The organism is Streptosporangium sp. NPDC000563, assembly GCF_040299985.1.
In the GTDB taxonomy this organism is placed as follows: Bacteria; Actinomycetota; Actinomycetes; order Streptosporangiales; family Streptosporangiaceae; genus Streptosporangium.
Genome location: NZ_JBEPDA010000020.1, coordinates 115,344 through 157,855, shown reverse-complemented (window position 1 = coordinate 157,855; position 42,512 = coordinate 115,344). Strand labels below are relative to the sequence as shown.

Genomic DNA, 42,512 nt, shown 5'->3' with positions numbered 1-42,512 from the left:
CCGCAACCACCGCGCCCGAGCAGGCCGGAGGCCTGAACCACCAGAGCGCAACTGAGACGGCCGGCCGGAACACCCGCCCACCGCAGCGTGAACGGTCGCGGGCCCGATCCGTCCCCAGAAGCCTGCCGGGGTCCGTTCCGGGGAAGGGGACCGAGGGTGACCAGGGGTTACGGGCCAGCCTATTCGCCCGGACCGAGGGGGTCCGGTGGGCGTGGCGTAGGGGTGGCGGAAGCCCTGGTAACCGCCAAGTGGAGTTGACCTGGGCTCTTTTAAGGCCATCTCCAAGTCATGGCACACCTTGTCCGAAACACATCTGAAACACCCTGCTGCCGAGATTCACAGATGTGAAACACACAAGGTCACACCTTGAAACGGTAGAAGAACACGCTGTGGCGCAACGTCAGTGCGCGGCCGGTCGATGGAGCCCAGAAGCGATCACTGCATGTGAAACCGGCAAAAGCCAATTGGAAGGAGGGTCGCTTCGCATGGAGATCGATAGCGGCTCCACAGCCTGGATGCTCGCGAGTACCGCACTCGTCCTACTCATGACACCGGGTCTCGCGTTCTTCTACGGGGGCATGACCAGGGCCAAGAGTGTTCTGAACATGATGATGATGTCGTGGGTCAGCATCATCGTCGTGACGATCGCCTGGGTGCTCTACGGTCACTCGCTCGCCTTCGACACCGTCGGAGACGGTTCGGGATTCCTCAACAAGATTATCGGTGGACTCGACAACATCGGTCTGAGCGGCCTGGTCGAGACGGCGACCAAGGATGACGGCACCGGTATGCCGAGCCTGGTCTTCTCGACGTTCCAGATGACTTTCGCGATCATCACGGTCGCGCTGATCAGCGGAGCGCTCGCCGACCGGGTGAAGTTCGGCGCGTGGGTCGTCTTCGCCATTGTCTGGGCGACGGTCGTCTACTTCCCCGTGGCCCACTGGGTGTGGGGCGGCGGCTGGCTGAGCAGCCTCGGCATCGAGGACTTCGCCGGCGGTACGGTCGTCCACATCAACGCCGGAGCCGCGGCCCTCGCGGTCGCCCTGGTGATCGGCAAGCGCGTCGGCTGGCGCAAGGACCCGATGCGACCGCACAACCTCACGTTGGTCCTTCTCGGCGCGGCCCTGCTGTGGTTCGGCTGGTTCGGCTTCAACTCGGGCTCCGAGCTCGCCGTTGACGGCACGACCGGCCTGGCGTTCATCAACACCCAGATCGCCACCGCCGTCGCGGCGGGCGCCTGGATCCTCGTCGAGAAGATCCGCGACGGTCACTCCACCACCCTGGGTGTCGCCTCCGGTGCGGTCTCCGGCCTGGTCGCGATCACCCCGGCCTGTGGTTTCGTCGACCCCTGGGCGGCGTTCGTGATCGGCGCGCTCGCCGGTGTCGCCTGTGCCTACGCGGTCGGCCTGAAGTACAAGCTCGGCTACGACGACTCCCTCGACGTGGTCGGCGTCCACCTCGTCGGCGGTGTCGTGGGTGCGGTGGCGCTGGGCTTCGTCGCCGCCTACCCGTTCGCCGACGGCCAGGAGAAGGGCCTCTTCTACGGCGGGCCGATCTCCCAGCTCGGTGTGCAGGTGCTCGGTCCCGTCGCGGTCGGCGCCTACTCCTTCGTTATCTCCTGGATCATCGCTAAGATCATCGACAAGACAATGGGCTTCCGCATCTCGCAGGAAGACGAGATCACCGGCGTCGACATCACCTCCCACGCCGAGACCGGTTACGACCTCGGCACCATCCACTCCTCGGGTGTGGCCGCCGTCAACGGTCCGGCCCCCACCCCGGCGTCTAAGAAGGTGGACGCATGAGACTCATCACAGCGATCATCAAGCCGTTCAAGCTCGATGACGTGAAAGCGGCCCTGGAGCAGTTCGGGGTCAAGGGAATGACGGTCAGCGAAGCGAGCGGTTACGGCCGCCAGCGTGGTCACACCGAGGTCTACCGGGGTGCCGAGTACCAGGTCGATCTGGTGCCCAAGGTCCGCCTTGAGGTGCTCGCCGAGGAGGAGGACGCCGAGGATGTCATCGACGTCATCGTCAAGGCCTCGCAGACCGGCAAGATCGGTGACGGCAAGGTGTGGTCCGTCCCTGTGGACACGGTCATCCGCGTCCGCACCGGGGAACGCGGACCTGAGGCGCTCTAACCGGTGAGAGGCGACGCTCGCTCGTACGCCGCGGCCCGTAAGGAACGGGCCGCGGACATCGACCGCTGGTTGACGGACCTGGTCCGCACCGCCTGCGGTACGCCGTACGGGCCTAACGGGGGAACGACGAGAAACGACGAGCGCGGCGCCCTCAACGGGGTCGCGCTCGTCGCGGTCGGGAGCCTTGGCCGCTCCGAACTCGCGCCGGGCAGTGACCTCGACCTGGTCCTGCTGCACGACGGGCGGGAGGACGTCGCGCGTGTCGCCGACCGCATCTGGTATCCGATCTGGGACTCGGGGGTCGGTCTCGACCACTCGGTGCGGACGGTGGACGAGGCGGCCAAGGTCGCCAGGGAGGACCTCAAGGCGGTCCTCGGCCTGATCCAGGCGCGGCACGTGGCCGGAGACCCGGAGCTGACGCGCTCGGCGCGTGAGATCGTGCTCGCCGAGTGGCGTGCCGACTCCCGGCGCCGCCTGGGCGAGCTGCGTGACGCCGCGGACAAGCGGGCGGAGGCGAGCGGCGAGCTGGCGTTCCTGCTCGAACCCGACCTCAAGGACTCCCGCGGCGGCATCCGCGATGTGCAGGCGATGCAGGCGGTGGCGGCGGCCTGGGTCGCCTCGGCCCCGGGTCCCCGGGTCCGTGAGGCCTATGAGTTGCTGCTCGACATCCGGCACGGTCTGCACCTGGTGACCGCCCGCGGCGCGGACAGGCTGGTGCTCCAGGAGCAGGACGCCGTGGCCGGGATGCTCGGGCTGCTCGACGCCGAGGCGCTGATGCGCAGGCTCGCCGAGGCCGCCAGGACGATCGGGCACGCCTTCGACGCCACCTGGCGCACCGTCGACCGGTTGCTCACCGGCCCCACCCCCCGTGGTCGCCGCCCGCTCGCCGACGGCGTCGTCGAGCACGGCGGAGAGGTCGTGCTCGCTCGCGGGGTGAACCCGCGCAAGGACCCGGTGCTGGTGCTGCGCGCCGCCGCGGCGGCGGCCGAGGCGGGGCTGCCGCTGGCGCCCGCCACGGTCACCACGCTGGCCGCCCAGTCGCCGCCGCTGCCCGTGCCCTGGCCGGACGAGGCGCGTGACGCGCTGGTGGCGCTGCTCGGGGCCGGCCGCGCGGCCGTGCCCGTCTGGGAGGAGCTCGACCAGGCGGGAGTGCTGGTCCGCCTGCTGCCCGACTGGGAGCGGGTGCGGCACCGACCGCAGCGCAATCCGGTGCACCGCTACACCGTCGACCGGCATCTGATCGAGGCCGCCGCGGGGGCCGCCTCGTTCACCCGCGAGGTCTCGCGGCCCGATCTGCTGCTCATCTCCGCGCTCCTGCACGACATCGGCAAGGGCTATCCCGGTGACCACTCCACCACCGGCGCCGTCGTCGCCCGCGACATCGGGACCCGGATGGGCCTGCCCCCGGCGGACGTCGACATCCTGGAGACCGTGGTCCGCCACCACCTGCTGCTGCCCGAGACGGCCACCCGCCGCGACCTGGACGACCCGGTGACGATCTCCCGGGTGGCCGAGGCCGTCGGCTCGCGTGAGGTCCTCGAACTGCTGGCGGCCCTCGCGGTGGCCGACGGCCACGCCACCGGGCCCGCCGCCTGGAACTCGTGGAAGGCCTCGCTCGTCGCCGACCTGGTACGCCGGGTGCGTTCCGCGCTCTCGGGAACCCCGCTGCGTCCCGCGCCCTCGCTCTCGGTGGAGCAGGCTTCCCTCGCCCGCCACGGCGGCGGCGCCGTGCGCATCAACGGGGGAGCGGTCACCGTGGTCGCGCCCGACCGCGCCGGCCTGCTCTGGCGCGCGGCCGGGGTGCTGGCCGCGCATCGGATGGTGGTCCGCTCCGCGTCGGCGGCCTCGGCGGGGGCGACCGCCGTCATCGAGTTCTCGGTCGTTCCCGAGTACGGTTCGCCGCCCGACCCCGCGACGCTGGAGGCCGACCTGCGTCTCGTCCTGGCCGGTCGTCTCGACATCGAGCAACGCCTGGCCAGGAGGACCAGGTCGATGCGCCCGGCCCGGGTGCCGGTGGCGCCGCCGAGGGTGAACCTGGTGGACGACGCCTCCAACACCGCGACCGTCATCGAGGTACGCGCCCATGACCGTCCGGGTCTTTTGTGGCGGATTGGTAGAGCATTTGGTGAATGTGGCCTTGACGTACGGGCCGCCCGTGTGGAGACTCTCGGCGCAGAGGCGGTGGACGTCTTCTACGTGGTCGACAGAGCCGGTCGCCCACTGACCGACGAGGTCCAGCGGGCACAGGTACGCGATCAAGTGCTCGCTGCCCTGCGATAACCGTAAAAAATCGGTCCCTAGTCGCCTTCGTAACGATTAAAGGCGCTATGTCGGTTTTGCCGATTCTTACTCGTGACCTTGTGGTGTGATGTTGTCCACTTGTGTCGTGATTGAGGGGTATCGAGAGCGGTGACTACGGCGACATCCGAGGGCGGGGGCGCTTCGGCACCCGACCGCGCTAAGCGGCCTGCCGCCCGCTTCGGCTTGAAGAACTGGCGCGTCCGTTCGCGCCTGACGGCCCTGATCCTGGTTCCGACGGCGGTGGGCGTCGTGCTCGCCGGCACGCGGGTGGTGGCCTCCATCGACAGTGTGGCGGTCTACCAGCGGACCGCCGCCGCGGCGGAGTACTCCGGTGGACTCCGCGACCTCGCCCAGGCGCTCGGCCTGGAGCGTGACCGCGGTGCCTGGTCGTCGTTCCAGCCCACGAACAAGAGCCTGAAGGACAGCTCCGACGCGCAGCGGAAGACCGTGGACGCGCTGGTGAGGAAGGTGCGGCAGGAAGTCCAGGCGATCGACGACTCCTACGGAGCCAGGATCGTCGAGGCGGCCAAGAACGTGACCTACCATTTGGACGGCCTCCCCGCGCTGCGTGCTCTGCCCGGTATCAACCGGATGGAACGATACAGTTTCATGATCGCTCCGTTGCTGACCCTCCACGAGGAGCTCACCCTGGTCAGCGACGATCCGGAGATCGTCGGTAACACCCGCGCGCTCAGCGATCTGGCGTACGCCAAGGAGGAGGTCTCCAAGCAGCGCGCCCGGCTGCTGGCCGGTTACTACGCGCCCACGCTCATCACCCCGCAGGAGATCGAGAAGTTCATCGCCTCCCGCTCCCGGATGGACGAGTACCAGGCCGACTTCGGCGTCGAGTCGACCCCGGCGAACGCGCAGCTTCTCGCGAGCGCCCTGATCGACGAGAGGGTCCACCGGGCCGAGCTCACCAAGGCCAGGGTCATCGTGCTCGCCAGCAATCCCGCGCGCACCGGGCGGCTGCTGTCGAACTTCAACGAGGTCAAGCAGTGGTTCTCGGACAACGCCGTGGTCCTCGACCAGATGCGGAAGGTCGAGAACAAGGTCGCCGGTGACGTGGTCACCAGGGCCAGGGATCTGCAGGACGCCGAGCAGCGCAACGCGATCATCACCGCGGGGCTGATCCTGCTGCTGCTCCTGCTGGTGCTCGGACTCACGGTCGTCATCGCCCGCTCGATGGTGACGCCGCTGCGTCGCCTGCGCGCCGAGGCGCTGGAGGTCGCGAGCTTCAGGCTTCCCGAGATCGTGCGACGGCTCCGGGTCTCCGGCGACGCCCGTGAGCCCGACGTCGACCTCATCTCGATCGACACCAGCGACGAGATCGGGGAGGTCGCCAGGGCCTTCGACGAGGTGCAGCGGCAGGCCGTCCGCCTCGCCTCCGAGGAGTCCGAGCTCAGGTCCAACATCAGCGCGATGTTCGTCAACCTGTCGCGGCGCACCCAGACCCTGGTCGAACGGCAGATCTCGCTCATCGACGGTCTGGAGAAGGGCGAGGAGGACGGCCGCCGCCTGGCCGACCTGTTCAAGCTCGACCACCTGGCCACCCGCATGCGGCGTAACTCCGAGAACCTCCTGGTCCTCGCGGGTCACGAGCCGACCCGCAGGCGGAGCCAGCCGGCCAAGCTCGTCGACGTCGTCCGCGCCTCCCTGTCGGAGGTCGAGGACTACGAGCGGGTCCAGGTCAAGGTGCACCGGACGATCTCGGTCGCGGGCAGCGCCGCCAACGACATCGTGCACCTGGTCGCCGAGCTGGTGGAGAACGCCATCCAGTTCTCCCCCCGGACGAGCCAGGTCGTGGTCTCCAGCAGCATGATCGAGGGCGGCGGCGCACTGCTCGCGGTGAGTGACCCGGGCATCGGCATGACCCACGAGGAACTGGTCGAGACGAACCGCAGGCTGGCCGACCCGCCCGTCGTCGACGTCTCGGTGTCGCGGCGCATGGGCCTGTTCGTGGTCGGCCGCCTCGCGCTGCGCCACGGCATCCGGGTCCAGCTGCGCCCGCAGGAGGGCGGCGGTCTCGTCGCCATGGTCCTGTTCCCGCCCGCGCTCGTCGTCCAGGCGCCCCAGCCGGTGCAGACGCCCTCGTGGGGTGGCGAGCAGGCTTCCTCGCGGGATCTCTCCGCCCAGCCGTCCACCGCGGGTCGCCCGCCCGTTCAGCAGTTCTCCTACGGGCAGTCCCAGCCGGGGCTGGGACACACCCACCCCTCGTTCGAGCAGGGGCAGTCTCCGTTCGGGCAGGACCCGTTCGGACGTGATCCTTTCGGACAGACCTCGTTCGGGCAGGCGTCCGTGGATCTGCCCTCGTTCGGCTCCGCCGACCGCCCGGCCCAGGACTGGCCGGTTTCCTCCGGTGCCTCCGAGGGAGGCGGCCAGCCCCTGCCCAAGCGTCAGGTCAACGGCAACGGTGCTCCTCCCGCCTCCGATTTCTCCGCCTGGAGCCAGTCCTCGTACGAGGAGACGGCGGAGGAGATGCCCACGGTGGGCGTCTCCTCGCTCGAAGCCGAGCAGGAGGAGTACCTGCCCATCTTCGCCTCGATCGAGTCCGCCTGGTTCCGCCGCTCCGAGGGCGCCGGGCCGGAGGGCGGGTCCTACGAGCCGGAGGAGCCGACACCCCCGACCGGCATGCCGGCTCACGAGACACCGCGGACGAGAGAGCAGGAGGGGGCGGTGGCCGCCGAGCAGTCCGTTCCGGCGGAGGAGCCCGACAGCTGGAACACCCCGGCCGACGCCGGGTGGCGCGCCGCCCAGGCGGCGAGTGAACCCTCGCTCGGCGGGGTGACCGCTGCGGGGCTGCCCAAACGCACCCCCAAGGCGAACCTCGTACCCGGTACGGCCGCGGCCGTACCGGCCAGCCCCATGCCGCCCCTGTCGCCGGACAGGGTGCGCAACCGTCTGTCGAGCTTCCAGCAAGGCGTACGGCGGGGCCGCGCCGAAGTAGTCGAAACCACCACCAGAAGCCTGGTTGACGAGGAGGAAGGCTCGTGACGACCCTGAGTCATGAGGCACGCAGGTTCGACTGGCTGATCACCGAGTTCGTCCGTGGCACACCCGGTGTCGCGCACGCGGTGTGCGTCTCCGCCGACGGGCTGAGGATCGCCAGTTCCGAGGGGTTTCCGCCGGACAGGGCGGATCAGCTCGCCGCGGTCGCGGCGGGACTGCTCAGCCTGACGGTGGGTGCCTCGCGGGTGTTCGAGGGGGGCGCCGTCACCCAGACCGTGGTCGAGATGGAGCGTGGCCTGCTGCTGGTCATGGCGATCAGCGACGGCTCCGTGCTCGCCGTGCTCGCCTCCCCCGACTGCGACATGGGTCTGGTGGCCTACCAGATGACCCTGCTCGTCGAGCGGGCGGGACAGGTGCTCACCCCGGCGCTCCGCGCCGAGCTGCAGTCTTCCCGGGGCCGGTGATGACCGCGCTCCCGTTCGGTCTCATCACGGGAGAGGCCCGTGCTCGGGATTGACGGAACCGAGGACGACGAGCCTCTGTTCCGCCCGTACGCCGTGACCGGTGGCAGGTCGGAGCCTCGTTTCCACCTGGCGATGGAGGCACTGGTCTCCTCCTCCTTCATCATGGAGGAGGACCTGGCGCTGCTCACTCCCGAACAGGATGCGATCATCAGGCTCTGTCGTTCGTATCGTTCGGTCGCCGAGATATCCGCTCTCCTGAAGGTTCCGCTCGGCGTGGCCCGCGTGCTGGTGGCCGATATGGTCGATGAGGGCTTCGTCCGTATCCACCAGCCGCATCTCAACGAGGGACAACCGGACCTCAACATGCTCGAAAGGGTTCTCAGTGGACTTCGCAGGCTCTAGCCAGAGTGGCCTGACGTCAACGAAGATCGTTGTCGCGGGCGGGTTCGGTGTCGGCAAGACCACGTTCGTGGGTTCGGTGTCGGAGATTCTGCCGCTGACCACGGAGGCGGTGATGACCGACGCCAGCGCCGGGATCGACGACCTCGGGCTGACTCCTCACAAGACGACCACCACGGTCGCGATGGACTTCGGCCGGCTCTCCCTGGACCGTGACCTGATCCTGTACCTGTTCGGTACGCCGGGTCAGCACCGGTTCTGGTTCATGTGGGACGACCTGGTCCGCGGCGCGATCGGCGCGGTGGTTCTGATCGACACCCGCCGGCTCGCGGACGGCTTCCCGGCGATCGACTACTTCGAGGAGGCCAAGCTTCCGTTCGTGGTCGGTGTCAACGGCTGGAACGGGGAGTTCCCGCACCACGAGGAGGAGGTGCGGGAGGCGCTGACGCTGGCTCCGCACATTCCCGTCGTGCGGACCGACGCCCGCTCCCGCGACTCCGTCAAGCGCACGCTGATCACTCTGGTCGAGCATGTTCTGCGGGTCCGCACGGCCTCTGGGACGTCCGCGTAGTCCGGCGTTTTCTCCGGGACGGTTCCGTGCTCGGCGGGGTCGTCTCCGGAGAAGGGGTCCGGGTCTTCCCCGGCGGGGCGTGAGCCGGGAGTCGTCAGCCCGGCACCCACTCCTTCCAGGTTAGTTTGTTGGCGTCGATCCATTTCTGGGCCGCCTGGGGGGCGCCGAGGCCATTGTCGGTCATGTCGCTCGCCACCGCGTTCTGCTGCTCGCTCGTCCAGTTGAAGTTCCTGACCAGTTCGTAGGCCCTGCCGCCGGTGTCGGCGAACCGCCTGCTCACGATCTTGTCGAGCAGGTACGGCGGGTAGTCGCACCTGATCCTGGCGGGGTCGGCGTCGCAGCCGATCGCGTACGGCGGAAGGTTGACCTTCGCCAGTTTGATCTGGCCGAAAAGCCAGTGTGGCTCGTAGAAGTACATCAGCAGCGGGGTCCGGTTGCGGGTCGCCCGCCTGGCCGCGTCGATCAGCGCTTTCTCGCTGCCCGCGTGGACGACCCTGTAGTGGAGGCCGAGATTGCGGACCAGGGCCTCGTCGTTGGTGACATGCGAGGGATCCCCGTCGAGCAGTTGACCTAAATTACCGGATTTATCCGTTTTAAAGAGATGTGCGTACTTATTGAGCTGCCGCCAGTCGGTGATCTGGGGATGCTCGTCCGCCATCCACTGGGGGACGTACCAGCCGACGACCCCCGTGGGGCCGCTCCTTCCCGCGGAGACCGCGACCTTCTTCTCCTCGATGTAGGTCCGCTTCAGGGCCTCCTGCCCCCAGTTCTCCACGATCACGTCCACCGTGCCCCTCTCCAGCCCTTCCCAGGACCGGAGCGGGTCGAGCCTCACCGTCTCCACCCGGTAGCCGAGCTCCTGGGTGAGCAGGCGGCCGACGACCGCGGCGCTCGCCTCGGAGCCCGCCCAGCCGTTGACGGCGATCCTCACGGTCTCGCCGTCGGATGCCCGGGGCGCGGGCGCGACCGCCTCCCCGGTGCAGGCGGCGAGTGAGAGGAGCAGTGCGATGAGCGCCGGCAGGACACGAACGGTCGAGCGGGAGCCGCGAACCTGACGCGCGGCGTCGCCGGGTGTGGCCACGGTCTCCTCCAGGGCCCGCCACCCGGGCTCGGCGGGCCGGGGTGCACGGTGAGAACTACGGATGCAGGGGGGCGAGGTATAGCGCGAATCGCGAATATCGTGCATCACGATGTCACGCTCCTCGGGAGCTCGTCGGGGATGCCTCCATCCTCCTCTGTTTGGAACGATGCAAACGGCCATAGAGGTCCGGAAGTTCCTAATAAGATTATTCGGCTGACCAGAACCGGAGTTCCAGTCGTAGCTGGAGCTCCGGATGCGGTCCCTGCTTCACCACGAATACGCATCTATAGAGCTTCGTTCGCTTGGCCCCACCGGTTGATATGTGCTCGAATTGCCGGGAACCACGGGAAATTCGGCCAGGGGTTCATCCACCGAGAGGGCAGCGTTCGGTGAGTACACACGAGATCCAGGGCGCGGGCAGCCGCCTGCGCCTGCGGAACTGGCGGGTGCGCCGTCGTCTCGTCGCGCTCGTTCTGGTGCCCTCCATCGCCGCGGTGCTGCTCGGCGGTGTCCAGGTAGTGGCCTCGCTGCGCGCGGCGGGCGACTACCAGCGGGTCAACGACCTCGCCCGGCTCTCCGCCCGCGTCGGCGCGCTCACCCATGAGCTGGCCGAGGAACGCGATCGCACCGCCTGGTTCATCGCCCTCGGCCGCCCTGAGGGCGGCGTAAGGAACATCAGGGCCCAGATGGATCTGGTCGACGGCTCCGCGGAGCGCGTCCGCGAGAGCGGCTCGCTGCTCGGTGAGGGGGTGAGCGGGCGTACCAGGGACGAGGTCGAGAGCGCGATCACCCGTCTGGACGACCTTCACCTGCTGCGCGAGCAGGCACTGAAGTCGACGCTGCTGCCCGACGCGACCATCGCCGCCTACTCCCTGGTCATCGCCGACCTGCTCTCCCTGCACGACGAACTCGGCAAGGGCAGCGACGACGACGTCCTCTTCGGCCAGGCGCTCACCCTGGACGCGCTCGCCCGCGCCAAGGAGGCACTCTCCCTCCAACGGGCGCTGCTCGCGGTGGTGCTCGTGGCGGGACGGTTCGAGCAGGGACAGATGGAGCAGTTCCTCGGCGCGATCTCCATCGAGCGCAACGAGCGCAGGACCTTCGCCGCCGAGGCCGGAAGCAGGGAGCGCCGCCTCTTCGACGAGACCGTCAACGGCCGCACCGCGGAACGCGCCGACCTCATCCGCGAGCTGGTCCTGCTCCGCGCCGCCTCCGGCGACTCGCTGAAGGGCCTGGACCTGGAGCGGAAGGACGACGCCAAGGAGTGGTACGACGCGGCCACCGTCACCATCGGCCACATGCGCGGGGCAGAGGAGCGGCACGCCCAGGTCATCGTCGCGCGCAGCCAGCAACTCGGCGACGACGAGCAGAACCGTGCCCTGATGGTCGCCGCGGCCGTCGCCGCCCTGATGGCGCTCGTGCTGGTGGTCACCATCTGGGTGGTGCGCTCGCTGGTCAGGCCGCTGCGGCGGCTGCGCAGGGAGGCCCTGGAGGTCGCGGGGGAGAGATTGCCCGCGTACGTCCAGCGGGTTCGCGAATCGCACGGTGGACACGGTGAGAGCATGGTCGCCGACGTGTCGCCGATCGGGGTACTGTCGCGTGACGAGATCGGCGAGGTCGCCAGGGCGTTCGACGAGGTCCATCGGGAGGCGGTCCGGCTGGCGGGGGAGGAGGCGAGGCTGCGCAACACCGTGAACGCGATGTTCGTCAACCTCTCCAGGCGGAGCCAGACCCTGGTGGAACGCCAGCTCACCCTGGTCGAGCGGCTGGAGCGCGGCGAGCGCGACGACCAGCGGCTGGCGGACCTGTTCAAGCTCGACCACCTCGCCACCCGGATGCGCCGCAACAGCGAGAACCTGCTCGTCCTCGCCGGACAGGAGGTGGCGCGGCGCTGGAGGCAGCCGGTCGAGCTGATGGACGTGGTCAGGGCCTCGCTGTCGGAGGTGGAGAACTACGAGCGGGTGACGAACCGGGTCCGGGCGGAGGTCGCCGTCGCGGGTCCCGCGGTGAGCGACGTGGTCCACCTGTTCGCCGAGCTGATCGAGAACGCCGTCTCGTTCTCGCAGCCGACCACGAGGGTCACGGTGTCCGACAGCCGGATCGACGGCGGTGGTGTGATGGTGTCGGTGACCGACAAGGGCATCGGCATGACGCTCGACGAGCTCTCCGAGGCCAACTGGCGGCTGGCGAACCCGCAGGCCGCCGACGCCTCGGTCGCCCGCCACATGGGTCTGTTCGTCGTCAGCCGCCTCGCGTTCAAGCACGGTATCCGCGTCCAGCTCCGCCCGCAGGACTCCGGTCTGGCCGCGATGGTCCTGCTCCCGGAGTCGCTTCTCGTCCTGCCGCCCATCGGGGAACAGATGCCCGGTTCCTCGCGGCCCTCGGCCGTCTTCCCCGGTACGTCGCCGAGCGCGGGGCTGCCCGCCGGTGTGGTCGGCTTCCCGCGGGGCGAGACCGGTCACCTGTTCCCCGGTGAGGCGCCCGATTCACCCGACTCGCCGTTCCCGCACGTCCCGGGTGACGCGCCCGCGCCGTTCCCGCACCGGGGAGTTCCCGTGTTCGCGGCGCCCACGGTCACGCAGGCACCTCTCACCGAGGAGGGCGGGCCGGACGCGACCGAGCGGAACGTGTGGAGCCCGCCCGCGGAGCGGTTCCGTCCTCCGGGGGAGCGAGGGGAGTTCCCGCAGCCGCCCCCCGGCCTGTTCGACCCTCTTCCGGGAGCGTCCGACCCCCTCGCCGGCGAGGTCCCGGCCGAGCGGGAGGACGACTTCCTGCCGATCTTCGCCGCGGTCGAGTCCGCCTGGTTCCGGATCGCCGATCCCGCCGGGGACTCCGGTGCGGAGACGGCCCGCCCCGAGGCGGACGACGCTCCCGACGACTCCGCGCCGGAGGGGTCGCCGGTCGAGCCGGAGCCGTGGACCTCGCCCGGTGACAGCGGCTGGCAGGCCGCGCAGGCGGTGAGCGCTCCGGCGCACGGCGGTACGACCGAGGCCGGCCTGCCCAGACGCACCCCCCGGGCCAACCTGGTCCCCGGCTCGGTCGCGCCGGTCGCGGGACCCGAGCCGTCCCCCGCGCCGGACGCGCCGCGCCTCTCGCCGGAGCAGATGCGCAGCCGCATGTCGAGCTTCCAGGAGGGTGTGCGCAGGGCACGCAACGAGCTCCCGGACAGGGAGGGGTAGCGTGCGGGCCGACAACCGGGACCAGGGGCGGGAGCTTCCCGACGGCCGGGCCTCCTCATGGCAGGAGCGGTGGGACGACACGCCTCGGTACGGGTTTTCCGCCGGGGCGCGGGGATACGGCTCGCCGGAGGAGAGGCCGGGGTTCGTGCCGTTCGTCGGCGCGGCCGGGGCGCGGGGATACGAGGCTCAGGAGGAGACGGCCGCGGCCCGGCGGGGCGGGCGCTTCGGATACGCGTCCGAGGACGAGGACGAGGAGCCGGCCGAGGAGGAGAGCTCGCTGATCCGGATGTACGCGGTGACCGGGGGGCGGGTCGTCCCGAGTTCCAAGCTCGCCATGGAGGCACTCGTCTCGACCACGACCACGGCCCCGCTCGGCCTCTCCTATATCCGGGAATATCGTTTCATCAGCGATCTGTGCCGAAGTATCCGCTCGATCGCTGAGATATCCGCGCTTTTGGGGGTCCCCCTCGGCGTCACCCGCGTCCTGGTCTCCGACATGGAGTCCGAAGGGCTGGTGCGGATCCACCACCCCCGGGTCAGCGCGGCGGGTCCCGGGCCCGACCTCCTCGAACGCGTACTCAACCACCTCAAGGAATAGGCCCGTTCCTCGCACGCGCCGCGTCTCACGGAGATCCGGTACGCGCGTGGGACGGCGGGCGTACCGCGTCAGGCGGAGCGGACGCCGGTCTCAGGCGAGCCACCAGCGGGCGGCGACGAGCTCGGCCACCAGGGTCTCGGTCAGGAGCGCCACGTCGGGGTCGTCGTCGTGGCGGTAGCGGACGGAGGCCTTGGCGCCGGGAAGCTCGCCGCCGACCGTCAGGACGGTGGAGCCGCGCTGCCGGATCCAGTCCATGGCCTGCTCGTCGTAGCGGGAGCCGGGGAAGAGGATGGCGCGGTAGTCGAGGGTCTTGGTGAGGTAGACGTCCACGTGGGCCCAGTCACCGGTCTCGCACGCGTCGGCCGCCCTGCGGGGCCCCTCGCGGAACATCAGGGCCGACTGCTCGGCCGAGGACAGGTGCTCGGCGGGAGCGATCGTGTAGACGCCGTTCGGGCCGTCGAGCAGCGTCGCGGCCGGCTCCAGCCACTCGTCGCGGCGGTCGAGCAGGTCGGCGGTGGCCTCGGCCGTACGGCGGATCAACCCGGGCACGTCCCCGCCCGATGCGGTGAGACGCTCGCCGAGTGCGAGGAGCAGGGCGAGGGTGTGCTGGAAGGTCCGGCAGGAGACACCGCCGCGCTCCTCGCCCGCCACCATCGGGACCACCAGGTCGGCGCCCTCGGTGACGGCCGAGTCCGGGTGGTTGGTCAGCGCGAGGACGAAGGACCGGCCCCGGTGGCGGGCGACCGCGTCCAGGGTCTCCCGGCTGCCGCCGGTGGCGGAGATGGCGACCACCAGGGTGTCGGGGCTCGGCGGGTAGGACGCCGCGGCGGAGGCGTACTCGGCCACGGCGTCGATCCCGGCGGCCCGCAGGCGCAGCGCGGCCACCTGGGCGGCGTACCGGGAGCTGCCCATGCCGAGGAGGAGCACCCGCCGGATCCCGGCGGGAATCCCCGCGAAGGGATCGCCCGCCTCCAGGGTGCCGGCGAGGGCGGCCAGTGCGGCGGGCTTGGCCTCCAGGTCGGCGAGGTACAGGTCGGGAATCACGGGGTCTCCTTCGTGGGGAACAGCGGGTTCGGCCGGTTCGGTGGGTTCGCCGAGGTCAGCGGTATCGGGAGCGCAGCACGCCCATCGGGGCGTAGCGCCAGCGGGGAAGATGCCTGGCCGCGTAGACGAGCTCGCGGCACTCCTGCTCGATCTCGAAGGGGCGCAGCAGGGAACGGTCCAGCAGGGCGGCGTGCCCCAGCTCGTCCAGCCGCCCGAGGTAGGCCGACTCCAGGACGGCGCGGGCCGTGGCGGACCACCCGGCGATCACCGCGGGGTCCGCGTCGCGGCGCCTGATCGCGACCTGGCCGACGTGTTCGAGGCTCATGGTGAGCTGGGCGAGGTCGCGGGCCGCGGGCTGGAAGGGGTCGGCGCCCGCGACGGTCGGGTTGCCGTCGAAGTCGATCACCGCGTAGCCGTCCCGCCAGCGCAGGATCTGGCCGACGTGCAGGTCCCCGTGGATGCGGATCAACGAGGTGGCCCCCACCCGGGCGAGGGGCGCCAGCTCGGCGCGGAGCGCGTCGGCGCGCTCCGCGAGCCAGTCGCCGTCCTCGCCGTCGGTCAGCGCGAGTGCCTCCGCCAGGGCCTCGCCCGCCCGGAGGGACCACGGGCTCTCTCCCGCCCGTACCGCGTCCGACCGCCTGACGGGGGTGGGGAAGGTCGCGGAGGGGGTCGCCATCGCCGTGTGCAGGTCGGCGGCGAGGACGCCAAGGTCGACGGCGAAGGAGGTGCCGTGCGAGACGGCCTCGTCCACGCACCACTCCCAGCCGTCACCGGCCCCGGGCAGGTACGCGGTGACGAGGGCGAGCAGCAGCTCGGAGCCGTCGTCGGCGCGCCGGGAGACGGACGCGTACGGCGTCGCGGTCGCGGTGAAACCGACCGACGTGAGGTGCGCGAACATATCGGGTGTGGGGTGGGGGAGCGGCGCGGGCGTGGTGAGCCATTTCACAACGACCTTCTCGCCGACGACCACCGAATAGTTGGTCTGATCGACCTCGAACCCTCGTTCGGCCGCTGCCCTCGATGACGATTGAGTGTCGATTGAGGAAAGAGGAGTGATCGTTACGGGGAGTGAGTGGAATCTCCGCACACCGAATGGGGCGGGAACATCACAGGTCAGAGCCTCGACGAGCTCGCTGGTCCGCCCGTCGCCGGCCCTGGGGACCGTGTCGATCCGGTGCCAGATTGAAGCAGGATTTAACAAACGGACCAAACTCTCCAGTGGTGATGTCGGTGGAAGTCTTGCTCAAGTTAATGTTGACTGCAACACTCCTGCTTTGGTCTGCCGTGTCCCTTACGGCCGGTCTACCCCACTTACACTGAATTCTGAAGGAGTAGCGGTCGTGTCCCGCATCCGGTACACCCGTCGTCTTCCGGCCGCCGCCCTGGCCGCCGGTCTCGCGCTCGCAGTCTCGGCATGTGGCGGGGAGGCCGCGGACTCGGCCGCGCCCGCCGCCGGTGCCTCGGCGGCGCAGCTCAACCCCAACGCGGACCTTTCCAAGCAGAGCATCACCATCTCTGTCTGGACAGGCTATACGCCCGAGGACCTGCCCCAGAGGATCAAGGACAACCTCAAGACGACCCTCAAGGTGACGGAGCACGCCACCAACGAGGACGTCATGGCGAAGCTCACCAGCGGCGCCGACACCGGCATCGACGTGGCCTTCGTCTCCGGCCAGTACGCCCAGGCGCTCAACGAGGCCGGACTGCTCGAGCAGCTCAGCCCCGAGCTGATCCCCAACCTCGCGAACCTCTACCCCGAGGCCAAGGAGTTGTCCTACGACAAGGGCAACGTCTTCTCGGTCCCCTACACCTGGGGCACCACGGGCATCTGCTACCGCACCGACCTGGTGAAGACGCCTCCGACGAGTTGGAACGATATTCTCAACCCGCCGGCGGACGCGGTGAAGAAGGTCACGATGATGACCACCGAGCGCTGGCTCGCCCTTCCCGCCATCAAGGCACTCGGCTACTCGGTCAACACCAGGAGCGACGAGGAGCTCGCCAAGGTCAAGGCGAAGCTGGAGGAGGCCAAGCCGAAGCTGCTCAAGTACGAGGACGTCACCTTCGGAGACATGCTCAAGAGCGGCGAGGCCGTGATGGTCGAGGCGTGGGACGGCTGGTGCCCGACCACCGAGAAGAACATCAAGTTCGTGGTGCCGAAGGAGGGCAGCGACCTGTGGGTGGACACCATGGTCGTGCTGAAGTCCTCCAAGAACAAGGAGGCGGGACACGCCTTCATCAACTACATCCTGGACCCGAAGGTCCACGCCTGGGCCGCGGAGAACATCCTCTACAAGGTCCCGAACAAGGCCGCGATGGACGCGCTGGACCCCAAGCTCAAGGCTGACAACGCCCCGCTGCAGATGAGCCCCTCCGACCTGCTCAAGGGCGAGTCGATCATCGACCTGGGCGAGGACTCGGCCAAGTTCACCCAGCTCGCGACCGAGGTCACGGCGAAGCAGTGACACGTTCCGCCGTTTCCGGCGCGTCCGCGAGATCGCGGGCGCGCCGGTCGCGTGCGCTGGGAAGGCTCGTCTTCCTGGGGCCCGGCCTGATCTACCTGCTCGTCTTCCTGCTGGTACCGCTCGCCCTGCTCATCAGCTTCACGATCTTCCGCAGGGGCCGGTTCGGCGGGGTGGTCTACGAGGTCACCGGGAAGAACTTCACCCGGCTGCTCGACCCGCTCTATCTGGAGATCGTGCTCGGCTCGCTGAAGCTGGCCACGATCGCGACACTGATCGCCCTGCTGGTGGGCTATCCGACGGCCTATCTCATCGCCCAGCTCCCGCGGAAGTGGAAGACGATCGCCCTGGTGGCGATCGTGCTGCCGTTCTGGACCAACTTCCTGGTCCGCATCTACGCCTGGATCATCCTGCTGAGCGGTCCGGGCCTGGTCAACAGCACGCTGATGGACCTGGGGCTGATCGACAGACCGCTGGAACTGCTCTACAACCAGGGCACCATCGTCACCGGCCTGATCTACTCGTACCTCCCGCTGATGGTCCTGCCGCTGTACGCGGCGATCGAGAAGCTCGACCCGCAACTGCGCGAGGCCTCGGCGAACCTCGGCGCCTCACCCGCGCGCACGTTCGTGTCGGTGACGCTGCCGCTCACCCTGCCGGGGGTGCTCACCGGCTGCCTGTTCGTCTTCGTGCCGAGTTTCGGCAACTTCGTCATCCCCGAGCTGCTCGGCGGCGGCCGTTCCATCATGGTCGGCAACCTGATCAGGGACCAGTTCCTCAAGGCGCGCGACTGGCCGTTCGGGTCCACCCTCGCGCTGGCGCTGATCGCCGTGCTGATCGTCCTGCTGCTCCTGCAGGCCTGGAGTACCCGACGTGCGTAGATCACGCCTGCTGTACGTCCCCTTCTGGGTGACCTACGTCTTCCTCTACACGCCGATCGTCGTGCTCGTCGTGATGTCGTTCAACGCGGGCGAGTCCCCCTACGTCTACGAGGGCTTCAGCCTGGACTGGTACGGCGTCCTCGCCAGAGACGCCAAGATCCGCGAAGGACTGGTCAACACCCTCGTCGTGGCCGCGGGCTCCACCGTGCTCGCCACGGTGCTCGGCACCCTGCTCGCCGTGGGCCTGGCCAGGCACACCAGGTCGCGGACGCTGGACGCGCTCGGCGTGCTGCCCGCGATCCTGCCCGACCTGGTGCTCGCCATCGGGCTGCTGATGTTCTACGCCACGATCAAGTCGACCCTCGGGCTGCACTCGGTGCTGCTCGCCCACACGGTCTTCGGCATGGCGTTCGTGACCGCCGTGGTCCGCACCCGGCTCACCGGCGCCGACACCTCACTGGAGGAGGCGTCCAGAGACCTGGGGGCGACGCCGTTCACCACGTTCCTGCGGGTGACGTTGCCGCAGCTGGCGCCGGGCATCATGGCGGGGGCGCTGCTGGCGTTCACCCTCTCGATCGACGAGTTCGTCATCGCGTACTTCACGGCGGCGCCCACCACGCCGACCCTGCCCATCGTCATCTACTCAATGGTCCGCTTCGGGGTCACCCCCGAGATCAACGCGCTGGCCACGCTGTTGCTGCTGGTGAGCTTCACCGCGGTCATCGTGACCCAGCGGATGACCCGACTGACGGAGTCGCTGTCCTAATGCTGAAGATCACAGGTGTCAGCCGCCGGTTCGGCGACGTCACGGCGCTGTCGGACGTCTCCCTGGAGATCCGGCAGGGCGAGTTCTTCGCGCTGCTCGGTCCCAGCGGCTGCGGCAAGACGACGCTCCTGCGGATCCTGGCGGGCTTCGAGACACCCGACGAGGGCTCCGTCACGCTCGACGGCGACGACCTGCTCGGCCAGGCGGCCCACCGCCGCCCGGTCAACCTGATGTTCCAGTCGTACGCGCTGTTCCCGCACATGACCGTGGCGAAGAACGTCGCCTACGGCCTGGAGCGGGAGAGGCTGGGCAGGGCGGAGATCCGCCGCAGGGTCGACGAGGTGCTGGAGAAGGTCGGGCTGGACGCCATGGCCGGGCGCAGGCCGCATCAGCTCTCCGGCGGGCAGCGCCAGCGGGTCGCGCTCGCCCGCGCGATCGTGAAGCGGCCGCGCCTGCTGCTGCTCGACGAGCCGCTGTCCGCGCTGGACAAGAAGGTGCGCGCGGAGATGCAGCTGGAGCTCAAGCGGCTGCAGAACGAGGTCGGCATCACCTTCGTCGTGGTCACCCACGACCAGGAGGAGGCGATGTCGCTCGCCGACAGGATCGCGGTCTTCAACGCCGGCTCGGTCGAGCAGGTGGACGCCCCGGTGGAGCTGTACGAGCGCCCGCGCACCCCGTTCGTCGCCGACTTCGTGGGGGCGAACAACATCTTCCCCGGCAGGGCCTGCTCGGTCGGCCTGGCCGGCGACGGGCTCGGCATCCTTCCTGGGGTCTCGAACCTGCCCGACGGCACGCCCGCGCTGCTCGCCGTACGGCCGGAGCGGCTCAGGATCGGGGACGAGGGGGTGCTGCGCGGCGAGGTCGTCGACGTGAGCTTCTTCGGCGGCGTCTCGCACGTGTCGGTCCAGGTGGGCGGGCGTTCCACGCCCGTCCTGGTGGCCACCCCGGGGGCCACGCAGGTGCGGGCGGGTTCCGTCGTCGCGCTCGGCTGGGCGGACGGGGACGGAGTGCTGATCCCTCAATGAGAAGACTTGAGCGGGTTGTTCGTCGCGGTCCTGGCGTAGACGAGGATGAGTTCCGCCGCCTCCTGCGGGCCGATAACCGGGTGGCGGGCCGTTATGCGATAGCCGTACGCGTCTTCGAGCGCGACCAGGTTGCGGGCGATGGGCAGGGAGTCGCCCGACAGCCTGAAGGTCTCCAGGGCGGCCCCGGTGTCGAGGATGCTCTGGTAGAGCGAGACCTGGCGGTCGTAGAGGGTGGTCAGCAGGAGGGCGTACATCCTGTTGCGGGCCGCGGCGCCGCCGAGTTCGTTGAGCAGCCGGACGTCCGGATCGTCCGGGCCGTGCGGCAGCCCCGAGCGGATGGTCACCACGAGCTTCTCCGCGGGGTCGCGCATCCCGCTGATCCGCTTGAGTCGCTGCTCGTAGAAGCGTTCCATCCCGGCGTGGTGGGCGTCGACGAGCAGCTCGCTCAGGCGCGGGTAGTGGTAGAGGACCGCTCCGGACGTGAGACCGGCTTCCTCGGCGACGTGGTTGAGATGCACCCCCTCGGTGCCGTGCCGGACGATCGCCCGGTGTGCGGCCGCGATGAGATCCAGGCGCCGGTCCGCCCGTCCCTTGCGCGTCATACTCCCCCGTTCGTTGAAAACCACGCTCTGTGCCGGGGTCCATAGTGGCCCTTTCCCCGCGTTTTTGCCAGCCGAGAATTGAATCATTCCTAAAGAGCCGCAACCCCTAGACGCAAGGAGGCGTGATGTCGCTCACGATCCTGTTCATGCCGGAGAGTGCCTACGGGCCCACGAACAACTGCATCGGCATCGGTGACATTCTTCGTAAGCGCGGTCATCGAGTCGTTTTCGCAGCTGAGGCCTCATGGAAGGGTAAATTGGAGGCCCTTGGATTCGAGGAGGACCTTGTCGATCTCGCGCCGCCCTCCGAAGAGGAGCAGGACGCGGGACAGTTCTGGAAGGACTTCATCAGGGACACCGCCCCTGAATACAGGAAGTCGACCCTGGAACAGCTGGAGACGGTCACCAAGCCGATCTGGGACGCGCTTATCGACGGTGCCAAGTACTGCGAGCCTCAACTGAAGGCGATTATCGAGCGCGTCCGGCCGGATGTCATCGTCGAGGACAACGTCATCGCCTTCCCCGCGCTGGTGACGGCGGGCAAGCCGTTCGTCCGCATCGTGTCCTGCAACCCGCTGGAGGTGCGCGGCGAGGGCGTCGCTCCGGTCTTCTCCGGGCTTCCCGCCGACGACCGTTCCGAGTGGGACGCATTCAACGCCGAGTACGACCGCACCCACCGCGAGATCTGGACGGCCTTCAACGAGTGGGTCGTCGAGCAGGGCGCCCCCGCGCTGCCGGACCTGGACTTCATCCACGAGGGCGACCTCAACCTGTACGTCTTCCCGGAGATCGCCGACTACACCGACGCCCGGCCGCTGGGCGACTCCTGGCACCGCCTGGACTCCTCGGTGCGCGAGACGGACGAGAGCTTCGAGCTCCCCGACTCGCTCGCCGGCCAGGAGGGGCCGCTGGTCTACTTCTCGCTCGGCTCGCTCGGCTCGGCGGACGTCGGCCTCATGCAGCGGGTCGTCGACGTGCTGGCCACCACCCCGTACCGCTTCATCGTCTCCAAGGGCCCGCTGCACGAGGAGATCAAGCTGGCCGACAACATGTGGGGCGCCGAGTTCGTCCCGCAGACGAAGATCATTCCGCTGGCCGACCTCGTCATCACGCACGGCGGCAACAACACCACCACCGAGGCGCTGCACTTCGGCAAGCCGATGATCCTGCTGCCCCTGTTCTGGGACCAGTACGACAACGCGCAGCGCGTCGACGAGCTCGGCTACGGTGTGCGCCTGTCCACCTACGGTTTCTCCGACGAGGAGCTGACCGGCGCGCTGGAGCGGCTGCTGGGCGACACCGCGCTGCGCGAGCGCCTGGCCGCCGCGGGTGAGGAGATCCGCCGCAGGGACGGCCTGCGCAAGGCGGCCGACCTGATCGAGCGGGCAGGGGCCTGATCGCTTTTCGCATCACCACGACAAGGGAAGTTCCATGGGCAAGTTGATCAATCCGGCGACCGGCGACCTCCTGCGGGAGGTGGCCGAGACCTCGATCGAGGAGGTGGCCGCCGCCGTGCGGCGGGCCCGCGCGGCGTTCGAGGAGTGGAGCACGGCGACCCCGGCCGAACGGTCCAGGGTGTTGCTGCGCTTCGCCGACCTCGTCGAGGCCGACGCCGAGGAGCTCACCCGGCTGGAGGTCATCGAGACCGGCAAGCCCGCCGCGGTCTTCCGCGACGGCGAGCTGCCGTTCGCGGCCGACAACCTCCGCTTCTTCGCCGGTGCGGCCCGCTCCCTGGACGGCACCGGCGCGGGGGTGCTCAGCTCCGGCTACACCTCGGTGCTGGTACGCCGCCCGGTCGGGGTCGTCGGATCGATCGCTCCCTGGAACTTCCCCCTGGTCATGGCGGTATGGAAGATCGGTCCCGCGCTGGCGGCGGGGAACGCCGTGATCATCAAGCCCGCCCCGCAGACCCCCGGCACCACGCTCAGGATGGCGCGGCTGTTCGCCCGCGCCGGCGCGCCCGACGGTCTGTTCCAGGTCGTCCTGGGCGACGCGGAGGTGGGCGAGGCCCTCGTCACCGACCCCGGCGTCGACATGGTGAGCGTCACCGGCTCCACCGCGACCGGCCGCGCCGTCATGCGCGGCGCCACCGGCTCGCTGAAGCGGGTCCACCTGGAGCTCGGCGGCAAGGCGCCGGCGCTGGTCTTCGGCGACGCGGACCTGTCCGAGATGGCGAGGGGCGTCGCGATGGGCGCCACCTACAACACCGGCCAGGACTGCACCGCCGCGACCCGGGTCTACATCTCCCGCGACGTGTACGAGGAGTCGGTCGAGGCGCTGCACGCGACGCTGGCCCAGATCACGGTGGGCGACCCCTGGGACCCGGCCACCGACATCGGTCCGCTGATCTCCGCCGCGCACCGCGACCGCGTCCACGGCTTCGTCGAGCGCGCCGCGGCCGCGGGCGCCTCGGTGCTCCACGGCGGTGTCCCGCTCGAAGGGCCCGGTTTCTACTACCCGCCCACCCTGATTTCGGGCGCGGCGCAGGACAGTGAGATCGTTCAGGGAGAACTTTTCGGTCCGGTGCTCGTGGCCCTGCCCTTCGACGGTGAGGACGAGGCGGTACGGCTCGCCAACGACACTCCCTACGGCCTGGCCTCCTCGGTCTGGTCCAGGGACGTGGCGAGGGCGCTGCGCGTCTCGCACCGGCTCGACGTGGGCGTGACCTGGGTGAACGACCATCTGCCCATCGCGTCCGAGGCGCCGCACGGCGGTGTCAAGGGAAGTGGCTTCGGTAAGGACATGAGTCAGGAGGCGGTTCAGGAATACTCTGTGACCCGCCATCTGATGATCAAACATCAGGCTCCGGAGGTGAGGGATTCCTTCCGACCGGCCTGACGGCTTTGATGCCGCATGTCCCTTTTGTGGGGATATATCCACACTTACTCCATTCGAAGTGACATAAAGGATGTGCTCAAATTGCTTCCGCCGCTTCCAAATCCGGCGAGGGGTTACGTAGGCCAGTGATGACACAAGACCGCCGGAGCCACCGCGCGTCAGGGGTGGGCAGTCGACTCCTGCCGGCGAACTGGCGCGTGCGTCCCCGTCTGGTCGCGCTGATCCTGCTCCCGACCGCCGCGGCCGTACTTCTCACCGGCCTCCAGCTCACCACGGCCCTGTCCACGGCCGACGGATACCGCCGGATGAGCCAGGTCGCCGGGCTGGTCGATTCGCTCGGCACCCTCTCCCACGAGATGGCCGAGGAACGCGACCTCACCGCCTGGTACATCGCCGCCACCAACCGCGCCAACCTCAACAAGGTGCGGGATCAGCGCGACGTGGTCGACCGGAGCAGTGGCCAGGTGCTGGCCGCCATCGACGCACTCGACTCCTCGCAGGCCACCCGCGTCCGTACCGAGGTCGCTCAGATCCGCCGCTGGCTCAACGGGCTCCCCGGCCTGCGCAGGCTGATGGCCGAGGGGAGCGTGCTCCCCCGAGCGGCCCTCGGCATGTACACGCGGATGATCACCGACTTCATCACCCTCCACGACGACCTGGGTCGCAGCGGCGGCGACGAGCGCCTCATCGGAGACGCGCTCGCGCTGGGCGCGCTGACCCGGGCCAAGGAGCAGGTCGCCAGGCAGCGGGGAACGCTCCTGATCAGCTTCCTCGACCGCAAGTTCGACTTCGACGACCCCGCCGACCTCCTCGGCGCCTACCGGAGCCAGCAGAGCGAGGAGAACGCCTTCCAGGCCACCGCCTCGGCCACCGACGTCAAGAGCTTCCGCGACTCGGTGAACGGCCCCAAGGTCGACCAGGCCGACGCCACCCGCGCCCTCGTCATGTCCCTCATGCGCGAGAACAAGCCGCTGGAACGGATGACCGGTCGCACCTGGGCCAGGAGCGCGGCCGTCTGGTACGACGACTCCACCGCGGCGGTGGAGGGCATGCGGACCGTCGAGCGCCGGCTGGCGTCCGCGGTGGTCTCCCGCAGCCAGGAGATGCAGAGCGCCGAGCAGCGCAGCGCGATGATCTCCGGTGCGGCGATCCTGGTCCTGCTGGTCATGATCCTGCTCATCACCGCCTGGGTGGCCGGCACGCTCGTGCGGCCGCTGCGCAGGCTGCGCAGCGAGGCGCTCGAGGTCGCCGACACCCGGCTGCCCGAGACCGTCCGGGTGCTGCGCGAGTCCGGTGACCACGCCCCCCAGGTCGAGGTGCCCTCCATCGGAGTGGTCTCCCGCGACGAGATCGGGGAAGTGGCCCGGGCCTTCGACGAGGTCCACCGTGAGGCGATCCGGCTCGCCGGTGACGAGGCCCGCCTGCGCAGCAACATCAACGCGATGTTCGTCAACCTCTCCCGCCGTACCCAGTCGCTGGTGGAACGGCAGATCGACCTCATCGACGACCTGGAGCAGGGCGAGCAGGACGAAGGGCGGCTGGGCAGCCTCTTCAAGCTGGACCACCTCGCCACCCGCATGCGCCGCAACTCCGAGAACCTCCTCGTCCTCGCAGGTCAGGAGCAGAGCCGCCGGTGGAGCGAGCCCGTCCCGCTCAGCGACGTCGTCCGCGCCTCGCTGTCGGAGGTCGAGAACTACGAGCGGGTCAACCTCCGGGTCGAGTCGGGCATCTCGATCATCGGCCAGGCCGTCAACGACATCGTCCACCTGGTCGCGGAGCTCGTCGAGAACGCCATTTTCTTCTCGCCGCAGGACACCAAGATCACGGTGTCCAGCAACGGCAACGAGACGGGCGCCGTCATCCTGGCGGTCACCGACTCCGGCATCGGCATGAGCGACGAGGAACTGGCCGAGGCGAACCGCCGCCTGGCCGAGCCTCCCGCGGTCGACCTGTCGGTCTCCCGCCGGATGGGTCTGTTCGTGGTCGGCCGCCTGGCCATGCGCCACGGCATCAGGGTCCAGCTCAGGCGCCCGGACACCGGTGGCCTCAGCGCCGTCGTGCTCCTGCCGGTGCAGGTGGTCGCCCAGTCCCCGTTGATGCCCGAGATGGCCATGTCGGGGCAGGGCATGCAGTCCGGCTCCTTCGACGGCCAGCCGGGCTCGTTCGGGTCCATGTCCAACCAGGACCCGTTCGCCTCGGTGAACCCCGACCCGTTCGGGACCGCTCCGAACCCGGACCCGTTCGGGACCGGTGCGGCGCGCGGATCCCGGCAGCCGACCGGTCTCGGCACGCCGCCCGCCCAGGCGCCTTCCCAGCCGCCTCCCCAGGTGCCGATGCCGACGTCCGCGGACATGTGGTCGGGGCCGGTGGTGCCCGCCTCGGCGGTGGAGGACCTGTGGTCGTCCCCGCTCGCGTCGACCGCGCCGCCGTCGTTCCCCTCGGCCTGGCCGGACCCGCCCGCGATCGACCCGTGGACGCCGCGCCGGCTGGAGCCGGTGGAGAACACCCAGGCCCTTCCCGTGGTCGAGGTGCCGCCGACGGAACCGGAGCCCGAGGAGTTCCTGCCGATCTTCGAGGCGGTGGGATCCGACTGGTTCCGCCGCAGCGCGCCCATCACTCCGGAGCCCGAGATCGAGCCGGAACCGGAGCCGGAGCCGGAGGTCAAGCCGCGGCCGATGGAACAGCGGGTGAGGCGGGGTCCGCAGGGCCTGGAGACCCAGAACATCCCGCAGATCACGCATTCCACGCCGCCGCCCGCGCAGCAGGCCCAGCCGTTGCCGCAGCGGACGCCGCAGCAGCCACAGGCGCAACCACTGCCGCAGCGGACGCCGCAGCAGCAGGGGCAGCCGTCGCGGCCGGCCGAGCCCGCGGCCGAGAGGCAGCCGTGGAGCACCCCGTCCGACCAGGGCTGGGCCGCCGCCGAGGTCGCGAAGAAGCCCGTCGAGGGTGGCGTGACCGGAGCGGGCCTTCCCAAGCGGGTACCCAAGGCGAACCTCGTTCCCGGAGCCGCCTCGGCGGCCCCGGCGGCCCCGGCACCCCCGATGCCGCCGATATCGGCGGAACGGGTACGCAGCCGTCTGTCCAGTTTCCAGCAAGGCGTACGGCAGGGGCGCGCTGAGATGAGCGAGCGAGCCAACGCCGTCGAGGGAGAGAACCAGCAGTGAACAACCAACTCAGCCAGGCCGCTCGCGGCTTCAACTGGCTGATCACCGAGTTCGTGAAGGAGATGCCCGGAGTCGCGCACGCGGTGATCGTCTCCACGGACGGACTCCCGCTGGCCTACTCCCAGGGCTTCCCCAAGGACAGGGCGGACCAGCTCGCCGCCATCACGGCCGGTCTGATCAGCCTCACCCAGGGTGCCTCGCGGGTCTTCGAGGGCGGTCCTGTGGTACAGACGGTGATCGAGATGCAGCGGGGCCTCCTGCTGACCATGTCGATCAGCGACGGTTCCGCGCTGGCCGTGCTGGCCGCGCCGGATTGCGACATGGGCCTCGTGGCCTACCAGATGACACTGCTCGCAGAGCGTGCCGGCCAGGCGCTTACGCCTGCGCTCCGGGCCGAGCTGCAGTCGGTTCAGCGATAGGGGGGTGATATGGACGCACCAGGTTGGCGTGGTCCGGGGGACGACCCCCCGAGCACGCCTCAGGCCAAGAGCGGACGAGATCGTTTGATTCGCCCGTACGCTGTGACCGGGGGCAGGACCGCTCCCCGGATGCAGCTCGCTCTCGAGGCGCTGGTTTCCTCGGCGACGTTCGCGAGCGTGGACCCCACCACGCTCTCCACGGAATATCAGGCGATCATCTCGCTGTCCCGGCAGGTGCGCTCGGTTGCCGAGCTCTCCGCTCTGTTGCGCATGCCTCTCGGCGTGACCCGGGTGTTGATCGCGGACATGGCGGCCGAGGGCCTGGTGCAGATCCACCAGCCGTCGCTGGATGCGGGTAAGCCGGATCTCAATTTGCTTGAAAGGGTGCTCAGTGGGCTTCGCAGGCTCTGACGCCGGAATGACGTCGACGAAGATCGTTGTTGCCGGCGGGTTCGGTGTCGGCAAGACGACCTTCGTCGGTGCGGTCTCCGAGATCATGCCGCTGACCACGGAAGCGGTGATGACGGAGGCGAGTGCGGACGTCGACGACCTCTCGCACATTCCCACGAAGCGGACCACCACGGTCGCGATGGACTTCGGCCGTGTCTCGCTGGACCGTGACCTGATCCTGTACCTGTTCGGTACGCCGGGTCAGCACCGGTTCTGGTTCATGTGGGACGACCTCGTGAAGGGCGCGATCGGTGCGATCGTGCTCGTCGACACCCGGCGGCTGGCCGACAGCTTCCCGGCGATCGACTACTTCGAGGAGGCCGGCCTGCCGTTCGTCGTGGCCCTCAACGGGTTCGGCGGATCGCACGTCCACGGTGAGGAGGAGGTGCGGGAGGCTCTGACGATCTCCCCGCACATCCCCATCGTCCGGACCGACGCCCGGTCCCGCGACGCCGTGAAGTCGACCTTGATCACCTTGGTCGAGCACGTCCTGACGCTCAGGGTCTGACGTCACCGGTGTGGGCCTCGTCCCTTCGGGGGCGGGGCCCACACCCGTCTTCGCCCGCGGTCCGACGGTACGCGCCGTCAATCGCCCATGTGGCCACCGATTTCACGGTGGTCATTTTCTTTTTGTGCGAAAAACGGCGCCGGACGAAAGCCGGACGGCGCGAAAGGCGGGTCATATGACGGTGATCCGGATGGGAACGGCCTCGCGCGAAAACGGCCTGCGAAAACGATCCCGGGTGAAAGGCGGTCGCGGGTGGAAGAGGTTCCACCTGAAAGGCGGACAAAACAGCGACGGCCGGTGGCGTGAACCTCACACCACCGGCCGTCGTTCGCATTCCTACATCGGCAGAGCCTCGATGATGGAGGAACCGGCGGTGAGTTCTATCTGCCGGTTGAGCCGGAAACCCGACTTGCCCAGGAGTTCCGCGTACTCGTCGGTGCTGCGTTCCATCCCCTCGCCGAAAAGGGCGAGCATCCGCATGTCGACGTCCTTGCTGATGTGCGGCCGGTCGTCGTCCGGGACCACGAACTCCACGATCAGCACCCGGCCGTCGTCGGGGATGACCTCCCTGATGCTGCGCAGGATCCGTACGGAGTCCTCGTCGGACCAGTTGTGGATCACGCTGCTCAGCAGGTAGGCGTCCGCGTCGGCGGGTACGGAGACGAAGAAGTCGCCCTCGACGAAACTGCACCGATCTTCAAGACCGGCCTCGGCGAAGAACCTCCGAGCCCCGCTGACCACGCGTTCCCGGTCGAACAACACCCCGCTGAGATCTGAATACTCCTTCAGTACCGCGGCCAGGATGTGCCCCTTGCCGCCGGCCACGTCCACCAGGGTCCGCAGGCCGGAGAAGTCGTAGCGGGAGGCCACCGCGTCCGCGAACGGCTGTGCCCTGGCCACCATGTAGTCGTCGAACAGCGCGCCCGCCTCGGGGTGGGCCCCGAGGTATTCGTAGAGGGGGCCGTGCCGCTCCACGAAGGCCGACTTTCCGCTGCGAACGGTCTGCGGGAGCTTGCCCATGCCGTACCAGAAGCCGTCCTCGGCGATCATCCGTACGGCGGAGCGCAACGAGCCGGGTGTGTCCTCGCGGAGGACGGCACCGGCCTCGGTCAGCTCGTACGTGCCGGGCGCGACCGTCGTGACCATGCCCATGGAGGCGAGCTGGCGCAGCACCCTGCCCAGCGCGGACGCGTCGGCGCCGCAGCGCAGCGCGAGCTCGTCGACGGTGAGGGCGCCGTCTCGCAGGTGGTCGGCGCAGCCCAGCTCGGCCATCGCGGCCAGGGCGGCGAAACGGGATACACCGCCGATCGCATCCCAGACCGGTGCCTGTGGGTCGCTCATGAGAATCCTCTCTTCTCCGGGGTGCGGGCCGGAGGGGGAGCCGTTTTTTTCCGAAGGTCGTGTCGTCTTCAGGTGGTCGAGGCCGACGGGCTGCGCATGCCGCGTACCAGACGGCCGACCTCGGCGCGCAGGTGTACGAAGTCGGGGTGCTCGCGGGTGGTGATCTGGTCGCGGGGGCCCGGCAGGTCCACGCGCAGGTCGCCCACGATCCCGGCGGGGGCCTTGGACAGGACCACGACGCGGTCACCGACGTAGACGCTCTCGTCGATGTCGTGGGTGATCAGCACGATCGTCATGTTGTGCAGGCCGCGAACCCGCAGGGTGAGGTCCTCCAGATCCTCGCGGGTCTGGGCGTCGACGGAGCCGAAGGGCTCGTCCATCAGCAGCAGGGCGGGCCGGTAGGCGAGCGCACGGGCGATGGACACCCGCTGCTGCATGCCGCCGGAGAGCTGCCACGGGTATTTGGCCGCGGCGCCCCGCAGGCCGACCTCCTCCAGCGCCTCCAGCGCCGACTGCCTGCGGCGCTGCTTGTCCAGCCCCTTGCGGCGCAGCGGGAGCGAGACGTTGTCGGCCACCGACATCCAGGGGAACAGGGACCGGCTGTAGTCCTGGAACACCACGGCCAGGTCGTCGGGGGTCCGCTCCACGCGGGCGCCGTTGAGCGTGACCTGGCCGCCGCTGGGCCGGAGCAGCCCCGCGATGGAGCGCAGCAGGGTGGACTTGCCGCACCCGGAGGGGCCGACGACGCACACCAGCTCGCCCTGGGCGACCTTCAGGTTGATGCCGCCCAGCGCGTTGTGCGCGCTCGGACCGCTGCCGTAGGTATGGGACAGGTTCGTGATTTCGAGCACAACAGGTCCTCAGGTCGTCTGCTTGGCGGATCGGTGCCAGGACAGGGCACGTCGCTCGGCCGCGAGGAACGCCGAGTTGAGCGCGTATCCCAGGACGCCGAGCACCACGATGGTCGCCCACACGCCGGGGAAGTCGTACGACCTCTGGGCGTCCAGGAGCTGGAAGCCGATCCCGTCGACGCTGCCGATCAGCTCGGAGAGCACCATGAGGATCAGCGCGAGCGACAGGCTGACCCGGAGACCGGCGAAGATCTTCGGCATCGCCGAGGGCAGGATGATCCGGAACAGTCGCTCGCGGCCCGACAGCCCGAAGACGCGCGCGGTGTCCAGGTGCTGACGGTCGACGTGCCTGGCGCCGTCGCAGGCGTTGATCAGGATCGGCCAGACGATGCCGAACGCGATGAAACTGATCTGCATCCGGGGGCCGATGGCGAACAGCGCCAGGAACAGCGCGAGCAGCATGGGGGGAGGGATGGCGCGGGCGAACTGGACGAGCGGATCGACGAGACGGAAGAGCAGCGGGGAGCGGCCCAGGGCGACCCCGAGGCCGACCCCGACGATCCCGGCCAGCACCCATCCGGCCAGCAGGCGGCCGACGCTCGCCGGGAGGTTCTCCAGCGCCGCGTCGGTGAGCCAGAGCTGTTCCGCGGGGCCGGTCAGCCACATCGTGTATCCACTCGCGGCGATCTGCGACGGGGGAGGGAAACTCAGCATCTCCAGGTAGCGGGTGACCAGCTCCCACAGCAGCACGACGACAGGCACCGGCCACAGCCGGCCGACGGCACGCATCGCGCCGTTCATCACACCACCTCCGTACGGGCGGTGTGCCAGCGGAAGAGCCGCCGCTCGGCGAGCACGAACAGGCCGTTGGTGACCACCCCGATGACACCGGCCCAGATGGCGGCGGCGATGACGTACTCCGTCGTGTCCACCGCGCCCGCGCTCTCCAGGACGTAGCTGCCGATGCCGTCGGAGCCACCGCCGATCAGCTCCGTGCTGATCGCCACGATGAGCGCGATCGCCGACGCCAGCCGGACACCGGTGGCGATGAACGGCGCGGTGCTCGGCAGGGAGACCCGCCACAGCACGGCCGGCTTCCCGAACCCGAAGCTGCGGAGCGTCTCCTTGGCGAGCGGGTCGACGTCCTTGAGGCCGTACATCGTGTTGATCAGGACGGGCCAGGTCGCCGCGTAGACGACCAGGGTGACCTTCATGTCGAACCTGTCGGAGAACACGGCGAGCGCGAGGGGGATCAGCGCGATCGACGGGATCGGGCGCAGGAACTCCACGATCGGCCGCAGCGCGCTCTCCACGCGGGGCAGGCTGCCGAGCAGGAACCCGGCGGGCACCGCGATCGCGACCGTGAGCAGCAGCCCGGTCGCCCACGCGCCGAGGGTCGAGGCGACGTCGGAGAGGAACTCCCCGTCCGTCACGAGAGCGGCCGCCCGGACGAGCACCGTGGAGGCGAGCGGGAACGCGAGCGGGTCGATCAGCCCGGCCCGGCCCGCCGCCTCCATGACGCAGAACAGCCCCGCGACGCCGAGGGCGCCGCAGAGCAGTCTGTTGTCGAGCGGGTTGCGCCGTGTCACCCGAGGTTTCCGGGAAGGATGGACTTGGCCTGGATGGGGCTGGTGAGGTAGCCCTGCTCAAGCATGAGGTCGGCGACCCGCTGCAGACGGGTCTCGTCGAGGCTGGTGGGGAAGGACCCGAGCGTGATGACGGCCGCGGTCGCCGCGTCGATCTTGGTGTAGGTCGGCAGGATCTCCTCGACGGCCTTGCGGTCGGTGGCGGCGATCTGCTGGGCCTTGGCGATCGCCCGCTGGAAGGCGGCGACCGTCTTGGGGTTGTCGGCGGCGAACTTCTCGGTGACGGCCACTCCCGCGATGGGGAAGTCGGCGGTGGAGTCGACCATCGTGTCGGCGAGCTTCTGGGCGCCGATGACCTTCTGCGACGCGGTGAGGGCGGGCTCCGTCATCCAGGCGGCGTCGACGACCCCGCTCGCCAGCTGGGCCCCCATCTCGGGGAAGGGGAACTCGACGAACTCCACGTCCTTCTCGGTGAGGCCGTGCGTCTTGAGCACCGTGGTCACCGCCAGGGTGCCGATGTTCTGCTTGCTGTTGACCGCGATCTTCTTGCCCTTGAGGTCCGCCGGCGTCTTGATCGTGGAGTCCTTCGGCACCATGAGGTTGAAGGAGTTGGGGGCGGCCTGGTAGAGGTCAGAGATGATCTTCATCTTCTGGCCCTTGGAGACGGCGAGGAAGGTGGAGACGTAGTTGGTCTGTGTGGCGTCCAGGCTGCCGCCGATGAGGCCCTGCTGGGCCTGGGCGCCGCCGGGCACCGGCTCGATGTCGACGGTGAGCCCCTCCTCCTTGAAGAACCCCCTCTTGTTGGCGATGTAGAGTGCGGCGGAGTCGGGAATCGGCAGCGCCCCCATCTTGAGGCTGGTCTTCTCCAGGCCACCCGCGTTCGCCGCGGTGGTGTCAGTGGGGGTGTCAGATCCTCCGCAGGCGGTGAGCACGAGGGCCGCGGCCACTCCTGCGACGACGGCCCGGCTCGCAAGTTTGAACCTCATGGGTCTCCTTAGCTGCGTTTGACCGCCCCTGCCGGAACTCGCGATAACTCAACGGGCGACATGGAGAGGGTCCCGGGAGGCATGTTGGTCAAAGGGGGGTATGCCGACCGCGGATCAGAGTAGCGGAGTAGATCAGTCAAATTACAAATATCGCCTCTTTCGCCCCTATCGCCCCGAAGCCACAAAGCGGTCATAGCTGTCTCGGTTGTCACATGCGTATCAATCAACCGGGTGAGCGGATGTAGCGGGCATAGCGAAAGATGTCAATAAATCTGTTTGGCAACTTTGTGGAAGTTTGTGGTTACAGGGCGGAGAGTCGTCGCCCGGTTACGGGTGCTGTGTACCCGTTAAGTGAAGAATGCGAGTTATGTGCTGTTGGCCGAACTGATCCGGCTGTGCTCCAATAACCCCTACCCCATGGATGCGTCGGCGTCACTCGCACATCATTTGCGTGACGCGATCCCCTCCAAGCAGACGATCCGAGGAGAGGCAGCGGAGGCCAGTGAGGACAGCGTCAATCCCCAGCGAACGCGAATCCGGGCCGGCACCTGCCCTGGGATTCGACAACCAGGGGGGGCGGCCGCGGAGCGGCCCGGGTCAGGACCTCGACGGTCGCGACTCCGAGGAGTCCGCGAGAAACGGCAGCAAGCTAGCGCTCAAGAACTGGCGGGTGAGGTCGCGGCTCATCGCGCTCATCGTCGTTCCCACGGTGGCCGCGATCGTGCTGGGAGGCCTGCGGGTCACCGGCTCGATCAGCAGCGCCGCCGACTACGAGCGCGTGCGCACCACCGCCGAGCTCACGGCGGGTCTCAGCGACCTGGTCGACGAACTGCAGCTTGAGCGAGACCTGTCGGCCAGGTTCGTGGCGCAGGGCCGTCCGTCCACCGGCAAGCCGAACCTGCGCAAGCAGTACGAAGAGGTCGACGAGGCCGTCGGGCAGGTGAGCCCCCGCGTCAACGCCGCGATGGCCGACAGCGGTCTGCTGGAGACCCTCGGCACCCGGGGCGAGACCGAGCTCACCCAGATCCGCCGTCGCATCGACGAGATCAAGAGCGTGCGCGAACTGGCCTCGGGGGAGAACACCCAGCTGCCGGCCCAGCCCACGATCGCCATGTACTCCCGTACCATCGCCGACCTGCTCGCCCTGCACGACGAGATCATCCAGGGCGTCTCCGACCAGGAGCTCGCCGGTGGCGCGGTCGCGTTCGCCGCGCTGGCGAGGGCGAAGGAACAGGTGTCCAGGGAGCGGGCGAACCTCGCCGTCGCCCTCGCCGTCAGGGGGTTCAGCGCCGAGGGCCTCAACGCCATGCTGGCCGCCCGCGCGCAGTTCGACGGAGAGCTCGCGACCTTCCGCTCCGAGGCGTCGGTCGAACAGCGCCAGTTCTACGACGACACGGTCAGCGGCCAGAAGAAGGACCGCGCGGCGGCGATGCGCGCCCGCGCCGTCTTCATGGCGCTCAACGGCCAGCCGCTGAGGAACGTCGACGTCTCGAAAAGCGCGCTCACCGACCAGGCGACCTGGCTCGACGCCTCGAACCACGTCGTCGAGCGCATGCGCACGGTGGAGGAAGAGGTCGCCGGCGCCCTCATCATGCAGAGCGAGGTCCTGCAGGCGACCGAGCAGCGCGGCGCGTTGATCGCCGCCGGGCTGAGCGGACTGCTGCTCCTCCTGGTCCTGATCATCACCGCCGTCATGGCGCGCTCGCTGGTCAGGCCGCTGCGCAGGCTCCGCACCGAGGCGCTGTCCATCGCCGGCCAGCGTCTTCCCGAGACCGTCCAGACCATGCGCGAGAGCGGCGAGGTCTCGACCACCGACATCACCCCGATCGGCGTCGCCTCCGACGACGAGATCGGTGAGGTGGCCCGGGCCTTCGACGAGGTCCACCGCGAGGCCGTGCGACTGGCGGGCCAGGAGGCCACGCTGCGGAGCAACGTCAACTCGATGTTCGTCAACCTCTCCCGGCGCAGCCAGACCCTGGTCGAGCGCCAGCTCTCCCTCATCGAGAGCCTGGAGCAGGGCGAGCAGGACGAGGGCCGGCTCGGCAGCCTCTTCCGCCTCGACCACCTCGCCACCCGCATGCGCCGCAACTCCGAGAACCTCCTCGTCCTCGCGGGCCAGGAGCCCGCCCGCCGGTGGAGCCAGCCGGTCCCGCTCATCGACGTGGTCCGCGCCTCGCTGTCGGAGGTCGAGAACTACGAGCGGGTCGACCTGCAGCTGTCCGCGGGAGTGTCCGTGGCGGGCACCTCCGTCAACGACGTCGTCCACCTGATCGCGGAGCTCGTGGAGAACGCGATCTCCTTCTCCCCGCGTGAGACCAAGGTCATCGTCTCCAGCAACCGCATCGACGGCGGCGGGGTGATGGTCTCGGTGACCGACATCGGCATCGGCATGACCGCCGAGGAGCTCTCCCAGGCCAACTGGCGACTGGCCAACCCGCCGGTGGTGGACGTCTCCGTCTCCCGCAGGATGGGCCTGTTCGTGGTCGGCCGCCTCGCCCTGAGGCACGGCATCCGCGTCCAGCTCAGGCAGCAGGACAGTGGCGGTCTGACCGCGATGGTCCTGCTCCCGGAGAACCTGCTCGCCGTCGCCAACCGTCCGGGCGGACCTCCCGGTGGCATGCAGAGCGGCGACTGGGCGGGGTCGATGGCCTCCATGGACCGCCCGCCCGTGCTGGCCAGCCCCGCGGCCCCCCCGATACCCTCCTTCGCCTCGTTCGAGGCCGCCCACCAGAACTCGTTCGCCTCCTTCGACCTGGGGCAGCAGTTCAACTCCTTCGACGCCTCGCAGCCTCCCCTCGGAGGCGGCCAGTTCGGGCAGGCGCCCGTCGACACCCCCTGGCCGGGACAGGTACCGCCGCCCGGCGCCGATCCCAACGGCTGGCCGAACGTCTCCCAGCCCGACCCCCCGGGGTGGCAGGGACGGGGCGGCACCCGTGGCGAGGTGGGGACGTGGTCGGCGGGCCAGAGCGCACCCGCGCGTGGCGACGCCCCCGTCTGGCCCGGCGGGCAGCAGAGCAGGGACAGCGGCTCCGACGTCTGGTCGGCCGCCTCGCGCGGCGACTCCGGGGGATGGCCGTCCACCGGCGACTCCGGACCGTTCGGGCGGCGCGTCTTCGACCCGGCGGACAACACCGGCCCGCTGCCGGTGATCCCCGACTCCTCGCCCATGGAAGAGGCGAAGGAGGAGTTCCTGCCGATCTTCGCGGCCGTCGAGTCCGACTGGTTCAGGAAGGTCGAGCCGGCTCCGGCCGTTCAGGAACGGGCCGAGGCGGCCCCCGAGACCCAGGTCGCCCACGAGACCGTCCAGCTCTCGCAGCCGGCCGCCCCCTCCCAGGGGAACGGCTGGTCGTCGCCCGCCGACGTGGGCTGGCAGGCGGCCAAGGCCGCCAGCGAACCCTCACTCGGGGGGATCACCGGTTCCGGGCTGCCCAAGCGGGTGCCCAAGGCGAACCTGGTACCCGGTACGGCCGCGCCCGACCTGAGCGCGGCACCCCAAGCTCCCGTGCACCGGCCGACGATCTCCCCGGAGGCGGTGCGCAACAGACTGGCGAGCTTCCAGCAGGGAGTACGGCAGGGGCGCGCGGCCGCCAGGGGCGGAGCCGGAGACGGGCGGCCGTATCCCGACTTCGGCCGGGACGTTGAAGGAAACAAGGAGGACCGGTGAGCGAGCTCATCATGGTCGCCAAGGAGGATGACACGTGCGCGAAATGAGCCAGGCCGCCCGGGGGGTCAATTGGCTGATCACTGACTTTGTGAACAACGTCCCGGGTGTGGCGCACACGGTCGTCGTGTCAGCAGACGGTCTGCCGTTGGCGTATTCGGATGGATTCCCCAGGGACAGGGCCGACCAGTTGGCCGCGGTAGCGGCGGGTTTGATCAGCCTGACCCAGGGGGCGTCCCGGGTTTTCGAGGGCGGAGCGGTCACCCAGACCGTGGTGGAGATGCAGCGAGGGCTGCTTCTCATCATGTCGATCAGTGACGGTTCCTGTCTGGCGGTGCTGGCCGCCGCTGACTGTGACATGGGACTGGTGGCCTACCAGATGACGATGCTCGTCGAGCGGGCGGGCCAGGTGCTGACTCCTGCCGTTCGCGCTGAGCTGCAGTCTTCCCATTCACGGTAACGGCGATGACGCGAGGAGGCTGCCGTGGCAGGCCGTGGCTGGATCGGTGAGGGAGACCCGCACGGCGGGTATCCCTATCAATCAATGGACGACCCCCATCGGCAACAGGGCGGTCCCTATCAATCGATGGACGACCCCTACCGGAATCAGGGCGCTCCTTCGCATCTCATGCACCCGGCGCCGTCGGAGCAGAGCTCCCTCGTCCGTCCGTATGCGGTGACCGGGGGGCGCACAGCCCCCCGGACCCAACTCGCCCTGGAGGCCCTGGTCTCCTCGGCGACCTCCATACATCATGATTTATCCACCCGCACCCCGGAGTATCAGGCGATCAGCGGCCTGTGCCGGCAAGTGCGTTCGGTCGCTGAGATCTCCGCGATGCTCCGCATCCCGCTCGGCGTGACCCGGATCCTGGTGGCCGACATGGCCGCCGAGGGCCTGGTGCAGATCCACCAGCCGCAGCTGGACGCGGGTAAGCCGGATCTCAACCTGCTGGAAAGGGTGCTCAGTGGACTTCGCAGGCTCTAGCCGCGGCGGCGGCCTGACATCGACGAAAATCGTCGTCGCCGGTGGATTCGGTGTCGGCAAGACCACCTTCGTGGGGGCGGTGTCGGAGATTCTGCCGCTGACCACGGAGGCGGTGATGACCGACGCCAGCGCCGGGATCGACGACCTCGGCCTCACACCGAACAAGACGACCACCACGGTCGCGATGGACTTCGGTCGTGTCTCGCTGGACCGTGACCTGATCCTGTACCTGTTCGGTACGCCGGGTCAGCACCGGTTCTGGTTCATGTGGGACGACCTGGTGCGCGGCGCGATCGGCGCGATCGTGCTCGTCGACACCCGGCGGCTCGCCGACAGCTTCCCGGCGATCGACTACTTCGAGGAGGCCAAACTCCCCTTCGTCGTCGCGGTCAACGGCTGGGACGGCACCTACCTCCACGGTGAGGAGGAGGTACGCGAGGCTCTGACACTCGCGCCTCACATCCCCATCTCCCGGACCGACGCCCGCTCGCGCGACGCGGTGAAGGCCACGCTCATCACGCTTGTCGAGCACGCGCTCACCATGCGGATGGCCGTCCCCGGCTGGGGTCGCTGACCGAGGGAGGGCGTCAGTCGCACCTCCCAGCGGATAGGCTGGGAGGTCGAGTCGCAGACCTGTAGCGCAGAGGCTGGCCAATCACGTGTTCGAGACGCTTTCCGACCGGCTGACATCGGTCTTCTCCTCCCTTCGATCCAAGGGTCGGCTGTCCGACGCCGACATCGACGCGACCTGCCGCGAGATCCGCATCGCGCTGCTCGAGGCCGACGTCGCGCTGCCCGTGGTCAAGGCGTTCGTCGCCCAGGTCAAGGAGCGCGCCCGCGGCGTCGAGGTCTCCCAGGCGCTGAACCCGGCGCAGCAGGTCGTGAAGATCGTCAATGACGAGCTCATCGAGATCCTCGGCGGTGAGACCCGGCGGCTTCGCTACGCGAAGAACCCGCCGACCGTCATCATGCTCGCGGGCCTGCAGGGCGCGGGCAAGACGACCCTGGCGGGCAAGCTCGCCCGCTGGCTGCGGGAACAGAGCCACACGCCGCTGCTCGTCGCCGCCGACCTCCAGCGGCCCAACGCCGTCCAGCAGCTCTCGGTCGTGGCCGAGCGCGCGGGCGTCGCGGTCTACGCGCCCGAGCCGGGCAACGGCGTCGGCGACCCGGTCGCGGTGGCCCGTCAGTCGATCGACCACGCCAAGCGGCAGCAGCACGACATCGTCATCATCGACACCGCGGGCCGCCTGGGCATCGACCAGGAGCTGATGAAGCAGGCGGCCGACATCCGCGACGCGGTCTCGCCCGACGAGGTCCTGTTCGTCGTCGACGCCATGATCGGCCAGGACGCCGTCTCCACGGCCCAGGCATTCATGGAGGGCGTGGGCTTCGACGGCGTCGTGCTGACCAAGCTCGACGGCGACGCCCGCGGTGGCGCCGCCCTGTCGGTCCGCCACATCACCGGCAGGCCGATCATGTTCGCCTCCACCGGTGAGAAGCTCGAGGACTTCGACGCCTTCCACCCCGACCGGATGGCGTCGCGCATCCTCGACATGGGTGACATCCTCACCCTGATCGAGCAGGCCCAGAAGACCTTCGACGAGGCCGAAGCCGCCAAGATGGCGAGCAAGCTCACCTCGGGCGAGAACTTCACCCTGGAAGACTTCCTTGAGCAGATGATGATGGTCCAGAAGATGGGCCCCATCAAGAACCTGCTCGGGATGATGCCCGGTATGGGGCAGATGCGTGATCAGCTCAACCAGGTCGACGACCGCGACCTCGACCGCATCGCCGCCATCATCCGCTCGATGACCCCCGCCGAGCGTCACAACCCGAAGATGATCGACGGCTCTCGCCGAGCCCGCATCGCCAAGGGCTCCGGCGTGACGGTGACCGAGGTGAGCGGCCTGGTCACCCGCTTCTTCGACGCCCAGAAGATGATGAAGCGGATGGCCGGCGGCATGGGCATCCCCGGCATGCCGGGTGGTCGCAAGGGTGGCAAGGCCGCGCAGAAGAAGGCGGCCAAGGGGCGCAGGGTCAGCGGAGACCCGCGCAAGGCGGCGCTCGGCAAGGCCGCCCCCGGCAAGGCCGACGAGCCCGCGCCCTCCGCGGGCAACGGACTCCTCGGCAAGCTGGGCTCCCGGCAGCAGCTGCCGCCCGGCATGGAGCTGCCGCCGGGCTTCGACCCCTCGAAGTTCAAGTTCCCCGGCCAGAAATGAGCGACGACGGCTTCCACGCGCGCGCCAGGTGGATCTGGGTGATCATCGTCGGGGGGTTCATCCTCGTCGCCGTGCTCGAACTCCTCGGGGTACGCCCCAGATAGTGTTCCCACCTCGGCGCCCCGGCCTCCCCCTCGCGCGGTGAGTGCAGCGGGAACGGCGGGGGGAGCGGCACGGGCGCCAACGGCGAGAGCGGGGGTGCCAGGGACGGCCAGGACGGCGGGGACGCGACGCGCGCGGGTGCCCCCGGTGGGATCGGGATACCCCACGGGGGCAGAAGCCCCAGCGGGGCCGAGTCCTCCAGCGGGACCGGGATCACCGGTGAGGTGGGCGCTCCCCGGCTCTCCGGGCTTTCCGCGGCTCCCGAAGGTCCTGCGAAGGTCCTGGCGGAGCTGTCGGCAGAGCCGCCGGTGGGGGACGAGACGGGCGCCGGGAACACGTCGGCCTGGCCCGCCGGAGTCGTCGCCCTGATGGCCAGCACCGTGCCCAGCACGGCGATGGATCCGGTCGCGGTCAGCAGCAGGGATCTGAGGGTGGTTGCCACGGCGGCCATTTAGCGCACCAGGCCGCCCCGGAGGAGGGCCCGGACACACGGGGATTACCGAGATTTGCCCTCCGGCCGCCGTACCGGATGGCCGCGAGTTGGCAGGGCACCCCCGCACGTCTGGCACAATGACATGTTGGAACATCGTGACACGCGGTTGCCCTCTCACTCCCGCGTGCCATGCCTGTCCCTTGGACGGTCCTCTCCTCGTGCCCCACTCGATGAGACGCCGCTCACCCACGCTCTAATGCAGGAGAGACCACACCAGTGGCAGTCAAGATCAAGCTCAAGCGGCTCGGCATGATCCGCAACCCGCAGTACCGCATCGTCATCGCCGACAGCCGCACCAAGCGTGACGGCCGGGCGATCGAGGAGATCGGCCTGTACCACCCGAAGGAGAACCCCTCGCGCATCGAGGTCGACTCCGACAGGGCGGCCTACTGGCTGGGTGTCGGCGCGCAGCCGACCGAGCCCGTGCTCAAGCTCCTCAAGCTCACCGGCGACTGGCAGAAGTTCAAGGGCGAGCCGGCTCCGGCCCCGCTCCTGGTCGCCGAGCCCAAGGCCGACCGTCACGCCGTCTACGAGGCCGCGGCCAAGGAGTCGCTCTCCCTGGAGGCCGCCACCACGCCGAAGAAGTCGACCCGCAAGTCGGCTCCCAAGGCTGAGGAGGCCGCTCCCAAGGCCGAGGCCCCCAAGGCCGAAGAGGCCGCCGCCGAGACCCCGGCTGAGCCCACCGCGGCCGCCGAGGAGAAGCCGGAAGGCGAGGCCTGAGGTGCTCGAGGAGGCCCTCGAGCACCTGGTGAAGGGCATCGTCGAGCATCCTGACGACGTCCAGGTTCACGCTCGCCGCATCCGCAGCGGGCGTGTGCTTGAGGTCCGGGTCCACCCCGAGGACCTCGGTAAGGTCATCGGCCGCGGCGGTCGGACGGCCAAGGCGCTTCGCACGGTCGTGAACGCCCTTGGTGACGGCAAGTACGTCCGGGTCGATCTTCTCGACCTGAACGAGGCCCGCTAGCCGGCGAGACGCGTCCATCGAGCGAACGGGCCACCCGCCCAGCGTGGGTGGCCCGTCCGTTTTTCACAGACACCATTACGTGAGGAGGCGGGCGTGCAGCTCGTCGTAGGCCGGATCGGCCGCCCGCACGGACTCCGCGGGGACGTGTCCGTGGAGGTGCGCACCGACGAGCCGGACAGGCGCTTCGCCCCGGGCACCGCACTGGCCACGGACCCCGCGTCGACAGGCCCGCTGGTCGTCGAGTCCCGCCGCTGGCACTCCGGGATCCTGCTGGTCAGGTTCGAGGGCGTGACCGGCCGCGACCGGGCCGAGGAGCTCCGCGGCACCATGCTCGTCATCGACTCGGACGACATCCCGCCACCCGAGGATCCCGACGAGTTCTACGACCACCAGCTCATCGGCCTCACCGTGGTCAAGCCGGACGGCGAGCCGGTGGGAGAGGTGTCCGACGTGCTCCACCACGGCCAGGACCTGCTCGTCGTACGGCGCGGGAAGCCGGGGGCCAGGGGTGCCGGAGGCGCCGGGAGCGCCGAGGTCTACGTGCCGTTCGTCAAGGCGCTGGTCCCGGAGATCGACCTCGCCAAGGGCGTCCTCGTCGTGGACGCCCCCGCCGGACTGCTCGACCCGGACGAGATGGTCTGACATGCGGGTCGACGTCATCTCCATCTTCCCCGAGTACTTCGCCCCCCTCGACGTCTCCCTCATCGGCAAGGCCCGTGAGCGCGGCATCCTCGACGTCCACCTCCACCAGCTCCGCGACCACGCCCACGACGTGCACCGCACCGTGGACGACACCCCCTACGGCGGTGGTCCCGGCATGGTGATGAAGGCCGGCCCGTGGGGGGAGGCCCTCGACGCGGTCCTCGCCTCGGGCCCGGCCGGAGTCCCGAGGATGATCGTGCCGACCCCCAGCGGCGTGCCCTTCACCCAGAGGCTGGCGATGGAGTACGCCGCCGAGCCGTGGCTGCTGTTCACCCCGGCCCGCTACGAGGGCATCGACTCCCGGGTGATGGCCGAGTACGGCGCCCGCATGCGCGTGGACGAGGTCAGCGTCGGCGACTACGTGCTCGCCGGGGGTGAGGTGGCGGTGCTGGTGATGATCGAGGCCGTCGGGCGGCTGCTGCCGGGCGTGCTCGGCAACGTCAACTCGGCGGTGGACGACTCCTTCGCGCCCGGCGCGATGGAGAACCTCCTTGAGGGCCCCGTCTACACCAAACCGCCCGAGTGGCGGGGGCACGAGGTGCCGGAGATCCTTCTCTCCGGGCACCACGGGAAGATCGCCAGGTGGCGGCGCGACCAGGCGCTGCGCCGTACCGCGAGAAACCGGCCCGAACTCCTGGCGGCGCTCGACCCTGAGAGCCTGGACAAGCACGACAGGCGGGTCCTGGCGGAGCTGGAGCCGCCCGAGGCGGGCCAGGCCGGTCCGGCCGCTCTGACCGGTTGATTTCCGGTCGGTCGGGAAAATATGGCAGACTGAAGCGTT

38 protein-coding genes are annotated in these 42,512 nt (G+C 69.3%); 28 read left to right on the top strand and 10 right to left on the bottom strand.

Going from position 1 to position 42,512, the window contains the following annotated elements:
- The first annotated feature begins 485 nt into the window (after positions 1 to 485).
- The 7 genes from ABT352_RS32060 (at position 486) to ABT352_RS32030 (ending at position 8,824) form a co-directional block, all read left to right on the top strand.
- Positions 486 to 1,805 carry an ammonium transporter gene (locus ABT352_RS32060; protein WP_350948727.1) on the top strand — a complete coding sequence of 440 codons (1,320 nt, stop codon included), beginning with the start codon at positions 486 to 488 and terminating at the stop codon, positions 1,803 to 1,805.
- Positions 1,802 to 2,140, top strand: coding sequence for a P-II family nitrogen regulator (locus ABT352_RS32055; RefSeq protein ID WP_350948726.1), 339 nt, complete (start codon positions 1,802 to 1,804; stop codon positions 2,138 to 2,140). Before ABT352_RS32060 ends, ABT352_RS32055 begins: the two co-directional genes overlap by 4 nt.
- A 3-nt stretch (positions 2,141 to 2,143) precedes the next feature.
- Positions 2,144 to 4,420: a [protein-PII] uridylyltransferase gene (locus ABT352_RS32050; RefSeq protein WP_350948725.1), complete on the top strand. Its 2,277-nt coding sequence runs from the start codon at positions 2,144 to 2,146 to the stop codon at positions 4,418 to 4,420.
- A gap of 129 nt (positions 4,421 to 4,549) precedes the next feature.
- The gene (locus tag ABT352_RS32045) at positions 4,550 to 7,435 is read left to right on the top strand and encodes a sensor histidine kinase (protein WP_350948724.1); all 2,886 of its coding nucleotides are present in this window, start codon (positions 4,550 to 4,552) and stop codon (positions 7,433 to 7,435) included.
- On the top strand, positions 7,432 to 7,854 hold the full coding sequence (locus tag ABT352_RS32040) for a roadblock/LC7 domain-containing protein (protein ID WP_389773064.1): 423 nt from the start codon (positions 7,432 to 7,434) through the stop codon (positions 7,852 to 7,854). The genes ABT352_RS32045 and ABT352_RS32040 overlap by 4 nt, the downstream gene beginning before the upstream one ends.
- A gap of 39 nt (positions 7,855 to 7,893) precedes the next feature.
- Complete coding sequence (locus ABT352_RS32035) at positions 7,894 to 8,256, top strand: DUF742 domain-containing protein (RefSeq protein WP_350948723.1); 363 nt, start codon at positions 7,894 to 7,896, stop codon at positions 8,254 to 8,256.
- Positions 8,237 to 8,824 (top strand): GTP-binding protein, encoded by a 588-nt coding sequence (locus tag ABT352_RS32030; RefSeq protein ID WP_350948722.1) that lies wholly within the window; start codon positions 8,237 to 8,239, stop codon positions 8,822 to 8,824. Before ABT352_RS32035 ends, ABT352_RS32030 begins: the two co-directional genes overlap by 20 nt.
- A 94-nt stretch (positions 8,825 to 8,918) precedes the next feature.
- On the opposite strand, the gene ABT352_RS32025 is transcribed toward ABT352_RS32030, so the two are convergent.
- A complete protein-coding gene (locus ABT352_RS32025) occupies positions 8,919 to 9,905 on the bottom strand; it encodes an ABC transporter substrate-binding protein (RefSeq protein WP_350948721.1) in 987 nt (328 codons plus the stop codon).
- A 389-nt stretch (positions 9,906 to 10,294) separates the two neighbouring features.
- Between ABT352_RS32025 and ABT352_RS32020 the strand changes: the two genes are divergently transcribed.
- Both ABT352_RS32020 and ABT352_RS32015 read left to right on the top strand, forming a co-directional pair.
- On the top strand, positions 10,295 to 13,084 hold the full coding sequence (locus ABT352_RS32020; protein WP_350948720.1) for a sensor histidine kinase: 2,790 nt from the start codon (positions 10,295 to 10,297) through the stop codon (positions 13,082 to 13,084).
- A 1-nt stretch (position 13,085) separates the two neighbouring features.
- A complete protein-coding gene (locus tag ABT352_RS32015; protein WP_350948719.1) occupies positions 13,086 to 13,682 on the top strand; it encodes a DUF742 domain-containing protein in 597 nt (198 codons plus the stop codon).
- Positions 13,683 to 13,772: 90 nt separating this feature from the next.
- Here ABT352_RS32015 and ABT352_RS32010 read toward each other — a convergent pair whose 3' ends face one another.
- Both ABT352_RS32010 and ABT352_RS32005 read right to left on the bottom strand, forming a co-directional pair.
- The gene (locus tag ABT352_RS32010; protein WP_350948718.1) at positions 13,773 to 14,726 is read right to left on the bottom strand and encodes an SIS domain-containing protein; all 954 of its coding nucleotides are present in this window, start codon (positions 14,724 to 14,726) and stop codon (positions 13,773 to 13,775) included.
- A gap of 55 nt (positions 14,727 to 14,781) precedes the next feature.
- Positions 14,782 to 15,672 carry a hypothetical protein gene (locus ABT352_RS32005; protein WP_350948717.1) on the bottom strand — a complete coding sequence of 297 codons (891 nt, stop codon included), beginning with the start codon at positions 15,670 to 15,672 and terminating at the stop codon, positions 14,782 to 14,784.
- Between the two features lie 394 nt (positions 15,673 to 16,066).
- Here ABT352_RS32005 and ABT352_RS32000 point away from each other — a divergent pair, with 394 nt between their 5' ends.
- Genes ABT352_RS32000 through ABT352_RS31985 form a run of 4 tightly spaced genes read left to right on the top strand, consistent with a single transcriptional unit; the run spans position 16,067 to position 19,860 of the window.
- The gene (locus ABT352_RS32000) at positions 16,067 to 17,191 is read left to right on the top strand and encodes a polyamine ABC transporter substrate-binding protein (protein WP_350948716.1); all 1,125 of its coding nucleotides are present in this window, start codon (positions 16,067 to 16,069) and stop codon (positions 17,189 to 17,191) included.
- On the top strand, positions 17,188 to 18,069 hold the full coding sequence (locus tag ABT352_RS31995; protein ID WP_350948715.1) for an ABC transporter permease: 882 nt from the start codon (positions 17,188 to 17,190) through the stop codon (positions 18,067 to 18,069). The genes ABT352_RS32000 and ABT352_RS31995 overlap by 4 nt, the downstream gene beginning before the upstream one ends.
- Positions 18,062 to 18,835: an ABC transporter permease gene (locus ABT352_RS31990; protein ID WP_350948714.1), complete on the top strand. Its 774-nt coding sequence runs from the start codon at positions 18,062 to 18,064 to the stop codon at positions 18,833 to 18,835. The genes ABT352_RS31995 and ABT352_RS31990 overlap by 8 nt, the downstream gene beginning before the upstream one ends.
- Positions 18,835 to 19,860 (top strand): ABC transporter ATP-binding protein, encoded by a 1,026-nt coding sequence (locus ABT352_RS31985; protein WP_350948713.1) that lies wholly within the window; start codon positions 18,835 to 18,837, stop codon positions 19,858 to 19,860. Before ABT352_RS31990 ends, ABT352_RS31985 begins: the two co-directional genes overlap by 1 nt.
- Here ABT352_RS31985 and ABT352_RS31980 read toward each other — a convergent pair.
- Positions 19,854 to 20,462: a TetR/AcrR family transcriptional regulator gene (locus ABT352_RS31980; protein WP_350948712.1), complete on the bottom strand. Its 609-nt coding sequence runs from the start codon at positions 20,460 to 20,462 to the stop codon at positions 19,854 to 19,856. The two genes, ABT352_RS31985 and ABT352_RS31980, sit on opposite strands and share 7 nt — an antisense overlap.
- 257 nt (positions 20,463 to 20,719) lie before the next feature.
- On the opposite strand from ABT352_RS31980, the gene ABT352_RS31975 reads away from it, so the two are divergent.
- From ABT352_RS31975 to ABT352_RS31950, 6 genes are all read left to right on the top strand, one after another.
- Positions 20,720 to 21,859, top strand: a complete 1,140-nt coding sequence (locus ABT352_RS31975) for a glycosyltransferase (RefSeq protein ID WP_350948711.1) — start codon at positions 20,720 to 20,722, stop codon at positions 21,857 to 21,859.
- Positions 21,860 to 21,893: 34 nt separating this feature from the next.
- Complete coding sequence (locus ABT352_RS31970; protein WP_350948710.1) at positions 21,894 to 23,300, top strand: aminobutyraldehyde dehydrogenase; 1,407 nt, start codon at positions 21,894 to 21,896, stop codon at positions 23,298 to 23,300.
- Between the two features lie 197 nt (positions 23,301 to 23,497).
- On the top strand, positions 23,498 to 26,464 hold the full coding sequence (locus ABT352_RS31965; protein WP_350948709.1) for a sensor histidine kinase: 2,967 nt from the start codon (positions 23,498 to 23,500) through the stop codon (positions 26,462 to 26,464).
- Positions 26,461 to 26,883, top strand: a complete 423-nt coding sequence (locus tag ABT352_RS31960; protein WP_350948708.1) for a roadblock/LC7 domain-containing protein — start codon at positions 26,461 to 26,463, stop codon at positions 26,881 to 26,883. The genes ABT352_RS31965 and ABT352_RS31960 overlap by 4 nt, the downstream gene beginning before the upstream one ends.
- Positions 26,884 to 26,892: 9 nt before the next feature.
- On the top strand, positions 26,893 to 27,294 hold the full coding sequence (locus tag ABT352_RS31955) for a DUF742 domain-containing protein (protein WP_350948707.1): 402 nt from the start codon (positions 26,893 to 26,895) through the stop codon (positions 27,292 to 27,294).
- A gap of 7 nt (positions 27,295 to 27,301) precedes the next feature.
- On the top strand, positions 27,302 to 27,841 hold the full coding sequence (locus ABT352_RS31950) for a GTP-binding protein (RefSeq protein WP_350948706.1): 540 nt from the start codon (positions 27,302 to 27,304) through the stop codon (positions 27,839 to 27,841).
- 336 nt (positions 27,842 to 28,177) lie between these two features.
- Here the strand turns inward: ABT352_RS31950 and ABT352_RS31945 are convergent, their stop codons facing one another.
- The 5 genes from ABT352_RS31945 to ABT352_RS31925 all read right to left on the bottom strand — a co-directional run bounded on the left by ABT352_RS31945 (position 28,178) and on the right by ABT352_RS31925 (position 32,605).
- Positions 28,178 to 29,182, bottom strand: a complete 1,005-nt coding sequence (locus tag ABT352_RS31945) for a methyltransferase (RefSeq protein ID WP_350948705.1) — start codon at positions 29,180 to 29,182, stop codon at positions 28,178 to 28,180.
- Between the two features lie 68 nt (positions 29,183 to 29,250).
- On the bottom strand, positions 29,251 to 30,033 hold the full coding sequence (locus ABT352_RS31940) for an ABC transporter ATP-binding protein (protein ID WP_350948704.1): 783 nt from the start codon (positions 30,031 to 30,033) through the stop codon (positions 29,251 to 29,253).
- Between the two features lie 9 nt (positions 30,034 to 30,042).
- Complete coding sequence (locus ABT352_RS31935) at positions 30,043 to 30,834, bottom strand: ABC transporter permease (protein WP_350948703.1); 792 nt, start codon at positions 30,832 to 30,834, stop codon at positions 30,043 to 30,045.
- Positions 30,834 to 31,622, bottom strand: a complete 789-nt coding sequence (locus ABT352_RS31930) for an ABC transporter permease (RefSeq protein WP_350948702.1) — start codon at positions 31,620 to 31,622, stop codon at positions 30,834 to 30,836. The genes ABT352_RS31935 and ABT352_RS31930 overlap by 1 nt, the downstream gene beginning before the upstream one ends.
- Positions 31,619 to 32,605 carry an ABC transporter substrate-binding protein gene (locus tag ABT352_RS31925; protein ID WP_350948701.1) on the bottom strand — a complete coding sequence of 329 codons (987 nt, stop codon included), beginning with the start codon at positions 32,603 to 32,605 and terminating at the stop codon, positions 31,619 to 31,621. Before ABT352_RS31925 ends, ABT352_RS31930 begins: the two co-directional genes overlap by 4 nt.
- A gap of 502 nt (positions 32,606 to 33,107) precedes the next feature.
- Here ABT352_RS31925 and ABT352_RS31920 point away from each other — a divergent pair.
- The 5 genes from ABT352_RS31920 (at position 33,108) to ffh (ending at position 39,470) form a co-directional block, all read left to right on the top strand.
- A complete protein-coding gene (locus tag ABT352_RS31920; RefSeq protein WP_350948700.1) occupies positions 33,108 to 36,269 on the top strand; it encodes a sensor histidine kinase in 3,162 nt (1,053 codons plus the stop codon).
- 43 nt (positions 36,270 to 36,312) lie between these two features.
- The gene (locus tag ABT352_RS31915; protein ID WP_326646986.1) at positions 36,313 to 36,726 is read left to right on the top strand and encodes a roadblock/LC7 domain-containing protein; all 414 of its coding nucleotides are present in this window, start codon (positions 36,313 to 36,315) and stop codon (positions 36,724 to 36,726) included.
- 24 nt (positions 36,727 to 36,750) lie between these two features.
- Positions 36,751 to 37,251 (top strand): DUF742 domain-containing protein, encoded by a 501-nt coding sequence (locus ABT352_RS31910; RefSeq protein WP_350948699.1) that lies wholly within the window; start codon positions 36,751 to 36,753, stop codon positions 37,249 to 37,251.
- Entirely contained in the window at positions 37,232 to 37,825 is a 594-nt protein-coding gene (locus tag ABT352_RS31905; protein ID WP_012888558.1) for a GTP-binding protein, read from the top strand. Before ABT352_RS31910 ends, ABT352_RS31905 begins: the two co-directional genes overlap by 20 nt.
- Before the next feature lie 85 nt (positions 37,826 to 37,910).
- A complete protein-coding gene (gene ffh / locus ABT352_RS31900) occupies positions 37,911 to 39,470 on the top strand; it encodes a signal recognition particle protein (protein WP_350948698.1) in 1,560 nt (519 codons plus the stop codon).
- Here the strand turns inward: ffh and ABT352_RS31895 are convergent.
- Positions 39,448 to 40,014, bottom strand: coding sequence for a hypothetical protein (locus tag ABT352_RS31895; RefSeq protein ID WP_350948697.1), 567 nt, complete (start codon positions 40,012 to 40,014; stop codon positions 39,448 to 39,450). The two genes, ffh and ABT352_RS31895, sit on opposite strands and share 23 nt — an antisense overlap.
- 267 nt (positions 40,015 to 40,281) lie before the next feature.
- On the opposite strand from ABT352_RS31895, the gene rpsP reads away from it, so the two are divergent.
- The 4 genes from rpsP (at position 40,282) to trmD (ending at position 42,473) form a co-directional block, all read left to right on the top strand.
- Positions 40,282 to 40,785: a 30S ribosomal protein S16 gene (gene rpsP, locus ABT352_RS31890; RefSeq protein ID WP_350948696.1), complete on the top strand. Its 504-nt coding sequence runs from the start codon at positions 40,282 to 40,284 to the stop codon at positions 40,783 to 40,785.
- A gap of 1 nt (position 40,786) precedes the next feature.
- Entirely contained in the window at positions 40,787 to 41,029 is a 243-nt protein-coding gene (locus ABT352_RS31885; protein WP_329091253.1) for an RNA-binding protein, read from the top strand.
- A gap of 93 nt (positions 41,030 to 41,122) precedes the next feature.
- A complete protein-coding gene (rimM, locus tag ABT352_RS31880) occupies positions 41,123 to 41,671 on the top strand; it encodes a ribosome maturation factor RimM (RefSeq protein WP_350948695.1) in 549 nt (182 codons plus the stop codon).
- Position 41,672: 1 nt separating this feature from the next.
- The gene (gene trmD, locus ABT352_RS31875; protein WP_350948694.1) at positions 41,673 to 42,473 is read left to right on the top strand and encodes a tRNA (guanosine(37)-N1)-methyltransferase TrmD; all 801 of its coding nucleotides are present in this window, start codon (positions 41,673 to 41,675) and stop codon (positions 42,471 to 42,473) included.
- The last annotated feature ends 39 nt before the right edge of the window (positions 42,474 to 42,512 follow it).

What these genes read in the sequence shown, in the direction of transcription:
- ABT352_RS31980 (WP_350948712.1), bottom strand. Translation starts at nt 20,462, where the DNA reads ATGACGCGCAAGGGACGGGCGGACCGGCGCCTGGATCTCATCGCGGCC.
- trmD (WP_350948694.1), top strand. Translation starts at nt 41,673, where the DNA reads ATGCGGGTCGACGTCATCTCCATCTTCCCCGAGTACTTCGCCCCCCTC.
- ABT352_RS31915 (WP_326646986.1), top strand. Translation starts at nt 36,313, where the DNA reads ATGAGCCAGGCCGCCCGGGGGGTCAATTGGCTGATCACTGACTTTGTG.
- ABT352_RS31945 (WP_350948705.1), bottom strand. Translation starts at nt 29,182, where the DNA reads ATGAGCGACCCACAGGCACCGGTCTGGGATGCGATCGGCGGTGTATCC.
- ABT352_RS31935 (WP_350948703.1), bottom strand. Translation starts at nt 30,834, where the DNA reads ATGAACGGCGCGATGCGTGCCGTCGGCCGGCTGTGGCCGGTGCCTGTC.
- ABT352_RS32055 (WP_350948726.1), top strand. Translation starts at nt 1,802, where the DNA reads ATGAGACTCATCACAGCGATCATCAAGCCGTTCAAGCTCGATGACGTG.
- ABT352_RS31970 (WP_350948710.1), top strand. Translation starts at nt 21,894, where the DNA reads ATGGGCAAGTTGATCAATCCGGCGACCGGCGACCTCCTGCGGGAGGTG.
- ABT352_RS31925 (WP_350948701.1), bottom strand. Translation starts at nt 32,605, where the DNA reads ATGAGGTTCAAACTTGCGAGCCGGGCCGTCGTCGCAGGAGTGGCCGCG.
- ABT352_RS31950 (WP_350948706.1), top strand. Translation starts at nt 27,302, where the DNA reads ATGACGTCGACGAAGATCGTTGTTGCCGGCGGGTTCGGTGTCGGCAAG.
- ABT352_RS31985 (WP_350948713.1), top strand. Translation starts at nt 18,835, where the DNA reads ATGCTGAAGATCACAGGTGTCAGCCGCCGGTTCGGCGACGTCACGGCG.
- ABT352_RS32060 (WP_350948727.1), top strand. Translation starts at nt 486, where the DNA reads ATGGAGATCGATAGCGGCTCCACAGCCTGGATGCTCGCGAGTACCGCA.
- ABT352_RS31955 (WP_350948707.1), top strand. Translation starts at nt 26,893, where the DNA reads ATGGACGCACCAGGTTGGCGTGGTCCGGGGGACGACCCCCCGAGCACG.